A 57398-nucleotide genomic window follows, 5' to 3' on the forward strand; every position below is an offset into this window, starting at 1 on the left:
CTACGCTGGACAGCAGGAACTGGGCAAGGAGCATCAGGTCTGCCTCGCGCATGTCCTGCGCGATGTTCAGTATGCCATCGACTGCGGGGATACCGCCTTCGCTCCCAAAGTCCGCGACCACCTGCGCTGGGCGATCCGGATCGGCAAGCGACGAAGCAGCCTGAAGGACACGACGCTGGCCGCCTACGCCGCGAAGGCCGACAATCTGCTGACCCGCCTGGTACAGATGCCTGTCGCGCACCCGGCGGGACGCGTTCTGCTCAAACAAATCAAGGCCTGGCGGGGCAAGTTCTTCGTCTTCCTCACCAACCGCGACGTCCCTGCGACCAACAATATATCAGAGCGCGAGATCCGCCCCTCGGTCGTGTTCCGCAAGGTCACCAACGGCTTCCGCTCCGACTGGGGCGCCCAGATCCACGCTGGATATCGATCCGTCACCGGAACCGCTCGTCTCAGCGGAAAATCGGCCCTCGTAGCCATCCGCGAACTCGTCGACGGCAGATTCGTGGTCGCCTGATCAGCCCACCAATTGCCGACCCCGTGAGCAATTACGGGACGATTGCGTGATCGGATCGGGGTCTGTGGTAATGCGTGACATTCCTGCAAGATCGCTCGTCGGGGGCAATCCGGCACGCATCATACGCAGCGATATCAAAATTCTCGGCGCCTTCGGGCGCATCGCGATGGGCGCTCATGGCGACCATCGGAACTAGCCTCGCGTGGCACTGCGCCGGAATGCAACATGATAGCCGACAACTGATTGCCGGCAGTGTCGTACAAAGCGCGTTGCCGATAGCCAGCGCTATTTCGCCGCTGCGCGCCTGCATGGCGCGGCGACCTGCGCCATGATGCTGGGCAAGCGCCTTGCCTCCCCCTTTCATCGGAGAAGGCATTGACGATAGCCAAAAAAAGCGCTGCCAAATATACGCCTGCCTGGTTCATTGAAAAAATTAGTGGCAGAATCCAGCGCGCGGGCGAACTTTTCCTGGCGGAACGTGCCGTGCGGCACTTTCCCCGGACATGCGAAAAGCGTCCACATCTGCTGCCGTGGCCGCTAGTGGTGTCACTTACTTCCTTTCCCCCGCGTTACCCCACTTTGCACAAGACGCTACGGGCGTTGCTGGATCAGACCGTGCAGGCCGACCACATCATATTGTGGATTGCGAAGGACGACATGTCCACTTTACCCGCCAACGTCCTGTCCCTTCAGGACCATGGCCTAACGATCCGCCCGTGTGACGACCTGCGCTCATTCAAGAAGATCATTCCGGCTCTTCTGGAATTTCCGGCAGCGGCAATCGTTATTGCGGATGACGATATTTATTATGCCCCCGATTGGCTGAAAACGCTTGTCAACGCCGCCGATCCGACAGCCAAGACGGTCGTGGGATGTTATACGCTTCTGGCGCAGACGACCGAAAATGGAACGGCGTTGCCTTATTCACAATGGAAAGAGGAGATCCGGCCAGAAGCCCGTTCCGGTCCAGAAGGCTTGGTGTTTCCGGTTGGAATCGGTGGAGTGCTTTATCCTCCCGGCAGCTTGGACAAGGCCGTAACCGACCAGACGCGGTTCACATCGCTATGCCCCTACGCCGATGATGTCTGGTTGTTTTGGATGGCCCGGCGCGCTGGCGCGTCACATCGCCATGCAGGCGGGCGCTTCCCCTTGACCATATGGCCATCATCGCAAAAAATTGCGCTGAAGCATGAAAATGTCGCGAATAATCGCAACGACTCTCAAATCAAGGCGATGGAGCAAAGCTTTGGCGCTCTTGGCAGCGGCGTTGCAGACACCGCATGAAAACCCTCGCCCCAACCTTGGCGCCCGTGATTCCGTTGAAGGTGACGGTCGCGGCACTGACTTTTCGGCGACCGGACGGTCTGCGGACTTTACTCCATGCACTTGGACAGCAAGAGCTGAACCAGATGCGACCCTATATTTTGACGGTCTTGATCGTCGATAACGATGCCGCAGGGAGCGGCCGCCTTACCGCAGAAGCATTTTCTGCTAATGAGTCCTACCAACTAATATATGTGATCGAACCACGGCAAGGCATCCCCATGGGCCGTAACCGAGCCATGGATGATGCGCCTGCCGACACGGATCTGTTCCTTTTCATCGATGATGACGAATGGCCGGCGCCCGGCTGGCTTGACGCGATGCTCACGACACGAAACATGACGGGTACAGACATCGTTCATGGGCCGGTTGAACCGGTTTTTTCGCCGGACGGTAATCCATATTTCATACAGGCAAGGGTGTTCGCCGATCGAAGCCATTTAGATGGCGAACGGATCGACTACGCCGCTTCCAACAATGTCATGATGGATTTTCGGCGTGTCCGGGCCGCCGGCATTCGCTTTGACGAACGGATGCGTTTCACTGGCGGAGAAGATTTTCTTTTTTTCAATCAAGCATCTCGAATAGGCTTCACTATTTCATGGTCGGATGCAGCGATCGTCTTCGACGGCATACCGGCAACCCGGATGACCTGGAAGTGGGCATTGCAGCGCCAATTTCGGATTGGCAATACGTTCGCCGTCGCCGCTCGCATTCAGGATGATCGATGGGTGCGGTCAAGGTGGCTGGGCATTGGATTGCTACGAATGGGTCTCGGCTTGGCTCTACTGCCGATGCTGACATTTTCGCCACGATATGGATGGCAGGGGATAGCCCATTTGCTTCGCGGTGCTGGAATCGTCGTTGGCATGTTCGGGCTTGCATATGAGGAATATTCGCCAGCCAGACTGGCAACAGCGTAACAAATGAGGTCGCGTATGCTGGCACAGGCCTAATAGCGCCTCATTGGCCTGATCGAAGCAGGGTGCGAAACCGCAGCCTTATCATGGGACTTGTCATCCGGCGCGGGTTTGAGCATGGCCATATCGGTTGAATAGTGCATGAATTCCTCGCCACTCATTGGAAGCCGGATGGGGCAGGAATTTACAGCCTAAAACAACCGTGCCGATTGCACATCCAGCTCACGGCTCGGAGCATGGCTCCGTCTTGCCCGCCTTCAGAATCCGCCGTTTAAATATAGGTCCAACCTGCGACAAAAATTTAGCATCCGCCCGCCCAATAAGCTTAACACATGCCTCTTTAACAATTTTCAGTCCTGGAATCGCGATACATACTTTATTCTCAATTTTACCTAAACCGGCCAATATATTTTGACTTTATAGTAGAGTCTTTCAATCTTTCTCGTCAATTTTTATATAAGATAGTGTATTTTCCGCATGGCGGCTTTACGCTATTTTCGACCTGCGGGATCCGGCTCCAGCAATGCCACTGACCTTCGCGTCCGCTTATTGATAGTGCAGCGTTTTCTCGAACCCTTCATTCGCCTTGGCCATCTTGGCTACTTTCCTGAGTTGGCCGCGAACATGCCGCTCAAAACGCACGTCGTCATAAGCGCCCGTCGCCTGATATTCTTCCTGACCGATCAATTCCTTGACCCAAGTTGAACAGTGCCAGCGGAACACGCAGAGAACGTGAGCTAGTAAGTATCTGATATTGCTGGGCGTGGATTTGGTGGCAAAACCGGGTGTGCTAACAACATTTTGCCTGTGACTGGCGGCTTGGTTTATTTTTACGGGAGCAGGCAGTAACAACCTGCCTATGTATGTCGTCGAACGAGTCGCGCGCGGGCACCGCTATCTGTACCTGGTCGAGAGCGTGCGCGAGGGCAAAGCCGTCCGCCAGCGCACGATCAAGGCTCTGGGCCGTAAGGATGTGCTGGCCGCCAGTGGCGAACTCGACAGGCTGGCCGCCTCGATCGCACGTCACGCGGGACGCAGTGTCATTCTGTCTGACATTGATGCAGGCCGGATCGCAGCCCGCCGGATAGGCGGTCCGCTGCTGTTCGGGCGCCTGTGGCAGCGGCTTGGCATCGATGCTGTAATGGAAGAGGTGCTGGAAGGCCGCCAGTTCGGCTTTGCCGTGGAGCGCGCCGTGTTTGTCGCCACACTGCACCGCCTGTTTGTCTCCGGCTCGGACCGAGCCTGCCTGGACTGGATGGAGAGCTACGCCATCGACGGCAGCGAGGATCTTGCCCTTCATCACTTCTATCGCGCCATGGCCTGGCTCGGCGAGGAGATCGAGGAGAAGACAGAAGGCGCATTGGCACCTCGCTGTGTGAAGGACGTGATCGAGGAGAAGCTGTTCGATCGCCGGCGGGACCTGTTCACTGATCTCAGCCTGGTGTTCATGGATACGACGTCGCTCTCGTTCTACGGTGCAGGCGGCGACACGCTGGGTCGGCGTGGTCATTCCAAGGACCACCGGCCCGAGCTTGCCCAGATGATCCTGGCCGTGGTGATCGACGCCGAGGGGCGTCCGATCTGCACCGAGATGGTCCCGGGCAACACGGCCGACGTGAAGGTGCTCATGCCCATCGTCACGCGCCTGCGTACCCGCTTTGGGATAACCCGCTCGTGCGTCGTGGCCGACCGCGGCATGATCAGTGCCGGTACGATCGCCGCCCTTGAAGAGCTGGGGATGGAATACATCCTGGGTGCGCGAGAGCGCACCAGCAACGTCATCCGCGATGTCGTGCTTGCCGACACTGCTCCGATGGTGCCCCTGGTCCTCGAGCGACAGGCAGGAGACACCCAGCTGTGGGTCAAGGAAGTGCGCGTTGGCAAAGGCGCAGATGCCCAGCGCTACGTCGTCACGCTCAACGAAGCTGAGGCAAGGAAGGACAAGGCCGACCGGCAAGCGATCATCGATGGCCTCCAAACCCAGCTGAAGAAGGGCGACAAGGCCCTGGTCGGTAACTCAGCCTATCGCCGCTATCTCAAGGCCAGCGGCAAGACCTTCGAGATCGACATGGGAAAGCTTGCCGACGAGGCGCGCTACGACGGCATCAGCGTGCTGCGCACCAATGCCCGGATCACCCCGCTGCAGGCCGTCATCCGCTACCGTGACCTGCTTCAGGTCGAGGCCCTGTTCCGGGTTGCCAAGGCGAGCTTCGATACCCGTCCCATCTTCCATCAGTCCGATGCCGCTATCCGCGGCCATGTGTTTGTCTCGTTCCTGGCCCTGACGCTGGCCAAGGAACTGACCCGCTTGTGTCAGGAAAAGGGCTTGCAGCCCGAATGGCAGCCGCTCCTCAACGATCTCGATCGCCTTCAGGAAGCCACCATCGAAAAGGACGGCAAGGTCATTACCACCCGCACCCACGTTTCGGGCCAGGTGGGGAATGTCTTCAAGGCAACCGGCATCGCGCTGCCGGCCAATATCAGCGAACTGCCGCCGCGAACCTGAGCCTCTGCAAGCTCAACCAAACCCAAAAATGTAGTGGTAACACTCGCGCCGGTGCGTGCATGTCATTGAACAAAAATGCCTTTTCCAAAAGCACTGTTCAAGTTGGGCTTGAGGCGTTTGACAAATATGGCCTGCTCGTTGGTGCAATCAGGGAATTGAAGGGCACGGCATACCCATTCCTCAGCGGCTGCCTTGTCATACTCGTCCCGTGCCTCATAGCCGCGCCTGTCCGCCGCCGCCTGATCCAGCCTCGATACGTCGAACCGGCGCGCCAGCCATCTCCTGACCACGGCCCCATCCCACGCTTCTGACGGATCGCTCATCGTTCACTCCAAACCCAATTCGTCATCCGTATAACGACCGAATGGAAAGATGCTACATTGCAGGAAAAGCAGCGACTGTAGACTGATTCACATCCCAAACACGTCATCGCCACAAGATTACATCGCTCTAAATTGGGAAGTCCCCCAGCACCGGCTCAAGCGTAGGTCACGCTCCATTTCCCAACCCAAAGCGCCCCACGCACGACCCAGCCGCGCTCCCATGGGGAAGCCATTTCGTCCAGTGCTGTAGGATTGCCTTCTCAAAGGACTGGTGCCGCTTACAGGACTCGAACCTGTGACCCCCGCATTACGAATGCGATGCTCTACCAACTGAGCTAAAGCGGCGTTGCGGCGGGCAGATAACAGTGGTTGGGCCGCAGGACAAGCACCCAATTGCGCTCTTTGGCCGGATAATGACACCGCACCTGCCATTCGGGCCATCTTTACCGCAAATTTACCATCCCGTGCCACTGTCGAGTCCCAGAATATAACGTATAACCTCATTAGGGACCGACCGGATGGATACTCTGCGGGGACATGACGTCGCCAACGACCAGGACGATTTCGATTATGCCGACGACGCAGATATTGAAATGCCGCCTTCCGTCGTTTCCGATGAACGGCGTATGCAGGTGCGCGCCTATAATTATTGGGCCTCGCTGCTGGGCGAACGATCGCTCCCGTCGATAGAGGATCTGTCGCCCGATCAACTGGAAGATTTTGGCCCCTACAGCGTATTGCTCGATTTCAGCACCGGGCTGGACAATCCCGCGATCGTCTATCTCGGCACGGCGCTGCGCCGTGAGTGCGACATTCACGGGACCATCGATTATATCAACGATGTGCCAGCCCGGTCGCTGCTGTCGCGGTTGACCGACCATTATCTTCAGATCGTGGCCAACGCCGCGCCGATCGGGTTCGAGGCGGAATTCGTCAACCAGCGTGGCGCGGAAATTCTCTATCGCGGCATATTGATGCCCTATTCGTCCGATGACGAGACGATCGATTTCGTGTTCGGTGTCATCAACTGGAAGGAAGTGGCCGACCGCGACGTGACCAGAGCGCTGGAGCGGGAAATCGGCGAAGCAATGATGGGGGTTCAGGCATCTGGCCCGGTAACGCCGGTCTGGGCCGATGGTCCGGTTACCAGCCCGCAAGACCAGCCGCCCGCAATCCTTACTCCGACCGCCATCGTGGATGATGAACCGCTCGACCTGTCGGGCATGGAAAGCCCCGATGAGGATGCGCCACTGGCCGACTGGCTGGCACTGGCGCGCGACGGAGCGGAACTGGTCCGCACGAGCGAGGCGCGCAGCCATGCCGCGCTCTATCGCGCCATTGGCCTGGCCTATGACTTCGCGCTCGTGGCGCAGGTTCGGCCCGACGATTATGCGCAATTGCTGGCCGACACCGGAATCAAGGTGCAGGCGCGCAGCCCGATGACCGCAATCATCAAGCTGGTTTTCGGTGGCGGTTACGACAAGACGCGCATTACCGAATATGCAACGGCCCTTGATCATGGCTGGGCAGCGGGTCTGGGCGTAGGATCGCTGGCGGACTATCTGTCTGCCTATGCCGGTGGTCTCAAAGCCCTGGTCCGTGACGAACGCGCGCTGCGCCGCGCCGAAGCCCCGGCCCGGCCCGACCGTCGTCAGAGCGCCCGCACGGCCATGAAAGCGGCCGTGGCGATCGATCCGCTGGCCGTCGCCACCGATGAAGATGGTCTGGCGATCGTCATTGCGCGTCGCGAAGCCGATGGCAGCCTGGTTCTGGTCGGCGCGCTGCCGCAGGGATCGGACCTTGGCACGCGCGTCATTGCCGCCGTGGCGCGCTGACCCGACTTTTTCGGCTTCGTCCGGCATGTCTGGCCGCACATGGCAAAGCGATCGTCCGAAAATGCTTTGCGGACGGTTCGTCTGCACTCGACATGCCGGAAAGGCTGGCCGATAGTGGCACAGCCCCGCCCCGCGTCCGCCATGCGGGCGATGTTGCGGTGCATCATAATATTTCAATGAAGAGAAATTTTATTTCACGCCCCGTCTTGAGCCGCGCTTGCGCCAAAGGCATATAGACGCTCCCAAGCCGAGGAGTCGCATGGTGGCGATCCAGCGCCTCCTCCGTTCAGATCAAAGCGGAATCAGTCCGCTGTGAGAGGTAAGCGAATGACCGCGCTGGCTGAAGCGAAGATCAAGGAAGTCGATACATTCATCCGTGAAGCGCTGGAGGCTGCGCTGGAGCGTGGCGCCCTGCCGGGCGAGCGAGAGGGGCTGGACGAAGCGGCCCTGGCGCAGGCCGCCGCCTTCCTGGGCCGCACGGCCAATGGCCGCAAGCCGGGACAGGCCGCGATTGCCATCGAAACGCTGGGTGAAGGCGCAAATGGCCGCTATATGCGGATCGCGCTTGTCAATGACGACATGTCCTTTCTGGTCGATTCGATTGCCAACACGCTGGCAGCGTCGGACATCACCATTCACCGCCTGTTGCACCCGGTCCTGTCGGTGACGCGCGACGCCGACGGCGCGCTGACGGCGATATTGGACGAAGATTCGCCCGGCGCGCGCCGCGAATCGATGATCTATATCGAAGCCGACCGCGCGGATGCCAAGGCACGCCGCGCGCTGGAAAAAGCGTTGCGCGACACGCTGGCCGACGTGCGCACGGCTGTGGTCGATTGGGCCGCGATGCAGGCGGCCATGGCGGCGGACGCCGACGCCGTGTCGGATGAGGAAGGCGCGGCGCTGCTGCGCTGGTTCCTGGCGCGGCATTTCACCCAGACCGGCCATGAAGTCATTCACCGCGACGGCACCAGCAGCGCGCGGCTGGGCGTTTGCACCCGGCATGACAAGCCGCTGATCGCGCCTGCTTCGCTGGAAGCGGCCTTCACCTGGTTCGAGGAAGGCAAGCGCACCCCGCTGATCATCAAGTCCAGCCGGCTGTCGCGCATCCATCGGCTCGTGCTGCTCGACCTGATCATCATTCCGGTGCGGGAAGGCCGCGACGTCAAGGCGCTGTCGATCCATGCGGGCATGTGGACCAGTTCGGGCCTGTCGGCGACGCCGGAAAAGGTGCCATTGTTGCGATCGGCACTGTCGAACCTGATGGACAAGTTCGGTTTCGATCCGGCGGGCCATGCGGGCAAGACGCTCGCCCATGCGCTGACGGCTTTGCCCCATGACATCACGATCGGCTTCGACCGCGAAACGCTGGAGCGGCTGGCGCTGACGTTCATGTCGCTCAGCGACCGGCCCCGGCCCAAACTCGCTCTCGCCACCAGTGCGCTGGCCCGGCATCTCTATGCCTTCGTCTGGCTGCCGCGCGACGAATTGTCGACCGCGCGGCGGGTGTCCATTCAGGACATGCTGTCGCAGGCGGCTAATGGCCCGGTGCTGAGTTGGTCGATTGCGCTGGAAGAAGGCGGGCTGGCGCTGTTGCGCATCACGCTGGATTTGCGCGATGGCGGCGTGGTGCCGGACGATACGGCGCTCGACCGTCAGTTGAAGCTGATGGTGCGCGGATGGGTGCCTGCGGTCGAGGAAGCGCTGGCCGAAACCGAGGAACCGGGGCGGGCCGCTGCACTGGCGCAACGCTATGCCGGTGGCCTGCCGCTCGCCTATCGCAATGGCGCAGGTCCAGCCGAAGCGGCAATCGACATTCGCCTGATCCACAGCCTGTCCGGGCCGGGCGACAAGGCGATCCGCATCTATCGCAACCCGGAGGATAGTGCCGAACGGCTTCGCCTCAAACTCTACAGCCACAATACCATCGCCCTGTCCGAAGTCGTCCCGGCGTTCGAGAATTTCGGGTTCCGCGTGATCGAGGAAATGACGACCCCGATCGACAATGGCGCCTGTGGCCATATTCAGCGGTTCGTGCTGGAACTGCCCGCCGGCGGTGACGCGCAGGCCGTTGTCGCCCGCGCCGATGTGGTGACCGAAGCCGTCGCTCAGGTGCTGGAAGGCCGCGCCGAAAATGACCGTTTCAACGAACTGATCGTGACGGCCGGGCTGGCCCCGCGATCGGTCGTGCTGTTCCGAGCGCTGTTCCGCTATTTGCGCCAAACCGGCATGGCCTATGGCATGGCGACCTTTGCCGAGACGCTGCGCCGGGCGCAGGACGTCGGCACGCATCTGGTGGCACTGTTCGAAGCGCTACACGATCCCGCCGCGCGCAATGGCGCCGACGACAAGGTGGCGCAGGCGCAGGCAGCAATCGACGCAGGGCTGGAGAAAGTCACCGCGATCGACGAGGACCGGGTGTTGCGCCTGTTGCGGGCAGTCATCGCCGCGACGCTGCGTACCAATTTCTACAGCGATGCTGCGTCCGAAGCGCTGGCGTTCAAACTGGACAGCGCGCAGGTGCCGGGCCTGCCCGCGCCGCTGCCATGGCGCGAAATCTGGGTCTACTCTCCCCGCGTCGAGGGCATCCATCTGCGCGCCGGGCCAGTCGCGCGCGGCGGGCTGCGCTGGTCCGACCGGCGCGACGATTTCCGCACCGAAATATTGGGCCTGATGAAGGCGCAGCGCGTGAAGAATGCCGTCATCGTGCCAACCGGCGCAAAAGGCGGCTTCTACCCCAAGCAACTCCCCAACCCGCAGGCGGACCGGGACGCCTGGATCGCCGAGGGGACCGAAAGCTATCGCATCTTCATCCGCGCGCTGCTGTCGGTGACCGACAATATCGTCGATGACAAGGTGAAGCACCCGGCCAAGGTGGTGGTCCATGACGGCGACGATCCCTATTTCGTCGTCGCCGCAGACAAGGGGACGGCAACGTTCAGCGACGTGGCCAACGCCATTGCGCTCGACCGCAAATTCTGGCTGGGCGACGCTTTCGCCAGCGGCGGATCGAACGGTTACGACCATAAGGCGATGGGCATCACCGCGCGCGGCGCATGGCTGTCGGTGCAACGGCACTTTGCCGAAATGGGCGTGGACGTACAGAGCGAGCCTGTCAGCGTCGTGGGTTGTGGTGACATGTCGGGCGACGTGTTCGGCAACGGGATGTTGCTCAGCAAGGCGATCAAACTGGTGGCCGCCTTCGACCATCGCCACATCTTCTTCGACCCCACGCCCGATCCTGCCGCAAGCTGGGAGGAACGCAACCGCATGTTCGCGCTGCCCCGGTCCAGTTGGGAAGATTATGACAAGGCGCTGATTTCGCCGGGCGGCGGCGTATTTTCGCGCGCGCTCAAATCCATCAAGCTGACCCCTGAAATACAGCAGATATTGGGCGTGAGCGACGCGGAGATGGAGCCGGGCGCGCTGATTTCCGCGATCCTCAAGGCGCCTGCCGACCTGCTGTGGTTCGGCGGCATCGGCACCTATGTGAAGGCAGCGGCGCAAAGCCATGGCGATGTCGGTGATCCGGCCAACGACCGGCTGCGCGTCAATGCCGAACAGTTGCAGGTCAAGGTCATCGGCGAAGGCGCCAATCTTGGCACGACGCAGGCGGGCCGCATTGCCTTCGCGCTGAAGGGCGGGCGGATCAATACCGACTTCATCGACAATTCGGCAGGCGTCGATTGTTCGGATAATGAAGTGAACATCAAGATCGCGCTGAACAAGGAAATGGCCGAAGGGCGCTTGCCGTTCGACGCGCGCAACGCCCTGCTGGAAAGCATGACCGATGCGGTCGGCGATCTGGTGCTGGAAGATAACCGGCTGCAAGCGCTGGGCCTGTCGATTGCCGAAAGTGGCGGCGCAGCCGAACTTGCCAGCTATGTCCGCCTGATCGAGACATTCGAGGAAAGCGGGCGGCTGGACCGACAGGTCGAAGGGCTGGCGGCGAACGACCAGTTGCTGCGGCGCGGACAGGATGGTCAGGGCTTTACCCGGCCCGAACTCGCCGTGCTGCTGTCGACGGCCAAGCTGTCGTTGCAGGATGCGATCGAACATGGCGACCTGGCCACTGACGAAACGATGACCGGCGAATTGATGGCAGCCTTCCCCCCTGCGATGCAGGAAAAGGAAGCCGATGCGATTGCCGCCCATGCCCTGCGCAAGGAAATCATCGCTACCAAGGTCGCCAACCGGATCGTCAATCGGCTCGGCATCATCCACCCGTTCGAACTGGTGGAGGAAGAAGGCTGTTCGCTCGCCGACATGGCCAGCGCCTTCCTGATCGCCGAACGGCTCTACGACATTCGCATGCTGTGGGACGATATCGACGCAGCCGACATGTCGGAAGCGGCGCGGCTGGCGCTGTTCGGCACGATCGCCAGCGGGATGCGGGCGCAGATCGCCGACATATTGCGCAGCGCACCGGCAGGAACGCTGCCGGGGGCTGGCCATGCCCTGCTGGCCGATGGCGTTGGCAAGCTGGCCGCTCAGGTCGACGACCTGCTGACCAGCGAGGCACAGCGGCGCACCAATGCGGTGACCGACCAGCTTCTGGCGCTCGGCGCGCCAGAAACGCTGGCGCAGCGTGCGGCGGGGCTGTTCAAGCTGGACGGCGCGGTCGGCATTGCCGCGCTGGCCCGACGGATGGGCGTGGACGAAATCGCGCTGACCCGCGCCTTCACGCATCTGGGCGAAGCAGTCGGCATCGATTGGGTCCAATCGGCCGCCGCGCGGATGGAACCGACCGATCCATGGGAACGGCTGCTGATGTCGGGCGTGGCCCGCGACATGCAGCAGGTGCGGCTCGACTTCCTGGCGCAATCGGGTCCGAAAGACAGCGACATGGACATAGCTGCGCGTGTCGAGGACTGGCTGGTCCAGCGCGGCGCACGGATCCGCCAGTTCCGCAGCCTAGTGCAGCGGGCCAAGGCCGCAGCGGTCCCCAATGTCGCCATGCTGGCCGAAATCGCCGGGCAGGCGCGCGGGCTTCTGGGCCGGTAAACGCGGGACAGGCATAATAAAGGGCGGGGGCAGAGATGCCTCCGCCTTTTTTGTTCGCCGTGGGGCATCCGCCAAAATGCAGCGGTGATTCGCGGTTATAGTAAGGAAACTGGCTGGGGCGGCAGGATTCGAACCTGCGCATGGCGGCATCAAAAGCCGCTGCCTTACCGCTTGGCGACGCCCCAGCAGGGCCGAACATTGTCGGCGCGGATCGGCATATAGCGTGTGATTGGCGAAAGGAAAGCCTAGTCATCACAGTTTCGTGACGCCAATATGCACGCTTTGCATCGCGCTGGATTTTCATTGGTCATGTCCGCTTCCTCCTCATCCCCTACCGCCGCCCAAATGTCGCCCGCATCGCCGCTATTCCTGCGGGAGGATGAGATCAGGCGGGGGATCGAGATGCTCTATTTCGGCTATTCCGCGCTGACCCGGTCGATCGACGAAGGGCTGGGCGCGCTGGGGCTGGGCCGGGCGCACCATCGGGCGCTCTACTTCATTTCGCGCCAGCCCGATCTGACGGTGAAGGAATTGCTGCGCCTGCTGGCCATCACCAAACAGTCGCTGGGGCGCGTGCTGAACGATCTGATCGATCGCGGCTATATCGAAACCCGCCCCGGCGCGAACGACCGGCGGCAGAAACTCCTGCGGCTCAGCCCGGCGGGCGCGGCGCTGGAAGCAGAGCTGTTTCGTGCGCTGCGCGAAAAAATGGCAAGCGCCTACGCGCAGGCGGGCCAGGGATCAGTGACCGGATTCTGGCGCGTTCTGGAAGGGCTGATCCCCGATGCTGACCGATCCATGGTGTTCGGCCTGCGCGGCGGATAGCCCGCCCGACGAAACTTTATCGCGGCTCCTGCGCTTAACAGGCTCCACCGATTGGGGAAGAGGAAGTCTTATGCGTAAATCCGTTATGGCCGCTGTTGCAGCCTTGTCGATCGTCGGCCTGTCGGCCTGCACCGAAAAGACCGAGGACAAGGTCGAAGCGGCCGGATCGTCCATCGGCAATGACATCAGCACGTCGGTAGACCGGGCAGGCGACAAGATCGACAATGGCCTGGACAAGGCAGGCGCGGCGATCGACCGGGGCGCGGACAAGGTTGACGCTGCCGCTGATGAGGCCGCAGCCGACGCCAAGCGCGAAACCAAGGAAGCCAAGCAGGATGTCGGCACCACGCTTCAGAAGGCCGGCACCGACCTGAAGAACGACTGATCGCAGACAGCTGATCGCAGACAGGGGCCGCCCCGCAGGACGCGGGGCGGCCCATTGCCCTAAAACACCACGTTACGGACGAACCGCACCGGCGCGTCGCCGCGATTGGTGAAGATATAGGGCCGGTCGCTGGTAAAGATCAGGAAATCGCCCGCGCCGACGACGCGCTCGCCATCGTCCAGCTCGACCACCAGCACGCCTTCGATCACATAGAGCATCTCATGCCAGTCGGCGGCATCTGCCTCCGCCGGATAGCGTTCGCCCGAACCAAGCGACCAGGTCCACAACTCTGCCTCGCGCGTGGCAGGCACCGTCCCCAGCAATGTCGCGCGGCTGGCCGCATCGCTGCCGCGCCAGGCAAGGCTGTCGATACGACTATTGTCGCGCATGTCGGGCGGCCGCACGATCTGCGAGAAGCTGACGTCCAGCGCCTGCGCCAGCCGGTCGAGCGTCGACAGGCTGACATTGGCCTCCCCGCTTTCCACGCCCACGATCATCCGGCGACTGACCCCGGCATGGGCCGCCAGCGCATCCTGACTCAGCCCGCGTTCGGCACGCAAACGGCGGACATTGCCCGCGACATGGGCAAGGACATCGGGCCGATCCGTGTCGGCGGCAGGTTGACTGTGCAATATATTGCTCATAAGAGACTGCGCATTATGTTGCACAATGCGCCCCTCGACAAGCCCCGCAATCGCCGCCTGATGATTGGCCGCCCCGAACTCGCGCTGATTGGCGTGACGATCCTGTGGGGCGGCACGTTCCTGATCGTCCATGGTGCCATGCGAGAGACGGGACCGCTATTCTTCGTCGGGCTGCGCTTCGCGACGGCGGCATTGCTCACCTTGCCCCTGGCGCTGCCAGTGTTGCGCGGCCTGACCCTGCATGAACTGCGCGCAGGGATCGTGATCGGCATCGGCATTTTCGTCGGCTATTCGCTCCAGACATGGGGGCTACAAACGATCAGCAGCAGCACATCGGCCTTCATCACGGCGGCCTATGTGCCGCTGGTGCCGGTGCTGCAATGGATCATCCTGCGCAGGCGGCCCCGGCTGGCCAGCTGGATCGGCGTCGCGCTCGCTTTCCTTGGCCTGTTGCTGGTCGCCGCGCCCGAAAAGGGGCTAATGCTGGGGTGGGGCGAAACGCTGACTCTCATCAGCACAGTTGCGATCGCGCTGGAAATCATCTTCATCAGCCTGTGGGCCGGCACGGTCAATGTCGCGCGGGTGACGGTGGTGCAACTGGCCGTCACTGCCCTGCTCGCCTTTGCCTGCATGGCTCCGGCGGGCGAAGCCATCCCGCCCTTTTCATGGACCATCATCCTGTCCGCCTGTGGCCTTGGCGCAATGACGGCGCTGATCCAGTTGGTGATGAACTGGGCGCAGCGCACCGTGTCGCCAACCCGCGCGACCCTGATCTACGCGGGCGAGCCAGTCTGGGCCGGGATCATCGGGCGAGTCGCGGGCGAACGCTTGCCGCCGATGGCCCTGCTGGGCGGGATGCTGATCGTCGCGGCGGTCATCGTCAGCGAAATGCGCTTTGGCCGCCGCAAGGCGGATTGACCTACCCGCGCGTAAACACCGGCGCGCGTTTCTCGAAAAAGGCGGTAAACGCCTCCTGCGCCTCGGGCGACGCCAGCGTCTGGCGGAACAGCTCCGCCTCCTCCTCGATCCGCGCGGCCAGCACGGATGGGTCGCCCTTCATCAACCGCCGGGTCAGCGCCAATGCCTGTGGCGGCCTGGCCACCAGCGCCGCCGCCTTCGCACGGGCATGGGCCAGCAGCATGTCGGCAGGAGCGATCGCCGTTACCAGCCCGGCCTGATCGGCGGTCGCCGCGTCCATCGGCTCCCCCAGCAACAGCATCGCCGCCGCCTTGGCATGGCCCAGCGTCGCGGGCGCGAGCAGGCTGGACCCGGCTTCCGGCACGATGCCCAGATTGACGAACGGCATGATGAAGCGTGCGTCAGGCGCGGCATAGATCAGGTCGCAATGGAACAGCATCGTCGTGCCGACCCCGACCGCCAGCCCCTGCACTGCCGCCACGACCGGCTTGTCGAACGCAGCGATGGCGCGGATGAAGGCGAAAGCGGCAGCGCCTCCCTCCGGCCCGGCCATGAAATCCTTCAGGTCGTTGCCCGCGCAAAAGGCATCGCCCCGCCCCGCGAACAATATCGCGCCAATGTCAGCACGGGCGGACGCATCGGCCAGCGCCGCCGTCATCGCCCGATACATCGGCGCAGTCAGCGCATTTTTCTTGTCCGGGCGGTCGATATGGATTTCCATAACGCCCCGTTCGACGATGATGGCGATAGGCTCGCTCATGCGCGACTCTCCTTTGGCTTTTGCTGACCGTAAAAGAGTTGGCGCAAGGCGCGCGCCGCGTCTATCCCCTGCGCCACCGTGCCACCCAAGCCAAAGCCCGTGATGAACCGACTGCGCCTAGCCCTCGACCCCTTCCTGTTGCTGCTGATCGGCACGGTTGCTCTAGCGTCCTTCTTCCCCGCGCGGGGTGAAGCCGCGCGAATTGCGGACTGGGCGGCGGATGCGGGCATCGTCCTGCTTTTTTTCCTGCATGGTGCCAAATTATCGCGCGACGCGATCTGGACCGGGGCGAAGGCGTGGAAACTGCATATCGCGGTGCTGGCGTCCACTTATGCGCTGTTCCCGCTCATCGGCGTCGCCAGCCAGTGGATCGGCGCAATCCCCGACACAATGCGCGCCGGTTTGCTGTTCCTGACGCTGCTGCCATCGACCGTGCAATCCTCCATTGCCTTTACCGCCATCGCGCGGGGCAATGTCGCAGCGGCCGTGGTCAGCGCGTCGGCCTCCAACCTGCTGGGCATTGTCCTCACGCCCTTGCTGGTCGCGCTGCTGATGCCCATGCCGGGGAGCGGCGGCGGCCTGATTTCCTTCGATGCCATTGAAAAGATCATGCTACAATTGCTGCTGCCCTTCATCGTCGGGCATCTGGCCCGGCCCCTGATCGGTGCCTTCGTCGCGCGGCACAAGGCCATGATCGGGCGCGTCGACCGGGGTTCCATCCTGCTGGTGGTCTATGCCGCCTTCAGCGCGGCGGTGGTCGAAGGGCTGTGGCAAAGCGTGTCGGCAGGCGAAATGGCAGTGCTGGCGGTGGCGTGCAGCCTGCTGCTGGCCGTCGTGCTGATCGCCACCTGGGGTCTGGGCCGGATGATCGGGCTGTCGCGGGAGGACGCCATCGTGCTGCAATTTTGCGGGTCGAAGAAAAGCCTGGCGACCGGCGTGCCGATGGCGGGCCTGCTGTTCCCCGCCGCCATGGTCGGGCCGATCCTGCTGCCGGTCATGCTGTTCCATCAGATCCAGTTGATGGCCTGCGCGCTATTGGCCCGGCGCTATGGCGCGCAACTGGCCGACGAAACCCATGGCTGACCCGGTATCGCCCGACATGCCGGGCCGGGCGCCATAGCCATGGTCCCGCCTCGCCCCGCAAAGCATTTATGGACATTGTCGCCATATAGTTATACGCCCGTATAACTGGAGGACGGGGGCGTGATCGAGGAAGGGCGAAACGGGGCAGACCCCGATGCGGCATGGAGCCTGCCCGCCTGGACCTATAGCGACCCCGAATTTTACGCTGCCGAAGTGGCGCGCATCTTCCGCCCCGCCTGGCAAATCGCCTGTCATGACAGCGACTTGGCCCAGCCGGGCGACTATCACACTATTGTCCATGTCGGTGAATCCATCATCGTCATCCGGGGTGAGGACGGGGTGGTCCGCGCCTTCACCAATGTGTGCCGCCATCGCGGCGCGCGGATCGTCGATGACATGGCTGGCTGCGCGAAGAAGCTCGTCTGTCCCTATCATGGCTGGACCTATGAAAATGACGGGCGGCTGACCGGCGTGCCGATGAAGGCGGGCTATGGCGCAATGGATATGGCCAACCACGGCCTGACCCCGGTGGAGGTCGAATCCTTCCACGGCTTCCTGTTCATCCGGCTGGTCGATGATGGAGGGCCATCGGTGGCGCAGATGATGGCCCCGTATCTGGACACCATCGCATCCTACCGCTTTGCCGACCTGCGCGCGCTGGGCCGGGTGACGCTGCGCCCGCGCGCCGTCAACTGGAAGAATATCGGCGACAATTATTCCGACGGCCTGCACATCGCCGTCGCGCATCCCGGCCTTAAACGGTTGATGGGCGATGGCTATGGCGTGGAGGCCAGCGCCCATGCCGACCTTATGCGGGGACCGATAATCGACCGGCCATCGACCAACCTGTCCGAACGCGCCTATCAGCATTTCCTGCCCGCCGTGCCGCATTTGCCCCCCGACCGCCAAAGGCTGTGGACCTATATCAAGCTGTGGCCCAATTTCGCGTTCGACATCTATCCCGACCAGGTCGATTTCATGGCATGGATGCCCGTGTCGCCAACCCAGACCATGATCCGCGAAATCAGCTATGCCATCCCCGATGACCGGCGGGAAATGCAGGCCACACGCTACCTCAACTGGCGCATCAACCGGCAGGTCAATGTCGAGGATACGGCGCTGGTCGCACGAGTGCAGGCGGGCATGGCATCGGACAGCTTCACCGTGGGGCCGCTCAGCGAAGCCGAAGTCGCGCTGCGCCATTTTTGCGGGCGGATTCGGCGCGTCATCCCGCAGGCCCGGCTGCATCGCGCGCCGGTGCCGGGGTGGAGTAAAGACGCATGACCACATCCTATGATGCCGTCATCATCGGCGGCGGGCATAACGGGCTGGTCTGCGCCTTCTACCTCGCGCGGGCAGGCTACAAGGTGCGCATATTGGAGCGCCGCGCGGTTGTCGGCGGCGCGGCGGTGACGGAGGAATTTCACCCCGGCTTCCGCAATTCGACCGCCAGCTACACCGTCAGCCTGCTGAATCCCAAAGTCATCCGCGACATGAAGCTGGTCGACCATGGCTATCGCGTGATCGAACGGCCGATCAGCAATTTCCTGCCGCAACCCGATGGTGGCTATCTCAAGCTGGGCGGCAGCATCGCCCGGACACAGGCGGAATTTGCCCGGTTCAGCGCCAAGGACGCCGCTGCCCTGCCCGCTTATTATGAAGCGCTGGACGTGGTGGCCGACATGCTGCGCGACCTGGTGCTGAAAAGCCCGCCCAATGTCGGCGACGGGCTGTCGATGCTGGTCGATCTGATCAAACAGGGGCGCAGCATTACGAAGCTGACGCTGGAACAGCAGCGCGACATACTGGACCTTTTCACCAAATCGGCACGCGACTTTCTGGATGGCTGGTTTGAAAGCGACGCGGTGAAAGCCGCGTTCGGCTTCGATGCGGTGGTCGGCAACTATGCCTCGCCCGACACGCCGGGCAGCGCCTATGTGCTGCTGCACCATGTCTTTGGCGAAGTGAATGGCAAGAAGGGCGCATGGGGCCATGCCGTCGGCGGCATGGGCGCAATCACCCAGATCATGGCGCAGGTCGTGACTGCCATGGGCGTGGAAATCAGCCTGGAAGCCCCCGTCGAAACCGTACTGATCGACGCTGGGCGCGCCATGGGCGTGCGACTGGAAAGCGGCGAGGAAGTCATGGGCGGCGCGGTGATCGCCAATGTCGGGCCAAAGCTGCTCTACGAACAGATGATCGCCCCCGCCGACCTGCCCGCCGATTTTTCCCGACGTATCAAGGGCTTCAAGGCTGGATCCGGCACCTTCCGCATGAATGTCGCGCTGTCCGCCCTGCCCGACTTCACCTGCCTGCCCGGTGTTGGCGAACATCATCAATCGGGCATCATCCTTGCCCCCACGCTCGACTATATGGACCGCGCCTTCATGGACGCAAAGCGCGATGGCTGGTCGCGCGAACCGATCGTGGAAATGCTGATCCCGTCCACCATCGACCACTCGCTTGCGCCTGCCGGATGCCATGTCGCCAGCCTGTTCTGCCAGCAATTCGCGCCTGTCCTGCCAAACGGGCGCAACTGGGATGACGAACGGGAAGCAGCGGCCGACTGCATCATCGCCACGGTCGAACGCCACGCCCCCGGCTTCACCAAATCGGTGATCGCGCGGCAGATTCATTCGCCCCTCGACCTGGAACGCAAATTCGGGCTGATCGGTGGTGACATCATGCACGGCCACCTGTCGCTGGACCAGATTTGGGCCGCGCGCCCGGTGCTGGGCCATGGCGCCTATCGCGGGCCAGTGAAGGGGCTGTATATGTGCGGCGCTGGCACCCATCCGGGCGGCGGCGTGACCGGCGCACCGGGGCATAATGCCGCGCGCGAAATATTGCGCGACGGGGCATTGCCGGGGCGGTTGTGGCGGCGCAAGTGATCCGCTTGCCCAACGCCCCGCCCTCGCTTAAAGGGTCGGTTCATGCCCGACATGCTCATTCCCGACCACACGCCTGACCTGACGGGTCGGGCGTTGTTTCCGCACCGGCATCTGCTGTCCATCGCGGACCTCAAACCCTGGGAAATCCGCTTCCTGCTGGATGAGGCGGAACATTGGGCGCGCTCCAACCGCAGCGGCGCGCGCAAGCATGACGACCGGCTGGCCGGCATGACCCAGATCAACGCTTTCTTCGAAAACAGCACCCGCACGCTGCTGTCTTTCGAAATTGCCGGCAAGCGACTGGGCGCGGACGTGGTCAACATGCACGCTGGCCAATCGAGCGTGAAGAAGGGCGAAACGCTGATCGACACGGCCATGACGCTGAACGCCATGGCCGCCGACGTCATCGTCATCCGCCACGCCAGTTCCGGTGCCGTCGCGCTGATCGCGGACAAGGTGGACTGCCCGGTGCTGAACGCGGGCGATGGCTGGCACCAACATCCCACCCAAGCCTTGCTCGACGCGCTGACCATCCGGCGGCGCAAGGGCAGTTTCGAAGGGCTGATCGTGGCGATCTGCGGCGATGTGTTGCACAGCCGGGTCGCCCGCTCCAACATGCTGTGCCTCGCCGCGTTGGGCGCGCAGGTGCGCGCCGTCGCCCCGCCCACGCTGATGCCGCCAGAAGTCGAAATGCTGGGCGCGACTCCCTTCACCCGCATGAACGAAGGGCTGGATGGCGCGGACGTCGTCATGATGCTGCGGCTTCAAAATGAGCGGATGGACGGCGCATTCATCCCCTCGGCACGCGAATATCATATGCTCTATGGCCTGACGCCCGAACGGCTGGCGCTGGCCAAGCCCGACGCGCTGGTGATGCACCCCGGCCCCATGAACCGGGGCGTGGAAATCAGCAGTGTGGTGGCAGACGATCCCGCTCGCTCCGCCATCACCGAACAAGTGGAAATGGGCGTCGCCATCCGCATGGCCTGCCTCGACGTGCTGACGCGCGGCGCGCGCGGTGTGGAGGGATGGGCGTGATGGTGAACAATCTTTCGCTCGTTTCAATGTGGATGCACCGCCCATGACCACCATCGCTATCGTCAACGGCCGCCTTGCCGATCCGGCGGCAGACAGCGTGCAGCCCGGCACCATCCTGATCGAAGGCGACCGGATCGTCGCGGCGGGCGACATAGCCGTGCCGGGCGACGCGGAACGGATCGATGCGCAGGGACTGGTCGTCGCCCCCGGTCTCATCGACCTGGGCGTATTCGCCACCGACAAGCCCGCCTTTCATTTCGGCGGCATCACCCGCGCCGCGCTGATGCCCGATCAATCCTCCCTGCTGGATGACGCCGCGCTGATCCGCCAGGCGACCCGCGCAGGCAAGCCCGACTTCTGGGTCCACCCGATCGCGGCGGCGACACGCGGCCTGAAAGGCGCGGAACTGGCCGAAATCGGCATGATGCAGGCGGCAGGCGCAAAGGCTGTCGGCACCGGGCGGCAATGGATCGCGGATTCCGGCGTGATGCTGCGCGTGCTGTCCTATGCCGCCGGGCTGGGCCTGACGGTCATTGCCCATGCCGAAGATAGCGGACTGGCGGGCAAGGCCGTCGCCACCAGCGGCGAAACCGCGACCCGGCTGGGCCTGCCCCACGCCCCCGCCTGCGCCGAAGCGATGGCCATCGCCCGCGACATCATGCTCGCGCGCGAAACCGGCGCGGCGATCCATTTCCGGCTGGTGACGACGGCGGCAGGCTTCGCTCATATCCGCGCGGCCAAGGCGGAAGGATTGCGGGTCAGTTGCGGGATCAGCCCCGCCTATCTGTTCCTGGCCGACAATGCCGTCACCAATTTCCGCACCTTCGCCCGCCTGTCCCCTCCCCTGCGGTCGGAGGATGACCGCAAGGCCAGCATCGCGGCCGTCGCGGACGGCACGGTCGATGTCATCACATCCAGCCACGACCCGCGCGGGCCGGAGGATAAGCGCCTACCCTTCGCCGATGCTTCGCCGGGCATGGCGGGCGCGGAAACGCTGCTGGCGCTCTCGCTCAATCTGGTGCGCGATGGCCATGTCAGCCTCAATCGCCTGATGACCCTGCTCAGCGCCAATCCCGCGCGCATATTGGGCGTCAACGCAGGCAGCTTTGCGCCGGGCAGCGCCGCCGACCTCATCTTCGTCGATCCCGATGCGCCATGGATCGTGGATTCCGCCAAGATGGCCGCGTCCGCAGGCAACACCCCCTTCGACCGCGTGCCGGTACAAGGCCGCGCAAGGCGGATCATGAAGGGCGGCGCATTCCTTTAGGTTGCAGCAGATACTCCCATCCTCCCCTTGCAGGGGAGGTGTCAGCGCGTAGCGATGACGGAGGGGTGTTGCCCTATCGTGAGCATGGCACCCCTCCGTCTGGCCTGCGGCCAGCCACCTCTTCTACAAGGGGAGGAAGCGCAAGTTCTCACTCTCAGCCCTTTTAAGATCAGCGCGCCGCCTTCCGCGCTGTCATCCGCGCTCGAAAAGCCGCTGCCCAACCCAGCTTCTCCACCTGTTCCGGCCGCACCAGACACAGCGCATCAGCCGCCACCGGGCGCGTCACCACGCTACCCGCCGCTACGATCGCGCCCGCGCCGATGCTCGCCGGTGCCACCAGCGCGCTGTTGGAACCGACAAATGCCCCCGCGCCGATTTCCGTGCGATATTTGAAGTATCCGTCATAGTTGCAGGTGATCGTCCCCGCGCCGATATTGGCCGCCGCGCCGATGCTGGCGTCGCCGATATAGGACAGGTGGTTGACCTTCGCCCCTTCGCCCAGCGTCGCTTTCTTGATCTCAACGAAATTGCCGACCTTGGCCTTTGCACCGATCTGCGCGCCAGGGCGCAACCGCGCATAGGGACCGATCGCCGCCCCGCTTTCCACGCTTGCTCCTTCCAGATGGGAAAAAGCGTGGATCGTCACGTCCTGCGCCACGATGACGCCGGGACCGAACACGACATGGGGTTCGACCACCACGTCGCGGGCCAACTGCGTATCATGGCTGAAAAACACCGTGTCTGGCGCGATCAGCGTCACGCCGTCGCGCATCGCTTCCATTCGCCGCCGCGCCTGCCACATCGCCTCTACGCCTGCCAGTTCGATGCGGCTGTTGACGCCTGCCACTTCCCACGCCTCGGTTTCGATCACCGCGCTCACCCCGCCGGGCAGCATGATGATGTCGGGCAGATAATATTCGCTCGCTGCATTGTCGTTGCCGATCTGGTCCAGCAGCACGAACAGGTCGGTCGATCGCACTGCCATCAACCCGCTGTTGCACAGGGTAACAGCGCGCTCCGCCTCGCTGGCATCCTTATATTCGACCATGCGCTCGATCATCCCCTGCCCGTCGGCGATGATCCGGCCATAGGCAGCGGCATCATCGGGGCGAAAGCCCAGCACCACCGCGCGCGGATCATCCCCCCGATTGAGCCGGTCGAGCATCGCCCGCATCGTTTCGGCGCGCACCAACGGCACATCGCCATAAAGGATCAGCACGTCGCCCGCGAACCCCGCCAGCGCATCATGCGCCTGAGCCACCGCATGACCCGTGCCAAGTTGCCTGTCCTGCACCGCAATGACCGCGCCGGTGGCAGCGACGGCCCCTTCCACCTGATCGCGCCCCGCGCCGACCACCACCACCTGCCGCTCCGGCGCCAGTTCGCCGATGCTGGCGAGCAGGTGCAACAGCATCGGCCGCCCGGCGACCGGGTGCAGCACCTTGTGCAACCCCGATTTCATGCGCGTCCCCTGACCCGCAGCAAGGATGATGACGGCAAGAGGACGGCTGACGGTCACGATAGGGATTCCTTGTGGAATGGCCGGGTGGAATGGCCGGGATGATGGGGCTTTGCCATGTTTGACTTGCTTTTGCCACCGCCCACGCGGCATGGCGCGGCCATGGCCCATATTCCTTTTGATATCGTCGGTTTCGACCTCGACGGCACGCTGATCGACACGAGTGGCGATCTGGCCGCCGCCGTCAACCATGCCATTGGCACCGTCGGCCTGGCCCCCTTCCCCGTCGCCGCGATCAAGCCCTTCGTGGGCAAAGGCGCGCGGATCATGCTGCAACAGGCGCTCGATGCGTCGGACGTGCGCGACGACGCGCTGCTGGCCCAATTGCTGCCGGTGCTGCTCGACTATTACAGCCAAAATCTGGCGCTCCACTCGCTGCCCTATCCCGGCCTGATCGCCGCGATGGACGCGCTGGCGGCGGCGGGCGTCAAACTGGCCATCTGCACCAATAAGGCGGAGCGCTTCGCCATTCCGCTGATGCAGCAGATCGGCCTGTCGGATCGGTTCGCCGCTATCGTCGGCGGCGACACGGTGGGCATCGCCAAGCCCGACCCCGCGCCGATCCACGCCATGATCGCGCGCGCAGGCGGCGGCCGCACGATCTTCATCGGCGACACCATCAACGACATAGCGGGCGCGCGCAATGCGGGCATCCCCAGCATCGCGTGCAGCTTCGGCTTCCTTGACGGCCCGGTGGAGGATCTGGCGGCAGACGCGGTGATCGACCATTTCGACGAACTGCTGCCATTGCTGGCGGGCTGGCCGACATGACAGTGCGGCTGGAAAAGAACGGCGCGATCGCCCGGCTGCTGATCGACCGACCCGAACGGCGCAACGCGATGACGCAGGCGATGTGGGAAATGCTCCCCGCGCTGGTGGACGATGCGATGGCGGACGACAGCGTGCGCGTGCTGATCCTGGGTTCCGCCGCGCCCGCCATGTTCTGCGCCGGGGCGGACATTGGCGAATTTGCCCGATGTTCGGGCGACGCGGACTGGCGCGTCGCCAATCAGGCTGCGATCCGCGCCAGCCAATATGCGCTCGCCCATGCCGCCAAGCCGGCAATCGCCGCAATCGAGGGCGATTGCGTCGGCGGCGGATGCGGCCTCGCCATCGCCTGCGACCTGCGCATCGCCGCGCCCGGCGCGCGGCTGGGCATTACGCCGGCAAAACTCGGCATCGTCTATTCGCTGTTCGATACCAAACTGCTGGTCGATCTGGTCGGCCCGGCGCGGGCGAAGCGGATCCTGTTCACCGGCGCGCTCCACGGCGCGCAGGACGCGCTGGCGATCGGCCTGGTGGACGAAATTGCCGACGATCCGATGACGGCGGCAGAAACACTGGCGCAGACCATCGCCGCCAACGCGCAACACAGCATCCGATCGTCCAAAGCCATCATCCGCCGCATCCTCGACGGTCAGCCCGACGATGACACCGAAACGCTGGCCATGTTCCGCGACGCTTTCACGCTACCCGATTTCGCCGAAGGCGTGGCGGCGTTTAGGGACAAGCGACGCCCCGTGTTCTGATCGGGACCACGCCCGCCAACAGAAAAAGACCCCCGTTCGCACGGAGGCCTTTCCCTTATCTGATGCTGCGTCGCGCCGATCACATATGGATCGGCTTGCCCGTCACGGCCATCGCCGCTTCCTTGATCGCTTCGCTATGCGTGGGATGCGCGTGGCAGGTGTAGGCGATGTCCTCGCTCGACGCGCCGAATTCCATGGCCTGCGCCGCCTGCGCGATCATCGTGCCGGCTGGCACGGCGATGATCCACACGCCCAGCACCTTGTCGGTTTCGGCGTCGGCGATGATCTTTACGAAGCCGTCCGGCTCATGGTTGGTCTTGGCGCGGCTGTTGGCCATCATCGGGAATTTGCCGACCTTGATCGCGCCGCGTTCCTTCGCCGCTTCCTCGGTCAGGCCCACGCCTGCGATTTCGGGCTTGGTGTAAACGACGCCGGGGATCAGGTCATGATTCACGATGCCGGTCAGGCCCGCGATATTTTCCGCCACGGCAATGCCTTCATCCTCGGCCTTGTGCGCCAGCATCGGGCCGGGGATCACGTCGCCGATCGCCCAGACGCCCGGAACCTTCGTGCCGAACTCATGATCGGTTTCGATCTGGCCACGCACGTTCACGTCCAGCCCGATCTTGTCGAGGCCAAGGCCTTGAGTATTGGCGCGACGACCGATGGAGACAAGAACCACGTCCGCCTCGATCGTTTCCGACGCACCGCCAGCGGCCGGTTCGACCGTCAGCGTCACGCCCTTCTTGCCCGCCTTCGCGCCAGTGACCTTCGTGCTGAGCTTATATTCAAAGCCCTGCTTCTTGAAGATCTTGTTGGCTTCCTTGCGGACTTCGCCGTCCATGCCGGGCAGGATCTGGTCGAGATATTCCACGACCGTGACCTTGGCACCCAGGCGCTTCCACACGCTGCCCAGTTCCAGCCCGATCACGCCGCCACCGACGACGACCAGATGGTCAGGCACCTTGGTCAGTTCCAGCGCGCCAGTCGAATCGACGATCTGGCCGCCTGCATTGTCCACATCCACGCCGGGCAGCGGCATCACCGACGATCCGGTGGCGATGACGATATTCTTCGCCGTCACCTTTGCGCCATTCACTTCCACCGTGTTCGCGCCGGTAAAGCTGGCCAGACCCTTGAGCCAGGTCACCTTGTTCTTCTTGAACAGAAATTCGATGCCGCCGGTCAACCCCTTGACCGCGTCGATGCGCTGGCCCTGCATGGTGGGCAGGTCCAGGCTCATCTTGTCGATCTTGACGCCCAGCTTGGCCAGCGTGCCATTGGCCGCTTCGTCATACAGCTCGGACGCATGGAGCAGCGCCTTGGACGGGATGCAACCGACATTGAGGCAGGTGCCGCCCAGCGTCTCGCGGCTTTCGGCGCAAGCGGTCTTGAGGCCGAGCTGCGCCGCGCGGATCGCAGCGACATAGCCGCCGGGACCAGAACCGATCACCAGAACGTCATAATCGAAATCGGACATGGTTCTTCTTCCTCATTGTGTTCCTGCGAACGCAGGAACCCAGGGCGTCGTCAGAACAGCGTATCGAACAAATCCCGCCAGTGCGGATTTTCCCGTTCGATCAACTCGATCTTCCAGGCGCGTTTCCATTTCTTCATCCGCAATTCGCGTTGTCTCGCCTCTTGCAGATCATCATAGGCTTCAAACCACACCAACATGGTGCAGCCATGCTGCTTCGTAAACCCATCTATCAGCACATTGCGATGCTGATATGTCCTGGCCAGCAAGTCGCTCGTCACACCCAGATAAAGGGTGCCGTTGCGCCTGCTGGCCATCAGATAGACATATCCCGCTTTCGTTGCACTTCTCCGCTCTGGGTTCCTGCGTCCGCAGGAACACGAAGCATGATGATATTACAGGTCGATCAGCAGACGGGTCGGATCTTCGATCGCGTTCTTGACCGCGACGAGGAAGGTGACCGCTTCGCGACCATCGACCATGCGATGGTCGTAGCTGAGCGCCAGATACATCATTGGACGGATCACGATCTGACCGTCACGGACGACCGGGCGGTCCTCGATGCGGTGCAGGCCCAGAACCCCCGACTGGGGCGGGTTGATGATCGGGCTGGACAGCAGCGAACCGAACACGCCGCCGTTGGAGATGGTGAAGGTGCCGCCCTTCATATCTTCCATGGTCAGCTTGCCTTCCTTGGCCTTCTTGCCAAAGCCGCCGATGGTCTTTTCGATTTCGGCAACGCTCAGCGTTTCGGCATTGCGGATGACCGGAACGACCAGACCAGTGGGTGCCGACACGGCAACCGAGATGTCGCAGAAATTATTATAGACGATTTCGTCGCCTTCAATCTGCGCATTGACGCCCGGAATGTCGCGCAGCGCCATGCAGACTGCCTTGGTGAAGAAGCCCATGAAGCCCAGACGGACGCCATGTTTCTTCTCGAACAGATCCTTATATTTCGCGCGCGCCTCGATGATGTTGGTCATGTCGACGTCGTTATAGGTGGTCAGCAGCGCAGCGGTATTCTGCGCTTCCTTCAACCGCTTGGCCACCGTCTGGCGCAGGCGCGTCATCTTGACCCGTTCCTGCGCACGGCCCGGACCAGCGGCAGGTGCAGCGGCGGCAGGCGCAGCCGTAGCCGGCGTGGCGGCGGCGGCCTTGGCCGTGCCAGCGGCAACGGCGGCAGTGACGTCATCCTTGGTCAGGCGACCATCCTTGCCGGTCCCCTTGATCTTGCTGGGGTCCAGACCATGTTCCAGCACCAGGCGGCGCACGGCAGGCGACAGGGTCAGGTTGCCGCCGTCATCATCGTCCGACGCAACAGGCGCAGGGGCGGACGTTGCGGGCGCAGGCGCAGCGGCCTCTGCCTTGGCAGCGGGCGCAGCGGCAGGCGCGGCTGCCGCAGCAGCCCCTTCGTTGATCAGGCCCAGCAACGCGCCGACATTGACCGTATCGCCTTCCTTGGCGATGATATCGCCAAGGGTGCCTGCGACCGGCGAAGGCACATCGACCGCAACCTTGTCGGTTTCCAGGCTGACGATGGGTTCGTCGAGCGCGACGGCCTCACCCGGCTTCTTGAGCCACTGGCCCACGGTTGCTTCGGTAACGGATTCGCCCAGGGTAGGGACTTTGACTTCGGTAGCCATGAGCTTGTTCAGCCTTTCTTCTGGCGACGGATTTCTTCACGGACGCTGTGACCCAGCGCATCGGCGACGAGGGCGCCCTGTTCGGCGACATGGCGTTTGGCGAGGCCCGTTGCGGGCGACGCCGACGCCTTGCGACCGGCATAGCGGGCGCGCATCGGCGCCTTGCCAGCGTTAGCCAGCGCTTCCTCGACATAAGGCTCCACATGGAACCACGCACCATTGTTGCGCGGTTCTTCCTGGCACCAGATGACTTCTTCCAGATTCTTCATCCGGCCCAGACGCACGGCCAAAGCCTCGGTCGGGAACGGATAAAGCTGCTCGATACGCACGATCTGGGTGTTCTTGTCACCCGCCGCGTCGCGTGCCTCGATCAGGTCATAGGCGACCTTGCCCGAACATAGCACCAGACGCTTCGTGTCCGCATCCGCCGCCGGATTGGTGTCCGACAGGATGCGCTGGAAATGCGTATTGCCCTGGAAATCCTCGGCCTTGCTCACCGCCAGCTTGTGCCGCAACAGCGACTTGGGCGTCATGATGATCAATGGCTTGCGGAAAGGACGCAGCATCTGGCGGCGCAGGACGTGGAAATAATTGGCCGGCGTCGTGATGTTGGCGACCTGGATATTGCCTTCGGCGCACAGTTGCAGGAAGCGTTCCAGACGCGCCGAACTATGTTCCGGGCCTTGGCCCTCATAGCCATGCGGCAACAGGCAGACGAGGCCGTTGGAGCGCAACCATTTGGTTTCGGACGAAGCGATATACTGGTCGAAAACGATCTGCGCGCCATTGGCGAAATCGCCAAACTGCGCTTCCCACAGCACCAGGCTTTTGGGATCCGCCAGCGCATAGCCATATTCGAAGCCCAGCACGCCATATTCGGACAACGGACTATCCAGCACTTCGAACCGGCCATGCGGCACGGTGGCGAGCGGGATATATTTATTCTCCGTATTCTGGTCGACCCAGACCGAATGACGCTGGCTGAACGTGCCGCGCCCGGAATCCTGCCCCGACAGGCGCACGCCATAGCCTTCCGACAGAAGCGAGCCGAAGGCCAGAGCCTCCCCCGTCGCCCAGTCGAAATTGGCGCCCGACTTGAACATTTCCGCCTTGGCATCCAGCACGCGCTGCAACGTCTTGTGGACGACATGCCCCTGCGGAACGGTGGTCAGCGTCTTGCCCAGGCTGTCGAACAGCTTGGGCGCGATCGCGGACTCCACGCTCTGGCGGCCGGTTTCGGCGTCGGCGGGCTTGTGCAGCCCCGACCAGCGACCCGCAAACCAGTCAGCCTTGTTGGCCTTGTAGCTTTTGGACGCCTCGAACTCTTCTTCCAGATGGTTGACGAAATCGCCGGTCGCCTTGGCGACATAATCGTCGTCCACGACACCTTGCGCCTTCAGCCGCGTCGCATAGACGTCGCTGACCGGCGGGTGCTGGCGGATCTTGGCATACATCAGCGGCTGGGTGAACGAAGGTTCGTCGCCTTCATTATGCCCGAAGCGGCGATAGCACCACATGTCGATCACGATGTCGCGGTGGAAGGTCTGGCGATATTCGACCGCCAGCTTGCACGCGAAGGTCACTGCTTCGGGATCGTCGCCATTGACGTGCAGGATCGGCGCCTGAACGCCCTTCGCCACGTCCGAGGGATAGGGCGATCCACGCGAAAATTGCGGGCTGGTGGTGAAACCGACCTGATTGTTGACGATGAAATGGATGCAACCGCCGGTGTTATAACCCGACACGCCGGAAAAGCCGAGGCATTCCCAGACGATGCCCTGCCCCGCAAAGGCCGCGTCACCATGGATCAGCACGGGCAGAACCTGCTCATGCTTGGCCAAGTCGTCGCGGAACGTCTGCTGCGCGCGGACCTTCCCCAGAACGATCGGATCGACCGTTTCCAGATGCGACGGGTTGGGGACCAGCGACATATGCACCTTGATGCCGTCAAATTCGCGGTCGGTGGAGGTGCCGAGATGATATTTCACGTCACCCGAACCGCCGACATCTTCGGGATTGGCAGTGCCGCCCGAAAATTCGTGGAAAATGACGCGGAAACCCTTGGCCAGCACATTGGCCAGCACGTTCAGGCGGCCACGATGGGCCATGCCGTAGACGATTTCGCGGATGCCCGACTGGCCACCATATTTGATCACCGCTTCGAGCGCGGGGATCATCGATTCGCCACCGTCCAGGCCAAAGCGCTTGGTGCCGACATATTTGCGGCCCAGGAACTTCTCATATTGTTCGCCCTGGATGACCTTGGCCAGAATCGCCTTCTTGCCTTCGGGCGTGAAGATGATTTCCTTGTCCTTGCCCTCCAGCCGGTCCTGAAGGAAACGGCGTTCCTCCACATCGGCGATGTGCATATATTCCAGGCCGACATTGCCGCAATAATTGGCGCGCAGGATGGCGACGATTTCGGTCACGGTCGCGAACTGAAGGCCCAGCGTGCCGCCAAGGAATATCTTTTTGGTCGGGTTGGTCAGACCATGATATTCCGGCGTCAGGTCGGCCGGCAGATCGCGCTGGGTCAGGCCCAGCGGATCGAGATTGGCGGCAAGGTGACCGCGCACGCGATAGGTGCGGATCAACATCTGTGCGCGGATGGCGTCTTCGGCGGCCTCGGCTATGTCAGCGTCGGATGTCGGCTTGCCCTGCGCCTTGGCGGCGGCCTTGACGGCCACCTGCATCTGCGTCGGATCGAGCGCGCCGGTAAGGTCGTCCGTTTCCGTGAGCGGCCAGTTGGGCCTGGCCCAGCTTGGGCCTTGCTCGATCTCGAATTCCTGGTTTTCGTAACCCATGTCTCTTGTCCCATCCCAGCCGCGTGCAGTCGCGGAACGGGGGTAACAAGCGGCCGGGGTGCAGCCCGGCCGCCATGTTGGATTGTGGCTCGTTTAGCCGTTCAGCACGGCCAGCAGGGTCGTGCCGAGTTCGGACGGGCTGGCAGCAACCTTGATGCCGGCCGCTTCCATCGCCGCGATCTTGCTTTCCGCGTCGCCCTTGCCACCCGATACGATCGCACCGGCATGGCCCATGCGACGACCCGGAGGCGCCGTGCGACCGGCGATGAAACCGGCCATCGGCTTCTTGCGGCCACGCTTGGCTTCGTCGATCAGGAACTGCGCCGCCTGTTCTTCCGCGTCGCCACCGATTTCACCGATCATGATGATCGATTCGGTCGCGTCGTCGGCCAGGAACAATTCCAGCACGTCGATGAAGTTGGTGCCGTTGACCGGATCGCCGCCGATGCCGACGGCCGTGGTCTGGCCCAGGCCCGCATTGGTGGTCTGGAACACCGCTTCATAGGTAAGCGTGCCGGAGCGCGAAACCACGCCGACCGAACCCTTGGAAAAGATGTTGCCGGGCATGATGCCGATCTTGCATTCGCCGGGCGTCAGCAGGCCGGGGCAGTTCGGGCCGATCAGGCGCGACTTGCTACCGGAAAGCGAACGCTTCACGCGTACCATGTCCAGCACCGGGATGCCTTCGGTGATGCACACGATCAGCGGGATTTCCGCGTCGATCGCTTCCAGGATCGAATCCGCTGCAAATGGTGGCGGAACATAGATGACCGATGCATCGGCACCGGTCTTGCTCTTGGCTTCGGCAACCGTATCGAACATCGGCAGGCCGATATGGGTCGAACCGCCCTTGCCCGGCGTAACGCCGCCAACCATCTGCGTGCCGTATGCCAGCGCGGTTTCGGTGTGGAAGGTGCCGGTGGCGCCCGTCATCCCTTGCGTGATGACCTTGGTGTTCTTGTTCACCAGAATGGACATGCGTGTCCCTTTTCTTCTGTGGAAGTGGCACTTGGGGTCTAAAGCGCCCCGTCCCAGGCTGCGCACTTACCTGGGACGACACGGTGCAGCTTGTTGGCTCAGGCGAGCGAGGGATCGATACCCTTGCACGCTTCCAGCAATTCCTTGACGGCATCCACCGACACCTGAAGGTTCGCCTTGGCTTCCTCGTTCAGTTCGATTTCGATGACCTGTTCCACGCCATCCTTGCCGATGATGACCGGCACGCCGACATAGAGATTGTCGACGCCATATTGGCCGGTCAGGTTGGCGGCGCAGGGCAGCAGGCGCTTCTTGTCGCCCAGATAGGATTCAGCCATCGCGATCGCGCTGGTGGCGGGGGCATAGAAGGCCGATCCGGTCTTGAGCAGCGCGACGATTTCGCCGCCGCCCGAACGGGTGCGCGCGACGATGGCGTCAATGCGCTCCTTGGTCGAACGGCCCTGCTTGATCAGGTCGGGGATGGGGATGCCCGCAATGGTCGAATATTCGATCACCGGGACCATCGTGTCACCATGGCCACCCAACACGAAGCTGGTGACGTCCTTGGCCGACACGTCGAATTCTTCCGCCAGGAAATGGTTGAAGCGCGAGCTGTCGAGAACGCCCGCCATGCCCACGACCTTGTTATGCGGCAGGCCGGAAAATTCGCGCAACGCCCACACCATCGCGTCGAGCGGGTTGGTGATGCAGATGACGAAAGCGTCCGGCGCGTTGGCGGCAATGCCTTCGCCCACGGCCTTCATGACTTTCAGGTTGATGCCCAGCAAATCGTCGCGGCTCATGCCGGGCTTGCGGGCGACACCGGCGGTAACGATGATAACGTCCGCGCCTGCGATGTCGGCATAGTCGTTGGAGCCGCTGATCTTGGCGTCGAACCCTTCGACCGAAGCGCATTGCGACAGGTCGAGCGCCTTACCCTGAGGCACGCCTTCGGCCACGTCGAACATGACGATATCGCCCAGACCCTTCAGGGCCGCGAGATGCGCGAGCGTGCCGCCAATGTTGCCAGCGCCGATCAGCGCAATCTTGTTACGGGCCATATGATTGTCATCCTCCAAGTCGTCACTACCGGAATTGCCAGTTCGCCTACGCCCTTCGGACGGGGGTTTCAACCTGTCAAAGGTGGGAAGTTCAAATTATCTTTGCAATTCATTCGCAATTTCATTAAAGCCGATTCACACTCTGTCGCCCCGGACTCCTACCCTGGTCCATGGGCCTTCCCTGCAGAGCCATCCTGCCGGGCGCCTTTCTCCTCGAAGGCGCCCGGCCTCTTTCTCATGTAAAGATTGCGTCCCGATGAACGGCAGGCGCATCGTCCGACCGGCGGATTCCATGCGGCGACGAACGGCGGAAAGCCAATTGTGATAAGATGCAGCGTGTTCCCGCGCAGGCGGAACATGCGGCGCTGCTATTTCGGGCCGTGGCCCAGCGCCAGATAATCGTCCGACTGCATTTCCATCAGCCGCGACACGGTGCGTTCAAATTCGAACGCGCCGTCGCCTTCCGGGTAAAGCGCCGCCGGTTCAGCATCGGCCGACGCCAGCAGCTTGACCTTATATTCGTACAGCGAGTCGATCAGCGTGACGAAACGCGCCGCCTCATTGCGGTTTTCCGGTCCCAGCACGGGGATGCCGACAATGATGATCGTGTGGAATTTCCGCGCGATCGCCAGATAGTCCGGCGCGCCGCGCGCCTCTGCGCACAGCCGCTTGAACGAGAATACAGCAACCCCCTTCAGGCTCTTTGGCACATGCAGCGTGCGGCCGCCCTGCACGGATATGTCTTCCGACGGCACATGCGCGCGGTCGGACGGGGGATAGTCGGTCAGGCGAAAGAAAGCGGTGCTGAGCGCGTCGGTCGCTTCCTGCCCGTTGGGGCTGTGCCACAAGGCCGCATCGCCCAGCCGGTCGCGCCGATAATCTGTCGGTCCGTTGAGCGTCATCACGTCCAGGCTGACCTTGATCAGGTCGATGAACGGCAGGAAAAGCTGGCGGTTGAGGCCGTTCTTGTAGAGTTCGTCCGGTTCGCGGTTCGACGTGGTGACGATCGTTACCCGTTTTTCCAGCAAGCCGGTGAACAGCCGCGACATGATCGCCGCGTCGGCCATATTATTGACGACCATTTCATCAAAGCACAGCAGCCGCGCCTCGTCCGCCAGCGAATCGACCACCGGCGGAATCGGATCGCCCTTTTCCGACTTGCGCGCCTGCGCCAGCCGGGCATGAACATCCAGCATGAATTCATGGAAATGGGCGCGCTTCTTGCGCTGGATCTGCACCGTGTCGAAAAACAGGTCCATCAGCATCGACTTGCCGCGCCCGACCCCGCCCCACATATACAGGCCACGCGGCGGTTCGGGTGCCTTGCGCAGCAGCTTCCACAGGGTGGAGCCGCGCGGCGGGGCCGCTTCCAGTTCGCGTTGCAGCACGTCCAGCCGCTCTGCCCCGGCCTGCTGGTCGGGATCGGCGCGCAATTCGCCTGCCGCCACCAGCGCGCGGTAACGGTCCATCACATGGCTCGTCATGCTTCGGGTGCCTTGCGCAGCGTCGCGGTGGACGCAGCGATCGCCCTGCCATCCTGCACCAATGTCATGCGCAGGAACAACAGCCGCCCGGTTTCGCCCAGCAAGTCCACCTCTGCGCGCAGAATATGATCGGACCGGCCAGCCGCCATATATTGCATCGACAGGTCGACGGTCACGGCGCTGGCCTGCGCCGGACGGCCGATCGCGACCATTGTGGAAAAATAGGCATGATCGGCAAAGGCGGCCAGGAAACCGCCATGCAGCGACCCCAGCCGATTACGATGATTGGCGCGCGGTTCCAGTTCGACGATCGCGCGCCTGGCCCCATCGGGCTGCGAATAGATCGAACCGAGCAGGGTGAGGAACGTGTCCGGCACCGGCTCCATCCATTGCAGCCAGCCAGCGCGCGGCCCGTCGGTGACGCGCCGCGCTATTGCCTTTTCACCCGCGCTCACAGCGATCAGAGCTGCCGTTCGACCATCATCTTCTTGGTTTCGGCAATTGCCTTGGCCGGCGACAGCCCCTTCGGGCAGACATTGGCGCAGTTCATGATGGTGTGGCAGCGATAGAGGCGGAAGGGATCTTCCAGCTCGTCCAGGCGATCGCCGGTAAATTCGTCGCGGCTGTCGGCCAGCCAACGATAGGCCTGCAACAGGATCGCCGGACCCAGGAACTTGTCGCTGTTCCACCAGTAGGACGGGCAGCTGGTCGAGCAGCAGGCGCACAGGATGCACTCATACAGGCCATCCAGCTTTTCGCGCTCCGCAGGCGACTGAAGCCGCTCCTTGCCCGACGGCGGCGGCGACACGGTTTTCAGCCAGGGCTGGATCGAATTATACTGGGCATAGAAATGGGTGAAATCAGGGACCAGATCCTTGATCACGTCCATATGCGGCAACGGCGTGATCCGCACATCCTTGCCCGAACATTCGTCGATCGCGGTGGTGCAGGCCAGGCCGTTCTTGCCGTTCATGTTCATCGAACAGCTGCCGCAAATGCCCTCGCGGCACGAACGGCGGAAGGTCAGTGTAGGATCATATTCATTCTTGATCTTGAGCAGCGCGTCCAGAACCATCGGGCCGCAGCTGTCCAGGTCGACCTCGAACGTGTCGTAACGCGGGTTCTGACCGGAGTCGGGATCGTAGCGATAGACCTTGAAGCTGCGGACGTTGGTCGCCCCCGCAGGTGCCGGATGGGTCACGCCCTTGCCGCTGATCTTGCTGTTCTTGGGCAACGCAAATTCGGCCATCGCTCGTCTAGCCCCTTTATGGATGTCTGTCGGTTGGCGTTGCGCATAACAAAAATTGCGCAAAGGTCCAGCGTCCAGACCATCTTTCTGCTTTGCCTGCCCATTTGGACAGACGCGGGTGCCCGCACCATCTTGCGTCCGCCGCCCTGATCGCTAGGGCAGGTTGCACCGTCCGGGGACTTGCCTGCATTGCCGATCGACATCGCCTTCCTTGCCATTGCCGAAGCGCAGCAGCTCTATCACTGGCTGCCCGCCGCGCTGGAACTGGCCCGGCGGCCCGGCGTGCGGGTCAGCGTGCTGTCGCCATCGGACAGCATATTGGCGCTGATCGCCAGTTACGACCCGGACGCCACGCTCAACCCCGTGCGCCTGCGCCGTTTTTCGCGCAAACCCGACTCGCTGTTCCGCCAGCCATCGCGCATCGCCACGCTGATCGGCAATTATCGCACCATTGCCCATTACCCCGTGCTGGTGACGACGGAAATTTCCAGCGCCTGGCTGCGGCGGGTGCCGGGCTTTGCCAGCCGTCTCATCCTCATCAAACATGGCGCGGGCGACCGGGAGGGCGGCTATAAGAAGCGCCATGCCGATTTCGACCTGACGCTGGTGGCGGGCGAGAAAGATCGCCACCGCCTGATCGAACGGGGGCTATGCACGCCAGATGCCGTCGCGGTCGGCGGCTATCCCAAGTTCGAGCTGAAAGCACAGCGGCAGCGCTTTTTCGACAATGACTTGCCCGTCCTGCTCTATAATCCGCATTTCGACCCGGCCCTGTCCTCCTGGGTCCAGCATGGCCCGGCGATGCTGGCCGCGCTGGAATCACTTGTCGGCTGGAACGTCATCATCGCCCCGCATACCAAGCTGGCACGCGCCGTCCCGCCGATCGTCAGCGCCGCGCCGCATATTCGCGTGGACATGGGCAGCCGCCACGCGATCGACATGAGTTACACGATGAGCGCTGACATCTATCTTGGCGACGTATCCAGCCAGGTCTATGAATTCCTCATCCAGCCGCGCCCCTGCATCTTCCTCAACCTCGACCGGCGCGACGCCAGCGGCGACGCCTTCGCCCATTGGCGGCTGGGGCAGGTGATCGAGAGCGCGGACGCCTTGCCCCAAGCCCTCGCCAGCGCGAACGCCTTGCAACCCGGCTTCGTTGCTGCGCAGGAAGCCGCGATGCGCCAGTCCATCGACCTGTCCCCGGTCCCCGCGTCGCAGCGGCAGGCCGACCTTATCCAGACCTTCGCGAAAGCGCCCCTATGACCGAAACGATCACCACCACCCTTGGCCCCGTCCACCTGATCGGCGACAACGCCACGCCGATCTGGGGCATGAGCAATGCCGAACGCAGCCGCCGCATGGCGGAAAGTGCGGCGAAGAATGGCAGCAAACTAGCGGACGGCGATGCGCTGGTTTTCAACCTTGCCTATGCGTTCGATCCGCTGCTGCTGCGGCTGGTGCTGGAAACGCCCGGCACGGTCTTTGCCTGGGGCAGCGTCCCGGTCGTTGGCCAAGTGCCGACAGGATCGGACCCGATGCAGGCCGCCAGCGTCATCGACCTGTCGGACGGGCGCAAACTCTACAACCGGCAATTGCGCAAGCTGGAACAGCCGATGGTGCGCGAACTCACCCCCGCGTCCCGCCGGTCGATCGAGCGGCAAAGCTATTTCGGCGCCTATAAGGGCGTCACTGACATATTGACCAAATATCTGTGGCCCGAACTGGCGCTGGTCCTGACCCGCATCGCCGCGCAATTGCGAATGACGCCCAATATGGTGTCGGTGATCGGCGTCACCCTCTGCCTGATCGCCACTTTCCTGTTCGACGCGGGCCTGTACTGGACCGGATTCCTGTGCGGCTTCATCTTCATGGTGCTGGATACGGTGGACGGCAAGCTGGCCCGCTGCACCATCACCTCGTCCAAATGGGGCAATGTCATCGACCATGGCGTCGACCTGGTCCACCCGCCCTTCTGGTGGTATTTCTGGGGGACCGGCCTTGCCGCATGGGGGCTGTCGCTCTCGGCACAGGCGTTTCTGCTCGTCATGGTCGCGGTCATCGCGGGCTATGTGCTGCAACGGCTGATCGAGGGGATGTTCCTCAAGGATTTCAAGATGGACATCCATGTCTGGCGGCCTTTCGACAGCCAGTTCCGGCTGGTGACCGCGCGGCGCAACCCGAACATGGTGATCCTGTTCGTCGCGCTGCTGTTCGGGCGGCCCGACATCGGCCTGATTGCGCTGGCATGGTGGACGGTGATTTCGCTGCTCGTCCATGCCGTGCGGCTGGTACAGGCCTATGGCGTCAGGCGGTCTGGGCGTCCCATCATAAGCTGGATGGATGAGGCGGAAGCGGCACTGTGAACGCCACGATCGCAAAATTCGGCTGGCCCGCCACGCTGGTCACGGAGTTCACCCATTGGGTCGTCCTGCTGCGCCCGGCCCAGCCGACGCTCGGATCGCTGGTCCTTGCGGCCAAGAGCGACGCGACTGCGTTCGGCGACCTGCCGGGGGAGGCCCATGCCGAACTCAAACATGTCACCGCGACGATCGAAGCGGCACTGACCAGGGCGGTCGGCTATACGAAGATCAATTATCTCATGCTGATGATGGTCGACCCCCACGTCCATTTCCACGTCATCCCCCGCTATGAAGGCGCACGCAGCGGCGGCGGTATGACGGTGCCGGACGCAGGCTGGCCGGGCCAGCCGGACCTTGGCACCGCGGTCAAGATAGACAGCGACATGGACGATGGGTTGCGCAATTGGGTGAGGGGTCATTTCGATAGTGAAATGAATTGAGGCACCTCGGCCCGATCCTCCTGCGTCATGCTGGCGCAGGCTGGGATGACTTATAAATTCCTCCCCTTGTAGGGGAGGTGGCTGGCCGCAGGTCAGACGGAGGGGTGTCACCCTCTCGATAGGGCGACACCCCTCCACCACTTCGTGGTCCCCCTCCCCTTAAAGGGGAGGATTTTCATATCCGCCTCAGTTCGCTTTCCGACAGCCCGACCACACCCAAAACCCTTCCAATGTAGGATTTTGTCTGGTTTACCCTTGTGGATGAACCCGGTCCCCCTGCCCCATCAACACCACCCGGTCGCGCATTCGCCGCGCGCCCGGCGCACGGCTGTAGCGTCTCCGTCGCGCCCCTGTATCTTCGCTGTTACTTTAGCGTTGCGTTTGGCCCAAAATGCCCCATGACGGTGTGAACTTCGGCCCCTCGCGTCACCTGTCGCGGTAACGCACCTCCGCCACCCACCTGGCCGTCAGCGCGCGCGCCGCCTCGACATCCTGATGGAAGTCGACTTCCTGCCATTCCAGCCCCTCGATCGACGCGGTGCCGACGCGGTTGCCCTTGGCGATGATGTCGATGGCGCGCAGATACCAGCGTTCCACGCCTTCGGGCGTCCGCATCATCTGTTCGATCTGGTTGCGGAAAATCGCCGGACCTTCGCCGGTGAAGGCCAGCATACCGATGGATTCGGCATTGGTGTCGGGCGGCAACAACCGCTTGCCGATATGGTTCAGCCGACCGCTTTCGTCACGGTTCACCTTCATATCGTCATCATCATAATCGCCATCCGCCTTTATATCGACGGTCACGGTGATGGCGTCGGTCGCCCCCGCGATCAGCCGGGCGACGATCTCGTCCGATACGATGGTGTCGCCGTTCAGGATGATGAAGTCCCGGTCCATCTCCTCCCGCACGATCCAGCAGGTGCCGAGGTTATCGGCGACCTGAAAGAAGGGGTTGAACACGCACCGAATCCGCGCGCCGGTTTCGCGATAGAGTTGCAGCGCATGGTCCTCCACCCGTTCGGTGCGGAATCCGGTGACCACGACGATGTCGGTCACGCCATTGGCGACCAGCGCCGCGACCTGCCAGCTGATAAGAGTGCGGCCGTTGAATTCGATCATGCATTTTGGCACGTCGCGGGTCAGCGGCAACAGGCGGGAACCTTGTCCGGCGGACAGGATGATGGCTTTGGTGATGGTCATGGCCCGCCCATTAACGGGGAAATTGGCCGAAAAAAAGGCGGCTTCAAACTCACCTTCGCAACGCCTAGACAGGCCGCGCATCAGGGCAAGGGCATAGAGGCAGAATGACGGTCAAACGCAAACCCCACGCCGGGCAGGACGGCTTTTCCCGCATCCTGGCCAATACCGGCTGGCTGCTGGGGGGCAAGGGCGTGGGCGCGGTGTTGAGCCTGGCCTATCTGGCCATCGTGACCCGCACTTTGGGGGTCGCCGATTTTGGCCGTTTCGCGCTGGTGCTGAGCGCCGCGACCGTCATCAAGACAGTCGTCAGCTTCGACAGCTGGCAGATCATCGTGCGCTACGGACAGGCGCATCTGGAACAGGGACGCGGCGATGCGCTCAACCGGGTGCTGCGCTTCTGCATCCTCATCGACCTTGCCTCGGCGGTCGCGGGCGGGGCAATTGCGGCGGGCATCATCCTGCTCTTTGGCGATCTGCTGGAACTGCCGGCGGGCATGGGGTGGCAGGCCTGGGCCTTCTGCATGGTGATGATGATCACGATCCGGTCGTCCCCCACCGGCATATTGCGCCTGTTCGACCGCTTCGATTCCGCCGCCTTTGCCGAAACGATGATCCCGGTCGGGCGGATGATCGGCGCTGTGGTGGCATGGGTCGCGATGCCCACGATCAGTGGTTATCTGATTGCATGGGGACTTGCCGAACTGCTCTGTGCGGTCGCTTACTGGTGGCTGGCGCTGCGGGTCGGGCGCGGGCAACTGGGCAACTGGGCGGCAGGCAGCGGATGGGACGCGCGGCAGGAAAATCCCGGCATCGTCGGCTTCCTGACCGCGACCAACCTGCAAACCACGCTGGCGTCGGTGGGGCAGCAGGTTGCGGTGCTGATCGTCGGCCTGTTCGTCGGACCGACCGGCGCGGGCCTCTATCGCCTCGCCAATCAACTCGCCAATTCGCTGACCAAGATTTCGGGGCTATTGTCGCGCAGCATCTTCGTCGAACTGTCACGCACGCAGACCACGCAGGGGACGGCGACGCAGGGGACGGATGCGCTGCACGCACTTTTCCGCCGCACCAACCGGCTGGCGCTGGTGGCGGGCGCAGTCATCATCGCGCTGATCGCGACGATCGGCCATCCCCTACTGGGGCTGGTGGCGGGCAAGGCGTTTCTGCCCGCCTATCCGCTGCTGCTGCTGCTGGGCGTTGCGGCGTGCATCGAACTGGTGGGGGTCAGCTATCGCCCGCTTTTGATGGCGACCGACCGGGCGGGCCTTTCGCTGCGCATCACCTTTGCCTCGACCCTGCTGTTGCTCGGCCTGCAAGCCGCGCTGTTACCGCTTTACGGCACGATGGGGGCGGCAGCCGCGAACATCGTCGCGTCGATCGCGGGCTTTGTGATGATGGGACTGGCCAGCCGCCGGGCAATGCGGGGAATTGGATGAACAGTGACGCCACCCTGTTCCCGGCACAAAAAAGGGGCCGGTTGCCCGGCCCCTCTTCGTATCGGCAATGCCGTGAAGGTTTAGCGCTTTGCTAGTTCGAGTCTCAAATATTATCTTGCAATATCATATAGATAACAACATTTTCTATATGTGCGTGTAAAATACGTGTAAGAATATTGAAAATTACCCCGCCTTTGCAATTCATTAGAGTTAAGAGGCATAAATACGGTATGAGATTTTACGAGTTCGCCACAGCCAAACCCACGAAGCCGCGTCAGCCTAAAAAGCCCATGACGCCTGAGCAATCACTGATTGCGGCCAGAAAGCGCGATGTAGACATAGCGAAACAAGCCATGCAGTCGGTGAAAGATCGCCAGAAGCAGAAGAAGGAAGCGGAAAAGGCTCGCCGCGTCTCCTACATTGGAAAATTGCAGCCGCGACCAAACTGATCATCTATTCGCCTTTAATCTGGAAGGCAGACTCCCATTCTACCCACATATGTCCATCATGCGCGGTGTCGATGCTGTTCAGGCAGACCGTCTTTGAATGGAGTGCGCGATCATCGCTTCGCTGCAAATTTACTATGTAGATAATTCCTGACGGGCGCACTGGTCACTAATAGTGAGCAGACAAACGAAAACGCCCCCGCGGCAAGCCGTGAGAGCGTTTCAAAGGCCGTCACTGGAACGCATACGCGTCTCCATGGGCTAAATGTGTGGATCGGCGTGCAAAAAGGACCCGGTTAGCGGGGTGATCGGCGTCCAAAAGGGAACCACCATTCCGATGGTTTAGACAGCAGCCTGGTTTTTCAGGTGGCGAGATCGGGATGTTGGTGGTGGAGACAGTTGTACGGATCAGGCGCGAGCACGCAGGTGGCAAGGCGATCAGGGAGATCGCGCGGGATCTGCGGCTGTCACGCAAGGTGGTGCGCAAGGCGATCAATGCTCTGGAAGGTGCGTTTGACTATCATCGCACGGTTCAGCCGCTGCCTCGGATCGGACCCTTTCAGGAGCAGCTCGATACGCTGCTGAGCGAGAACGAAGCGCGGCATCGGCGTGACCGGCTGCGGATGACGCGGATCTACGATCTGCTGCTGCGAGAAGGGTTCGAGGGTTCGTATGATGCAGTGCGGCGCTACGCCCGGCGCTGGGCGGATGGCCGACGCAAGGATCCCGGCGGCGACGTGCCCGCGTTCATTCCGCTGCTGTTCAAGCCGGGCGAGGCATACCAGTTCGACTGGAGCCACGAGGATGTAGAGATCGCAGGCAAGCCGATGCGCGTGAAGGTAGCGCACATGCGGCTATGCGCGTCGCGGGCCGTGTATGTGCGAGCCTATCCGCGTGAGACGCAAGAGATGGTGTTCGACGCCCATGCCCGCGGCTTTGCGTTCTTCGGCGGGGTGCCGTTGCGCGGCATCTACGACAACATGAAGACCGCGGTGACGACGGTCTTTGTTGGCAAGGAGCGCGTGTTCAACCGCCGGTTTTTGGTCATGGCCGATCATTATATGGTCGAGCCGACCGCCTGTTCGCCAGCGGCAGGCTGGGAGAAGGGGCAGGTCGAGAACCAGGTCCAGACGATCCGCGGCCGCTTTTTCCAGCCTCGGCTGAAGTTCGCCAGCATCGAGGAACTGAACGGGTGGCTTGAGGCAGAATGTCTGCGCTGGGCCGCGATGCACGCGCATCCCGAGCAAAAGGACATGACTGTCGCGCAGGCGCTGGAGGCCGAACGGCCCGTACTGCAACCGATGCTGTCGCCGTTCGACGGCTTTCACGAGACGAGCCACGCGGTCACCGGCACATGCCTGATCAGCTTTGACCGCAACCGCTATTCTGTGGCGGCGCGGACGGTGCGCCGTGCGGTTCAGGTGCGCGCCTATGCCGACCGGATCATAGTCCGCTTGGGGGACGAGATCGTCGCCGAACACCCGCGCTGCTTTGGGCGCGACCGCACGATTTACGATCCATGGCACTATCTGCCGGTGCTGGTGCACAAACCCGGCGCCCTGCGCAACGGCGCACCATTCCTTGACTGGGCGCTGCCACCAGCGCTGGCCCGGTTGCGGCGCAAGCTGGGCAGTGGGGACGAAGCCGATCGCCGTTTTGTCCGCGTGCTTGCTGCCATATCCACCGATGGGCTGGAGGCTGTCGAGGCCGCCATCGGCGAAGCGTTCGATACCGGCGCTGCCAGCGACGAGGTGATCCTCAATATTCTGGCGCGCCGCCGCGAACCGCCAGCAGATCAGCCAATGAGCGTGGTGGTCGACCTCAAGCTCAAGCATCCGCCCCGCGCCGATTGCGCGATCTATGATACGGTGCGAGGCCACAATGCAGCGGCATGAGATGATCGACACCATGCGCGCGCTGGGCCTCAAGGGAATGGCCAGCGCGTTCGATGAGGCGGTAACCACTGGCGTGCAACGCCAGCGCACCACGCCCGAGATCCTGACCGATCTGCTGCGCGCCGAAGCCGCCCACCGTCACGCCGCCTCGATCCGCTACCGCATGAGTGCGGCCAAACTGCCGGTGATCAAGGATCTTGATGCGTTCGTGTTCGACGGTACGCCTATCAACGAGGAACTGGTCCGCGCGCTGCACGCCGGATCATTCCTGCCCGGCAGGCGCAATATCGTACTGGTTGGCGGCACCGGAACCGGCAAGACTCACTTGGCAATCGCCATTGCCGCCAGCGTCGTGCGCGCAGGCGCCCGTGGCCGCTACTTTAACACCGTTGATCTGGTCACCCGGCTCGAGGATGAGGCGCGCATCGGCAAGGCCGGCGCACTCGCTGCCCAACTCAGCCGCATCGAACTCGTCGTGCTTGATGAACTGGGTTATCTGCCGTTTGCTCGCTCCGGCGGCCAGTTGCTGTTCCACCTGATGAGCAAACTCTACGAAAAGACCTCAGTGATCATCACCACCAACCTGGCATTCGGCGAATGGCCCACGGTGTTCGGCGATCCCAAAATGACCACCGCGTTGCTCGATCGCACCACCCACCATTGCGATATCATCGAGACCGGCAACGACAGCTGGCGCTTCAAACACCGCAACTGACCCAGCCTCAAAAGCCCCCATAAAAATTGCTTCGCGCTGGCGCTGCCTCCGGTCGGGCTACGCCCTCCCTACGCCAGCGCCAGCGCGAAATCCGCGCCCGGCATCAACCCCAGCGCAACGCCGCAAGGTGGTTCCCTTTTGCACGCCGATAGTGGGTCCCGTTTGGACGCCGATTGACAGGCATGAATGCCGTGGCGGTCGAAAATCTCGCTGATGTGCCGGTCATCATCGCCTCGATCATCCAAGCCATCCACGCTGGCGAGCTGGACGTACAGGCAAAAGCGGCCATTGCCGACCGCAAGGTTCAGCGTAAAGCCAAGCAGGCCGCTGCTTAATGCAATTGATTGAATAGGGCGGGCCGCGTGTCCGCCCTAATTGCCGCTCACTATTAGTGAGGCGAGCAGATCGCCGACACCAATACGGCGGCCAGTGCGATCATAGGTGGCATTTATCGCGGGATCGAACCAGCCCGCAGGCGACCCATCAGCAGCATAGCCCCTGATCTGCCGCCCTACCTGTTGCCGCCACCCCAGCAATTTCCCTGAACCATCCCGCAAATTTTGCCGCATTCCAGCCTCCAATTTTGAGGCTGTCAATCAAGCGCTGGCTTCGGCGCATGTCGATCCGCTATGGCTACTTCCGCCCACGATTGGTGAGAATGCCCTGTCGGCGTCTGAGTGCTGGAACCGCAGTTCACGCTGTCGCACTGCTTGGGCTGGGCAAATCGCCATCGTCGGGCTGGAGCGCGCGCCTGAGTGCAGGATGCTTGTCGCCCCACGGATCGTTTTCCAGTTCAGCAAGCCCAGCCGCTTCCACAAGGGCATCAAAATCGAAATCTTCCCCGCCATTCTGTTTCGCAAAGCGGAGCGCAGCAAGGATCGTTGCAGGATCCCATTCACCCTCTGGGTATCCAGTCAGTTCTTTGACGCGGTGTTCTGGCAGCACATGGTCGTAGTGCCTGTGGATTTGCGTCACAGAGGTTCCGCAGTTGCGAGCAATGTCAGCGTGCTGCTTCCCGTTCGTCAGTCGATCCGTAATGTAGGTATGCCGCAGGCTATAGATGGTACGGTTGTGGCCATCTGGCCCTTTCAGCAAATCCGCCTCGGCCAGCAAGTTGCGGAAGGTGTGGTGAGGATCCCAGCCCGGCTTGAATAGGAAAACCTTTTCCTCTTCCGTGCTGCCGTCATCCTTTCGGAGATTCTCCAGTTCCTGCAAATATGGCTTGAGACCAAGCTGGCTGAACACAATTCGCGTGCCCGTCTTCGTTTCGTTCATCACGGTGATCTTGGCGAGGCCGTCACGGGTCCATTTGACATCAGACCACTTGCAGAGAGCGGCTTCGCGCGGCCTCATGCCCGTGAGATAGTAGAACCAGACGAGGCATCGGACGATCTGGCGCTGATGGTTGTGCAGCTTATGTTGCCCGCTATGCTGCCAATCGTCCATGTGCTGGGCCAGCTTGAACCATTCGTCGGCATCAAATCCGAAGCGCTTTGCGCGGTTCGGATCGGTATTGAGCAACTTGGCTTTGGCGCGCGGAATGACGGGACAAAGAGACCAGCGCACAGCTTGATCGAGAGCTTGGCCGATTAGCCCAAGTTCCATTGTTAGCGTTTTGCGCGCCGGGCGCTTCGTCCCTTTTTCCCTGCGCCAACCAACGTAATTTTCGACTTTTTGGACCGTGATCTTGTCTACGGCGCAGTTATCGAAATACGGCTTGATGTAACGATTGCCACTCCCGCTATGCAGCCTCTGACGATGAATGCTGAGGTTCTTCTCTACCCACGGAATCCAGCGCTTGTCCCAAAATTCGTCGAACTTGATAGAATTGAGTGGCATATCAGCGTCTGCACGCGGCTTTAGCTTGCTGTACAGTTCCAAGGCAGCACGTTCCGCCCCCGCCTGATCCAATATCTTTAGGCTTCGTCGTGTCCGTTTTCCACCGCCAAGCTCCAAACGAGCCTGCCACGTCCCGTCACTATTGTCGCCGCGCTTGTAGAGGACGATCGCACCGCCCATCAATTTTACAGTGTCTTGCTGATGCCCCATGCTTGCCACCCTATGCGTGTAAAGGTGACTAAGTCGTAAGCTCGCGGAGCTGTCGTCGCGATCAAAACATGAACAAGCGTGTAATCGCGCGTGTTGCCTGCGTGTATCAGGCTAACTCGTGGCAGCGCATTTCTGCGGCGAGCGTGTAAGCTACGTGTAACGAAAAAGGGGGCCATTTCTGACCCCCTTTTCCTTGATTTCCAACTGGTTAAGCCCAGCTTCCAGATTAGCGCTTCGAGAACTGGAAGCTCTTGCGCGCCTTCGCCTTGCCGTACTTCTTGCGTTCGACAACGCGGCTGTCGCGGGTCAGGAAGCCTTCGGCCTTGACCGCGCTGCGCAGCGCAGGCTCATACTTCGTCAGCGCCTGGGCGATGCCATGCTTGACCGCACCGGCCTGACCCGACAGACCGCCACCCTTTACGGTGCAGATCACGTCATACTGGCCATTGCGATCTGTAACGCCGAACGGCTGGTTGATCACCAGACGCAGGGTAGGACGCGCAAAGTAGATTTCCTGATCGCGGCCATTGACCGTGATCTTGCCGGTGCCGGGCTTTACCCAAACACGGGCCACGGCGTCCTTACGACGGCCCGTGGCATAAGCGCGGCCAAGGCCGTCGATTTCCTGCGCACGCAGCGGCATGGTGGAAACCGGGGGAGCAATCGGCGCGGCAGGCGCTTCGGCTTCGGCAGCAGCGTCGGCAACAGGTGCCTCGGCAGCGACCGGCGCGGCGACAGGCGCAGCAGCGGCTTCGGCAGCGATCTGCGCGAGGTCGGACAGGGACTGGCGGTTATCGGACATTATGCACCCACCTTGTTCTTGCGGTTGCGCGATGCGAAATCGAGCACTTCGGGGTTCTGGGCTTCATGCACATGATCGGCACCGGCGAACACGCGCAGGTTGCGCATCTGCTGGCGACCCAGCGGGCCACGGGGGATCATGCGTTCGATGGCCTTTTCAAGCACGCGCTCAGGAAAACGACCTTCCAAAATCTTGGCAGGCGTGGTTTCCTTGATGCCGCCGGCATAACCGGTGTGCTTGTAATAGACCTTGTCGGTCAGCTTCTTGCCGGTGAACTTCACCTTGCCCGCGTTGATGATGATGACATTGTCACCGCAATCGACATGGGGGGTAAAGCTGGTCTTGTGCTTGCCGCGCAGGATATTTGCGACGGTCGAAGCGAGACGACCCACGACGAGGCCTTCGGCGTCGATCAGGATCCATTTCTTGTCGACCGTTGCCGGCGAAGCCGACTTGGTGGTCTTCATCAGCGCCTTCATGGTGCCAATACTCCAGAATAAAAGGAAACCGGACGCCGTTACCGACGCCCGGAAGTGAGGCGCTAATGACGGGCGCGCCCCTGAAAGTCAAGAGATTCGGCCCGTTTGCTGACGGGTAAAATAATACCCGTGCCTTTTACCCGCCGGTCAACCGCCGTGTTTCGGTCAATGTGCGTGCGCCCACGGTCAGCGTGCGGTGCTGGCTTTCGACCAGTCCGGTGGTGCGTGACAGGTGATAATGGAGCGTAACGCCAATCCCCTCCCCCGCCAGATTTTCCGTCATGTCGAGCGCGGCGGGCGTTTGTGCGGTGACGCGCAATTCCCCTGCCACCGGCACCGGACGGCCCAGTGGCGACCCCGCCATGGTGCGCACGCCCCGCCCTGCGCCATCCTCCACGCCGCTGGCGACAAACAGCAACAGCGGCTGAAACTCACCCGCCAGCAAGGACAGCCGCCCTTCGGACGACAGCCCGGCAAACAGCGCCTGCACCGACCGGGCGGCCCGGTGGCGCGGCGTGTCCGGCGCGAAGCCGGCCAGCATATTGTCCAGCCCGGACTGCACCGTCGTCCAGACCGCATCCATATCGTCCAGCGCGACGATCCGACCCGCAGGATCAAGCCGGAAATGCAGCCCCACACCGACCAGCGGGGTCAGCGCGGCGGCAAAGGGTTCCGCACCGGACGCAGGCGCATCGCTGTCCACGGCGCGCAGCGTGGCGTGGAGAATATAGCCTTCCCCCGCCCGCTCGAAACGCAGGTCACGGGTGGCGGTGAAACGGCTGTCGCGCCCTTCGATCGGGCGATGCTGTTCGATCACATAGGTCAGCGCCCGGTCGGTCGGCGGCGCGAAGGGGATGGCGATGCTATCCGCCCGTGCAACGCCGGGCGACAGGATGGCCAGCGCCAGCACGACGACGCCCCACCGCTTCATGCGCGGCGCATTCCCACCGCGTGCGCGCCCCATGCCGCCGACGCCACCACCAGCGCGCCGACCGCCTGATGCAGCACGGCCAGCGGCAAAGCGATGCCGCTGATAACCGTGGCGATGCCCAGCACGACCTGCGTCCCGACGGTCGCGTTGATGGCGATGGATGCACCGCGCTGGCCCGCCCTTTTGGCTTTGCGGGCGAGCAGGATCAACGCAGCCGCTGCGACCCACGCCCACCAGCGATGAATGAAATGGACCAGATAGGGGTCGCTGGACAGAGTCGCCCAGAGCGAACCGAGCCAGGCAATGCCCTGCGGCACCAGATGGTCGTTCATCAACGGCCATGTGCTGGAGACATAGCCCGCATCCAGCCCGGCCGTGAACGCGCCGAACATCAGTTGCACGAACAGCCCCACCAGCGCGACAAGCGCCAGCGGGCGCAGCGTCGCTCGATGGGCGCGCGGATTACGGGCCAGCGCCAGCAGGTCCAGCGCCGTCCACACCAGCCCGCCGATGATGAACAATGCGGTCAGCAGATGGACCGCCAGCCGATAATGACTGACATCCGTGCGCACCGACAGGCCGGATTTGACCATCCACCAACCGATCGCCCCCTGCAACCCGCCCAGCGCCAGCAATGCGACCAGACGCAGGCCATAACCCGCCGGAATCGCGCGCTTCCATGCGAACCACAACAGCGGCAGGGCAAAGGCGACACCGATCAGCCGCCCCAGCAAGCGATGCGCCCATTCCCAGAAGAAAATGAACTGAAAGTCGGGCAGGCTCATGCCCCGGTTGATCTGCTGATATTCCGGGGTCTGCTGATACAGGCGGAACGCCTCCATCCACTGGTCATGGGTCAGCGGCGGGATGGCACCCGTAATCGGTTTCCATTGCGTGATCGACAGGCCCGATTCGGTCAGCCGGGTGATCCCGCCCACCACCACCATCAGGAAAACGAGGATAGCGACAGCCAGCAGCCAGCGCGCGATGGCGCGCGGAGCAAGATGGGATGGGGCGGAAAAAGCGGGCGCGGTCATGCCCGGTCCATGCGCCGATGCACCGCCCGTTTCAAGAGCAGCCGCAAGATGATGCCATGGACAAAACGTCCCGGCATCGGTGCCATCAGGCCAATGTGGCTTTCCACGCCGCCACCAGATCACGCCCCCGCTGCCCCACTGTCGCAGCATCGTCGCCCGGCCGGTAGAGCGCGCCGCCCACGCCAATGCCCTCGCACCCGCCCGCCAACCATTGCCCGATCGTATCCGCGCCCGTGCCGCCGACCGCCCACACGCCGACATGTTTGGGCAGCACGTCCTTGACCGCCTTCACATAGGCCGGGCCAAGCCGGGCGGCGGGGAACAGCTTGATCCGGCGCGCGCCTGCCTTGATCGCGGCAAAGGCTTCGCTGGGCGTCATGAAGCCAGGCAGCAATTCCAGACCCAATTCAGCGCCGCGCGCGATCACCGCCGGGTCCGTGTTGGGCGTCACCATGATGCGCCCGCCCACGCCATGCAGCGCATCGACCGATTCGACGCTCAGCACCGTGCCGCCGCCAATCATCGCCACATCGCCGAACGCGCGTTGCATCGCGCCGATGCTGTCGAGCGGATCGGGCGAATTGAACGGCACTTCCAATATGCGGATGCCCGCCTCCACCAGCGCGGCGGCGACGTCCAGCGCCTCTTCCGGGCGGATGCCGCGCAGGATCGCGGCGATCGGCGGCGCACCATCGGCCAGCAGGTCGTCCATCGTCATATCTTGATATCCCCGGTAAACCCAAGCCCCGCCAGCGCGCAGGCATCACCATCCAGCCGTTGCGACGCGACACCCTGCGCGGCCAGCGCGCGGGCATAGCGATCGCCCAGCCCCGCGTCGCCAATCAGCGTCACTCCCTCGCCCGCGCCCAACAACGCGCGCGTTTCCAATATCTCGCCACCGATCAGCAACCCCGACAAATAGCCCAAGGCCCAGTCCGCCGAACGCCCGGCGCGCAACCGCATCGCCCGCGCGGCGAACAACCCGGCCAGCACGCGACCGTCCTGCGCCCGCGCCAGCCCTTCGGCAAAGCCTGCCGTTTCCTGCGCTACGTCACCCACGGCATCCTTTGGTCCCAGCGTCGAGCCATCGCGCAGCAACGCAAACATCTCGCCGGTCGGCACGGTGCGGAACGCGATGACGCGGCCATCTTCCACCAGCGCCCATTTGCTGTGCGTGCCGGGCAGGACGATCAACTGCCGCCCCTGACCCAACGCGGGGTCGAGCGCGATGGCGCCGAAAATCTGCGCCTCCTCGCCGCGCATCACGTCCGGCACGCCATCGTCCGCTACGCAGGCAAGGCCCGCCATGATCGCCAGCGGCGCGCCATTCCAGTCGAAGCGAATCGCCGCCGCGCGCCAATCCGCCACATCGGCGGGACAATCGGCATAGGGTGCCTCCACCCAGCCATCGCGCGCACCGACCATACCGCAGAGCGTGATCGCAGTTGGCGTACCGTCCTGCAACCAGGGCGCGATCGCCTGTGCAAAGGCGGCCTCCGCCTCTTTCCCCACAATGCCGATACCTTGCCCGTCGCGGCGCGCGACGATGCGCCCGTCCTGCACCCGGAACAGGCGCAGGCGGCTGGTCCCCCAATCGCCGATGACGCTATAGTCGCTCACCCCCGGCCTCCGGCGCGGCATTTTTTGGTAGCGCTCACATATCCTCTTTTCGGGTGCTTGAATTTCTATTTGTCTGAGTATATCAGGAGGGCGAGCGCGTCAACGCGCGTTGCCCTAATTTCTGCGTCAGGATGCCCCAATGAGCGATTCGTCCCAGCCCGCCCCTAACACGCCCGCCCCCAAGCTGCGCAGCCGCGCCTGGTTCGACAACCCCGACAATATCGACATGACCGCGCTCTATCTCGAACGCTATCTCAATTTCGGGCTTTCTCTGGACGAACTGCGCAGCGGCAAGCCGATCATCGGCATCGCCCAGACCGGCAGCGACCTGTCGCCCTGCAACCGCCATCACATGGTGCTGGCCGAACGGATGCGCGACGGCATCCGCGAAATGGGCGGCATCGCGCTGGAATTTCCGGTCCACCCGATTCAGGAAACCGGCAAGCGTCCCACCGCGGGGCTGGACCGGAACCTGGCCTATCTGGGACTGGTCGAGGCGATCTATGGCTATCCGCTGGACGGCGTGATCCTGACCACCGGCTGCGACAAGACGACGCCAGCGCTGCTGATGGCCGCCGCGACCGTGAACATCCCGGCGATCGCCTTGTCGGTCGGGCCGATGCTGAACGGCTGGCACAAGGGCGAGCGCACGGGTTCTGGCACCATCGTGTGGAAAGCGCGCCAGTTGCTGGCGGCCGGCAAGATCGACGATGAAGGCTTCATCAAGCTGGTCGCCTCGTCCGCTCCCTCGACCGGCTATTGCAACACCATGGGCACGGCATCGACCATGAACTCGCTCGCCGAAGCGCTGGGCATGATGCTGCCCGGTTCCGCCGCGATTCCCGCCCCTTATCGTGATCGGCAGGAAGTCGCCTACCTCACCGGCAAGCGCATCGTCGAAATGGTGCATGAGGACCTCAAGCCCTCCGACATTCTGACCAAGGATGCGTTCCACAACGCCATCATGGTCAATTCGGCCATTGGCGGTTCGACCAACGCACCCATTCATCTTGCCGCGATTGCCCGCCATATCGGCGTCGACCTGCCGCTCAAGGATTGGGAGACGGTCGGTCACAAGATCCCGCTGCTGGTCAATCTCCAGCCTGCGGGGGAATATCTGGGCGAGGATTATTATCGCGCCGGTGGCGTCCCCGCCGTGGTGGCGCAGTTGATCGCGCAGGGGCTGATCCATGAGGACGCCCTGACCGTCAATGGCAAGACCATGGGCGACAATTGCCGGGGCGTGGAGATTGAGGATGAAAAGGTCATTCGCCCCTATGGCCAGCCGCTGGTCGAGGATGCCGGCTTCCTGGTGCTGTCGGGCAATCTGTTCGACGCCGCCGTGATGAAGACCAGCGTGATCAGCGCCGAATTCCGGGACCGTTACCTGTCCAACCCTGACGATCCCAACGCCTTTGAAGGCCCGGCGGTCGTGTTCGACGGGCCGGAGGATTATCATCACCGGATCGACGATCCGTCGGTCGGCATCACCGACCAGACCCTGCTGTTCATGCGCGGCGCGGGGCCGATCGGCTATCCCGGTGCCGCCGAAGTCGTCAACATGCGCCCGCCCGCCTACCTCATCACCGAAGGCGTATCTGCCCTGCCCTGCATCGGCGATGGTCGCCAGTCCGGCACGTCTGGCAGCCCATCCATCCTGAACGCTTCGCCCGAAGCGGCGGCAATGGGTGGCCTGGCGCTGCTGGAAACCGGCGATCGGGTGCGTATGGACCTGAACACCGGCACGGTGAACGTGCTGATTTCCGACGCGGAACTGGCCGAACGGCGGGCGACGCTGGAGGCCGCTGGCGGTTTCAAATATCCCGCATCGCAAACCCCCTGGCAGGAAATCCAGCGTTCGGTCGTGGGTCAGATGGACACCGGCGCGATATTGGAAGGCGCGGAAAAATATCAGCGTATCGCCCAGACCATGGGCCTGCCGCGCGACAATCACTGAGCGGGCATTGATATGCCCGTATTGAATGACGGGGGAGCAGCAACCATCTTTCTGCCTCCCCGCCATTGCCAATTTCGCATCGCCTGAGCCGGAAAACGATCATCCGTTTTCGGCCCGATCGTCTAGCCAGACATAGTTTATCATTTCAGGAGAATGTCATGTTCAACGGAGCCATCCTTATCGGCGCGAGCGAGCGCCAGGGCGGAGAACCTTTCTACGCCATCAACCCGGCGACCGGCGCAAAGGGCGACATCGCCTTTTCCTGCGCCATGCCCGCAGATGTCGATGAAGCCTCAGCCCTCGCCGACGCCGCGTTCGACAGTTTTTCGACGCTGACGCCCGACGCGCGCGCCACCTTCATGGAAACCGTCGCCGACAACATCATCGCCATCGGCGACCTGCTGATCGAAACCGCAATGGCCGAATCCGGCCTGCCGCGCGCCCGGCTGGAGGGCGAGCGTGGCCGCACCGTGGGCCAGTTGCGCCTGTTCGCCAGCTATGTGCGCCTGGGCGACTGGCTGGACGCCACCATCGACCCCGCCATGCCCGACCGTGCGCCGCTGCCGCGCGCTGACCTGCGCCGCGTCAACCATTCGGTCGGCCCGGTCGCCGTGTTCGGCGCGTCCAACTTCCCGCTCGCCTTCTCGGTCGCGGGCGGTGACACCGCATCGGCCTTCGCCGCCGGTTCGCCTGTCATCGTCAAGGGCCACAGCGCCCACCCCGGCACCGGCGAGTTGGTCGCCCGCGCCATTCAGGCAGCGGTCAAGGCGTGCGGCCTGCACGAAGGCACCTTCTCCTATCTGCCCGGCAGCAACCGGGCGCTGGGTGGAGCATTGGTCGCCGATCATCGCGTCAAGGCGGTGGGCTTCACCGGATCGCGTGGCGGTGGCGTCGCGCTGATGAAGATCGCGGCCGACCGTGCCGAACCGATCCCGGTCTATGCCGAAATGTCGTCGATCAACCCGGTCGTCCTGCTGCCCGGCGCATTGGCCGACCGGGCCGCTGCGATGGGTACCGCGTTCGTCGGTTCGCTGACCATGGGTTCGGGCCAGTTCTGCACCAATCCCGGGCTGGTCATCGCCCTCGACGGCCCGGATCTCGACACGTTCGTTGCAGCCGCAGCGCAAGCCATGTCGGGCGCAGTGCCGCAGGTCATGCTGACGCCGGGCATCCATGACGCCTATGAAAAGGGCGTCGCCGCTCTGGAGGGCGCAGATGGCGTCACCACCATCGCGCGCGGCACGGAAGCGGAAGGCGTCAACCGGGGTCAGGCAGCCTTCTTCGCGACCGATTCGGCCACGTTCGGCGCAAACCCGCTGCTGGCCGAGGAAGTGTTCGGCTCCTCGTCCGTCCTCATCCGGTGCAGCAGCATCGATGAAGTCATCGCCACCATCGCAGGGCTGGAAGGCCAGCTGACCGCCACGCTACAACTGACCGACGCAGACAGCGATGACGCTGCCAGGCTGCTGCCCGTGCTGTCGCGCAAGGTTGGCCGCATCCTGACCAATGGCTGGCCCACCGGCGTCGAAGTGACTCATGCTATGGTTCATGGCGGTCCCTTCCCATCGACGGCGGATGGCCGTTCGACCTCGGTCGGCACGCTGGCGATGATGCGCTTCCTGCGCCCCGTCTGCTATCAGGACGTGCCGGACGCGCTGCTGCCCGCCGCGTTGCAGGCGTCCAATCCGCTGGGTCTTACCCGCCGGATCGACGGCAAGCTGGTAGTCGCCGCATGAGCATCCGGGCAGGGCTGGTAGGGCTGGGTAAAATCGCGCGCGACCAGCACCTGCCCGCGATGGCCAAAGTCGACGGCATCGATCTGGTCGCCATCGCCAGCCGCAATGCGCAGGGGGAAGGGGTGAATAACTACCCCGACCTCGGCGCGATGCTGGCGGGCGAGCCGGATCTGGACGCCGTCATCCTGTGTCAGCCGCCACAGGCCCGCTATCACGCAGCGCGGCAAGCGTTGCTGGCGGGCAAGCATGTGTTCCTCGAAAAACCACCGGGCGCGACCGTATCCGAAGTGGAGGCGCTGATCGCACTGGCAAGGGCGCAGAATGTCACCCTCTATGCCAGCTGGCACAGCCGCTATGCCGCCGCCGTGGCGCAGGCGAAGGCGTGGATCGCCCAGCGCAGGATCGAGCGTATCTCCATCCAGTGGCGCGAAGATGTCCGCCACTGGCATCCCGGCCAGCCATGGATATGGGAAGCAGGCGGTTTCGGCGTGTTCGATCCGGGCATCAACGCCCTGTCGATCCTGACCGAAATCGTGGCCGAACCCGTCACCGTCCTGTCCGCCAATCTGGAAGTGCCATCGAACAAGGACGCTCCCATCGGCGCGACACTGGCAATGGCGACTGCGTCAGGCGCACCGATCGACACGGTTTTCGACTGGCGGCAGACCGGGCCGCAGACATGGGACATTGCCGTCGATACCGACAATGGCGCGCTGCTATTGTCCGAAGGCGGCAATACATTGCGGCTGGATGGCGAAGTGCAGATGAAGGCACCGGACGAGGAATATCCGGCCATGTACCGCCGCTTCGTCGATCTGGTCGCGGCCCGTGCGATCGACGCGGACATAGCGCCGCTGCGTCTGGTGGCGGACGCCTTCCTTTGCGGGCGGCATTGCCCTACGGCTGTGTTCGCGGACTGACACACAGGAGACGGAATTTGGGTAGCGGGCGCAAGTTCATATCGGACGACAGCACGCTGCGCATCCATCAAACGATCGCGCGCGACCTGGGCACCGCGATCCTGACCGGCCGCCATCAGCCCGGCGAGTTGTTCGAGGGCGAGATAGAGGCGTCCGATCGCCTGGGCGTGTCGCGCACCGCCTATCGGGAAGCGGTGCGGATCTTGGTGGCCAAGGGGATGCTGGAAAGCCGTCCCAAGGCCGGCACCCGCGTATTGCCGCGCAACCGCTGGAACGTCCTGGACCCCGAAATGCTGGCATGGATGTTTGCGGGCGAACCGGATGCGAATTTCATCCGCGACCTGTTCGAATTGCGCGGCGTGATCGAACCGGCAGCAGCGGAATTTGCCGCGCGCCGCCGTACCGACGAACAGCTGACAATCATGGAAGCGGCGCTGGCCGAAATGGGCCGCTATGGGCTTTCGACACCCGAAGGGCGCGCGGCGGACCAGCGTTTCCACAATATAATACTGGCTGCGACCCGCAACGACGCGCTGGAGGCTCTGGCCAGTTCGGTCGGCGCGGCAGTAAGTTGGACCACCACCTTCAAGCATCGCAAGAAACTGATGCCGCGCGATCCCCTGCCCGACCATCGCGCCGTGTTTCAGGCCATCGCCGCGCGCGACACAGCAGCGGCGCGGACCAGCATGGCCGAATTGCTGCGACTGGCGCTGGCCGACATGGACATCGCCCTGGCCGAACCGGAGGGGTGATCACTCCCCCCGCCGGGAAGGATTATATCTGCACCAGATGCGCGACATCCTTCGCGCTTTCCTCCGCGATCGCGCCCTGCCGGATGATCCGTCCATTCTGCATCGCGCTATAACGATCGGCAAAGCGCCACACGAAATCCAGATATTGCTCGACCACCAGCACGGTCATGCCCAGCTGGTCGCGGACATGCACCAGCGCCGCCTCGATCTGCTGCACGACATTGGGCTGGATGCCCTCGGTCGGTTCGTCCAGCAGCAGCAGGCTGGGTTCCCCCGCCAGCGCGCGACCGATCGCCAGTTGCTGCTGCTCACCCCCGGACAGAAATCCCGCCGCGCGGGCGCGAATGTCATAAAGTTTGGGGAACAGGTCGAAAATATGCGGTGGCACTTTGGCGCTACCTTTCCCCCGCCCGGCCAGCGCAGACAGCCCGGTTTCCAGATTTTCCATGACGGTCAGCTGCGGAAACACATGCCGCCCCTGCGGCACGAAGCCGATCCCCGCGCGCGACCTTTTATGCGCGGTCAATGCCGTAATGTCCTGCCCGTCGAACCGGATCGTCCCGCCCGTCACTAGCCGCGTCCCCATGATCGTATGCAGCAACGTCGTCTTGCCCACGCCATTGCGGCCGATCAGCGC

The 57398-nt window shown here is 62.9% G+C and carries 51 protein-coding genes, 2 tRNA genes and 1 pseudogene (2 of these 54 running past the window's edge); 28 read left to right on the forward strand and 26 right to left on the reverse strand.

Annotated features, from left to right (window positions below; all coding sequences use genetic code 11):
- From tnpC to SPBM01_RS08460, 3 genes and pseudogenes are all read left to right on the forward strand, one after another.
- Window positions 1–517, forward strand: a pseudogene (gene tnpC, locus SPBM01_RS08450) (IS66 family transposase); its annotated part reaches 623 nt to the left of the window's first position; the annotation flags it as partial.
- 375 nt (window positions 518–892) lie between these two features.
- A complete protein-coding gene (locus SPBM01_RS08455) occupies window positions 893–1801 on the forward strand; it encodes a glycosyltransferase family 2 protein (protein WP_188065037.1) in 909 nt (302 codons plus the stop codon).
- The gene (locus SPBM01_RS08460) at window positions 1798–2763 is read left to right on the forward strand and encodes a glycosyltransferase family 2 protein (RefSeq protein ID WP_188065039.1); all 966 of its coding nucleotides are present in this window, start codon (window positions 1798–1800) and stop codon (window positions 2761–2763) included. Before SPBM01_RS08455 ends, SPBM01_RS08460 begins: the two co-directional genes overlap by 4 nt.
- A 543-nt stretch (window positions 2764–3306) precedes the next feature.
- Here the strand turns inward: SPBM01_RS08460 and SPBM01_RS08465 are convergent.
- A complete protein-coding gene (locus tag SPBM01_RS08465) occupies window positions 3307–3612 on the reverse strand; it encodes a hypothetical protein (RefSeq protein ID WP_188065041.1) in 306 nt (101 codons plus the stop codon).
- Between the two features lie 7 nt (window positions 3613–3619).
- Here SPBM01_RS08465 and SPBM01_RS08470 point away from each other — a divergent pair, with 7 nt between their 5' ends.
- Window positions 3620–5266: an IS1634 family transposase gene (locus tag SPBM01_RS08470; RefSeq protein ID WP_188063842.1), complete on the forward strand. Its 1647-nt coding sequence runs from the start codon at window positions 3620–3622 to the stop codon at window positions 5264–5266.
- A 62-nt stretch (window positions 5267–5328) separates the two neighbouring features.
- Here SPBM01_RS08470 and SPBM01_RS08475 read toward each other — a convergent pair whose 3' ends face one another.
- The gene (locus tag SPBM01_RS08475; protein ID WP_188065043.1) at window positions 5329–5589 is read right to left on the reverse strand and encodes a hypothetical protein; all 261 of its coding nucleotides are present in this window, start codon (window positions 5587–5589) and stop codon (window positions 5329–5331) included.
- A gap of 269 nt (window positions 5590–5858) precedes the next feature.
- Window positions 5859–5934 (reverse strand) — tRNA-Thr (locus SPBM01_RS08480).
- A 173-nt stretch (window positions 5935–6107) separates the two neighbouring features.
- Here SPBM01_RS08480 and SPBM01_RS08485 point away from each other — a divergent pair.
- Window positions 6108–7424 (forward strand): hypothetical protein, encoded by a 1317-nt coding sequence (locus SPBM01_RS08485; protein WP_188065044.1) that lies wholly within the window; start codon window positions 6108–6110, stop codon window positions 7422–7424.
- A 327-nt stretch (window positions 7425–7751) separates the two neighbouring features.
- On the forward strand, window positions 7752–12428 hold the full coding sequence (locus tag SPBM01_RS08490; RefSeq protein WP_188065046.1) for an NAD-glutamate dehydrogenase: 4677 nt from the start codon (window positions 7752–7754) through the stop codon (window positions 12426–12428).
- 110 nt (window positions 12429–12538) lie between these two features.
- Here the strand turns inward: SPBM01_RS08490 and SPBM01_RS08495 are convergent.
- A tRNA-Gln gene (locus SPBM01_RS08495) sits at window positions 12539–12613 on the reverse strand.
- Between the two features lie 124 nt (window positions 12614–12737).
- On the opposite strand from SPBM01_RS08495, the gene SPBM01_RS08500 reads away from it, so the two are divergent.
- Together SPBM01_RS08500 and SPBM01_RS08505 are read left to right on the forward strand one after the other, a co-directional pair.
- Window positions 12738–13253, forward strand: a complete 516-nt coding sequence (locus SPBM01_RS08500; protein WP_188065048.1) for a MarR family winged helix-turn-helix transcriptional regulator — start codon at window positions 12738–12740, stop codon at window positions 13251–13253.
- 70 nt (window positions 13254–13323) lie between these two features.
- Window positions 13324–13638, forward strand: coding sequence for a hypothetical protein (locus SPBM01_RS08505; protein WP_188065050.1), 315 nt, complete (start codon window positions 13324–13326; stop codon window positions 13636–13638).
- 59 nt (window positions 13639–13697) lie between these two features.
- Here the strand turns inward: SPBM01_RS08505 and SPBM01_RS08510 are convergent, their stop codons facing one another.
- Window positions 13698–14282, reverse strand: coding sequence for a helix-turn-helix domain-containing protein (locus SPBM01_RS08510; RefSeq protein WP_188065052.1), 585 nt, complete (start codon window positions 14280–14282; stop codon window positions 13698–13700).
- 15 nt (window positions 14283–14297) lie between these two features.
- Here SPBM01_RS08510 and SPBM01_RS08515 point away from each other — a divergent pair, with 15 nt between their 5' ends.
- Window positions 14298–15200 carry a DMT family transporter gene (locus tag SPBM01_RS08515; protein WP_188065054.1) on the forward strand — a complete coding sequence of 301 codons (903 nt, stop codon included), beginning with the start codon at window positions 14298–14300 and terminating at the stop codon, window positions 15198–15200.
- A 1-nt stretch (window position 15201) separates the two neighbouring features.
- On the opposite strand, the gene SPBM01_RS08520 is transcribed toward SPBM01_RS08515, so the two are convergent.
- Window positions 15202–15960, reverse strand: coding sequence for an enoyl-CoA hydratase-related protein (locus SPBM01_RS08520; protein ID WP_188065055.1), 759 nt, complete (start codon window positions 15958–15960; stop codon window positions 15202–15204).
- 102 nt (window positions 15961–16062) lie between these two features.
- Between SPBM01_RS08520 and SPBM01_RS08525 the strand changes: the two genes are divergently transcribed.
- The 5 genes from SPBM01_RS08525 (at window position 16063) to SPBM01_RS08545 (ending at window position 22239) form a co-directional block, all read left to right on the forward strand.
- The gene (locus SPBM01_RS08525) at window positions 16063–17043 is read left to right on the forward strand and encodes a bile acid:sodium symporter family protein (protein WP_188065057.1); all 981 of its coding nucleotides are present in this window, start codon (window positions 16063–16065) and stop codon (window positions 17041–17043) included.
- A 123-nt stretch (window positions 17044–17166) separates the two neighbouring features.
- Window positions 17167–18327, forward strand: a complete 1161-nt coding sequence (locus SPBM01_RS08530) for an aromatic ring-hydroxylating oxygenase subunit alpha (protein ID WP_410483049.1) — start codon at window positions 17167–17169, stop codon at window positions 18325–18327.
- On the forward strand, window positions 18324–19934 hold the full coding sequence (locus SPBM01_RS08535; RefSeq protein WP_188065061.1) for a phytoene desaturase family protein: 1611 nt from the start codon (window positions 18324–18326) through the stop codon (window positions 19932–19934). The genes SPBM01_RS08530 and SPBM01_RS08535 overlap by 4 nt, the downstream gene beginning before the upstream one ends.
- A gap of 51 nt (window positions 19935–19985) precedes the next feature.
- Entirely contained in the window at window positions 19986–20972 is a 987-nt protein-coding gene (locus SPBM01_RS08540) for an aspartate carbamoyltransferase catalytic subunit (RefSeq protein ID WP_410483050.1), read from the forward strand.
- 43 nt (window positions 20973–21015) lie between these two features.
- On the forward strand, window positions 21016–22239 hold the full coding sequence (locus tag SPBM01_RS08545) for a dihydroorotase (RefSeq protein WP_188065065.1): 1224 nt from the start codon (window positions 21016–21018) through the stop codon (window positions 22237–22239).
- Window positions 22240–22408: 169 nt separating this feature from the next.
- Here the strand turns inward: SPBM01_RS08545 and glmU are convergent, their stop codons facing one another.
- Window positions 22409–23701 carry a bifunctional UDP-N-acetylglucosamine diphosphorylase/glucosamine-1-phosphate N-acetyltransferase GlmU gene (gene glmU, locus SPBM01_RS08550; RefSeq protein WP_410483051.1) on the reverse strand — a complete coding sequence of 431 codons (1293 nt, stop codon included), beginning with the start codon at window positions 23699–23701 and terminating at the stop codon, window positions 22409–22411.
- 159 nt (window positions 23702–23860) lie between these two features.
- Between glmU and SPBM01_RS08555 the strand changes: the two genes are divergently transcribed.
- Window positions 23861–24529, forward strand: coding sequence for an HAD-IA family hydrolase (locus tag SPBM01_RS08555; protein WP_188065067.1), 669 nt, complete (start codon window positions 23861–23863; stop codon window positions 24527–24529).
- On the forward strand, window positions 24526–25287 hold the full coding sequence (locus SPBM01_RS08560; protein WP_188065069.1) for an enoyl-CoA hydratase/isomerase family protein: 762 nt from the start codon (window positions 24526–24528) through the stop codon (window positions 25285–25287). Before SPBM01_RS08555 ends, SPBM01_RS08560 begins: the two co-directional genes overlap by 4 nt.
- Before the next feature lie 79 nt (window positions 25288–25366).
- On the opposite strand, the gene lpdA is transcribed toward SPBM01_RS08560, so the two are convergent.
- The 9 genes from lpdA to SPBM01_RS08605 all read right to left on the reverse strand — a co-directional run bounded on the left by lpdA (window position 25367) and on the right by SPBM01_RS08605 (window position 35986).
- Window positions 25367–26767 carry a dihydrolipoyl dehydrogenase gene (gene lpdA / locus SPBM01_RS08565; protein ID WP_188065071.1) on the reverse strand — a complete coding sequence of 467 codons (1401 nt, stop codon included), beginning with the start codon at window positions 26765–26767 and terminating at the stop codon, window positions 25367–25369.
- Between the two features lie 50 nt (window positions 26768–26817).
- On the reverse strand, window positions 26818–27081 hold the full coding sequence (locus SPBM01_RS08570) for a GIY-YIG nuclease family protein (protein ID WP_188065073.1): 264 nt from the start codon (window positions 27079–27081) through the stop codon (window positions 26818–26820).
- 78 nt (window positions 27082–27159) lie between these two features.
- Window positions 27160–28410, reverse strand: coding sequence for a 2-oxoglutarate dehydrogenase complex dihydrolipoyllysine-residue succinyltransferase (odhB, locus tag SPBM01_RS08575; RefSeq protein ID WP_188065075.1), 1251 nt, complete (start codon window positions 28408–28410; stop codon window positions 27160–27162).
- Window positions 28411–28418: 8 nt separating this feature from the next.
- Window positions 28419–31214 carry a 2-oxoglutarate dehydrogenase E1 component gene (locus tag SPBM01_RS08580; protein ID WP_188065078.1) on the reverse strand — a complete coding sequence of 932 codons (2796 nt, stop codon included), beginning with the start codon at window positions 31212–31214 and terminating at the stop codon, window positions 28419–28421.
- A 93-nt stretch (window positions 31215–31307) separates the two neighbouring features.
- Window positions 31308–32192, reverse strand: coding sequence for a succinate--CoA ligase subunit alpha (gene sucD, locus SPBM01_RS08585; RefSeq protein ID WP_188065080.1), 885 nt, complete (start codon window positions 32190–32192; stop codon window positions 31308–31310).
- A 98-nt stretch (window positions 32193–32290) separates the two neighbouring features.
- Window positions 32291–33253, reverse strand: a complete 963-nt coding sequence (gene mdh / locus SPBM01_RS08590; RefSeq protein WP_188065082.1) for a malate dehydrogenase — start codon at window positions 33251–33253, stop codon at window positions 32291–32293.
- A gap of 368 nt (window positions 33254–33621) precedes the next feature.
- Window positions 33622–34737 carry a cell division protein ZapE gene (gene zapE, locus SPBM01_RS08595; protein ID WP_188065084.1) on the reverse strand — a complete coding sequence of 372 codons (1116 nt, stop codon included), beginning with the start codon at window positions 34735–34737 and terminating at the stop codon, window positions 33622–33624.
- Window positions 34734–35192, reverse strand: coding sequence for a PaaI family thioesterase (locus SPBM01_RS08600; protein WP_262504371.1), 459 nt, complete (start codon window positions 35190–35192; stop codon window positions 34734–34736). Before SPBM01_RS08600 ends, zapE begins: the two co-directional genes overlap by 4 nt.
- Window positions 35193–35197: 5 nt before the next feature.
- The gene (locus SPBM01_RS08605) at window positions 35198–35986 is read right to left on the reverse strand and encodes a succinate dehydrogenase iron-sulfur subunit (protein WP_188065086.1); all 789 of its coding nucleotides are present in this window, start codon (window positions 35984–35986) and stop codon (window positions 35198–35200) included.
- 189 nt (window positions 35987–36175) lie between these two features.
- Between SPBM01_RS08605 and SPBM01_RS08610 the strand changes: the two genes are divergently transcribed.
- Genes SPBM01_RS08610 through SPBM01_RS08620 form a run of 3 tightly spaced genes read left to right on the forward strand, consistent with a single transcriptional unit; the run spans window position 36176 to window position 38786 of the window.
- Window positions 36176–37249 (forward strand): glycosyl transferase, encoded by a 1074-nt coding sequence (locus SPBM01_RS08610; RefSeq protein WP_188065626.1) that lies wholly within the window; start codon window positions 36176–36178, stop codon window positions 37247–37249.
- Window positions 37246–38349: a CDP-alcohol phosphatidyltransferase family protein gene (locus SPBM01_RS08615; RefSeq protein ID WP_188065088.1), complete on the forward strand. Its 1104-nt coding sequence runs from the start codon at window positions 37246–37248 to the stop codon at window positions 38347–38349. The genes SPBM01_RS08610 and SPBM01_RS08615 overlap by 4 nt, the downstream gene beginning before the upstream one ends.
- Entirely contained in the window at window positions 38346–38786 is a 441-nt protein-coding gene (locus SPBM01_RS08620; protein ID WP_188065090.1) for an HIT family protein, read from the forward strand. Before SPBM01_RS08615 ends, SPBM01_RS08620 begins: the two co-directional genes overlap by 4 nt.
- 426 nt (window positions 38787–39212) lie before the next feature.
- Here the strand turns inward: SPBM01_RS08620 and SPBM01_RS08625 are convergent, their stop codons facing one another.
- Window positions 39213–39986 (reverse strand): sugar phosphate nucleotidyltransferase, encoded by a 774-nt coding sequence (locus tag SPBM01_RS08625; RefSeq protein WP_188065091.1) that lies wholly within the window; start codon window positions 39984–39986, stop codon window positions 39213–39215.
- Window positions 39987–40090: 104 nt separating this feature from the next.
- Between SPBM01_RS08625 and SPBM01_RS08630 the strand changes: the two genes are divergently transcribed.
- The 5 genes from SPBM01_RS08630 to SPBM01_RS08650 all read left to right on the forward strand — a co-directional run bounded on the left by SPBM01_RS08630 (window position 40091) and on the right by SPBM01_RS08650 (window position 44813).
- Window positions 40091–41422 carry a lipopolysaccharide biosynthesis protein gene (locus SPBM01_RS08630; RefSeq protein ID WP_188065093.1) on the forward strand — a complete coding sequence of 444 codons (1332 nt, stop codon included), beginning with the start codon at window positions 40091–40093 and terminating at the stop codon, window positions 41420–41422.
- A gap of 230 nt (window positions 41423–41652) precedes the next feature.
- Entirely contained in the window at window positions 41653–41871 is a 219-nt protein-coding gene (locus tag SPBM01_RS08635) for a hypothetical protein (RefSeq protein ID WP_188065095.1), read from the forward strand.
- Between the two features lie 377 nt (window positions 41872–42248).
- Window positions 42249–43763, forward strand: coding sequence for an IS21 family transposase (istA, locus tag SPBM01_RS08640; RefSeq protein ID WP_188061984.1), 1515 nt, complete (start codon window positions 42249–42251; stop codon window positions 43761–43763).
- Window positions 43750–44478: an IS21-like element helper ATPase IstB gene (gene istB / locus SPBM01_RS08645; protein ID WP_188063480.1), complete on the forward strand. Its 729-nt coding sequence runs from the start codon at window positions 43750–43752 to the stop codon at window positions 44476–44478. Before istA ends, istB begins: the two co-directional genes overlap by 14 nt.
- A gap of 191 nt (window positions 44479–44669) precedes the next feature.
- The gene (locus SPBM01_RS08650; protein ID WP_223177805.1) at window positions 44670–44813 is read left to right on the forward strand and encodes a hypothetical protein; all 144 of its coding nucleotides are present in this window, start codon (window positions 44670–44672) and stop codon (window positions 44811–44813) included.
- Between the two features lie 36 nt (window positions 44814–44849).
- Here the strand turns inward: SPBM01_RS08650 and SPBM01_RS08655 are convergent, their stop codons facing one another.
- The 8 genes from SPBM01_RS08655 to SPBM01_RS08690 form a co-directional block, all read right to left on the reverse strand.
- On the reverse strand, window positions 44850–45047 hold the full coding sequence (locus SPBM01_RS08655) for a hypothetical protein (RefSeq protein WP_188065099.1): 198 nt from the start codon (window positions 45045–45047) through the stop codon (window positions 44850–44852).
- 124 nt (window positions 45048–45171) lie between these two features.
- Entirely contained in the window at window positions 45172–46527 is a 1356-nt protein-coding gene (locus SPBM01_RS08660) for a tyrosine-type recombinase/integrase (protein WP_188065101.1), read from the reverse strand.
- 226 nt (window positions 46528–46753) lie between these two features.
- The gene (gene rpsI / locus SPBM01_RS08665; protein WP_188065104.1) at window positions 46754–47329 is read right to left on the reverse strand and encodes a 30S ribosomal protein S9; all 576 of its coding nucleotides are present in this window, start codon (window positions 47327–47329) and stop codon (window positions 46754–46756) included.
- Window positions 47329–47808 carry a 50S ribosomal protein L13 gene (rplM, locus tag SPBM01_RS08670; protein ID WP_188065106.1) on the reverse strand — a complete coding sequence of 160 codons (480 nt, stop codon included), beginning with the start codon at window positions 47806–47808 and terminating at the stop codon, window positions 47329–47331. The genes rpsI and rplM overlap by 1 nt, the downstream gene beginning before the upstream one ends.
- A gap of 136 nt (window positions 47809–47944) precedes the next feature.
- Window positions 47945–48739, reverse strand: coding sequence for a hypothetical protein (locus SPBM01_RS08675; protein WP_188065108.1), 795 nt, complete (start codon window positions 48737–48739; stop codon window positions 47945–47947).
- Complete coding sequence (locus SPBM01_RS08680; protein WP_188065110.1) at window positions 48736–49776, reverse strand: COX15/CtaA family protein; 1041 nt, start codon at window positions 49774–49776, stop codon at window positions 48736–48738. The genes SPBM01_RS08675 and SPBM01_RS08680 overlap by 4 nt, the downstream gene beginning before the upstream one ends.
- An 85-nt stretch (window positions 49777–49861) precedes the next feature.
- A complete protein-coding gene (locus SPBM01_RS08685; RefSeq protein WP_188065111.1) occupies window positions 49862–50494 on the reverse strand; it encodes a 2-dehydro-3-deoxy-6-phosphogalactonate aldolase in 633 nt (210 codons plus the stop codon).
- The gene (locus SPBM01_RS08690; RefSeq protein WP_188065113.1) at window positions 50491–51396 is read right to left on the reverse strand and encodes a 2-dehydro-3-deoxygalactonokinase; all 906 of its coding nucleotides are present in this window, start codon (window positions 51394–51396) and stop codon (window positions 50491–50493) included. Before SPBM01_RS08690 ends, SPBM01_RS08685 begins: the two co-directional genes overlap by 4 nt.
- A 139-nt stretch (window positions 51397–51535) precedes the next feature.
- Here SPBM01_RS08690 and SPBM01_RS08695 point away from each other — a divergent pair, with 139 nt between their 5' ends.
- From SPBM01_RS08695 to SPBM01_RS08710, 4 genes are all read left to right on the forward strand, one after another.
- Window positions 51536–53353, forward strand: coding sequence for an IlvD/Edd family dehydratase (locus SPBM01_RS08695; protein ID WP_188065115.1), 1818 nt, complete (start codon window positions 51536–51538; stop codon window positions 53351–53353).
- A 158-nt stretch (window positions 53354–53511) separates the two neighbouring features.
- Window positions 53512–55089 carry an aldehyde dehydrogenase (NADP(+)) gene (locus SPBM01_RS08700; protein ID WP_188065117.1) on the forward strand — a complete coding sequence of 526 codons (1578 nt, stop codon included), beginning with the start codon at window positions 53512–53514 and terminating at the stop codon, window positions 55087–55089.
- Window positions 55086–56009: a Gfo/Idh/MocA family protein gene (locus SPBM01_RS08705; RefSeq protein ID WP_188065119.1), complete on the forward strand. Its 924-nt coding sequence runs from the start codon at window positions 55086–55088 to the stop codon at window positions 56007–56009. Before SPBM01_RS08700 ends, SPBM01_RS08705 begins: the two co-directional genes overlap by 4 nt.
- Before the next feature lie 17 nt (window positions 56010–56026).
- Window positions 56027–56761 carry a FadR/GntR family transcriptional regulator gene (locus tag SPBM01_RS08710; RefSeq protein ID WP_188065120.1) on the forward strand — a complete coding sequence of 245 codons (735 nt, stop codon included), beginning with the start codon at window positions 56027–56029 and terminating at the stop codon, window positions 56759–56761.
- 22 nt (window positions 56762–56783) lie between these two features.
- Here SPBM01_RS08710 and urtE read toward each other — a convergent pair whose 3' ends face one another.
- Window positions 56784–57398 carry the 3' portion of an urea ABC transporter ATP-binding subunit UrtE gene (urtE, locus tag SPBM01_RS08715; RefSeq protein WP_188065121.1) on the reverse strand. The gene runs 99 nt beyond the window's last position, so 615 of the gene's 714 nt are visible here — the last part of the coding sequence; the start codon falls outside the window, past its right edge; its stop codon occupies window positions 56784–56786.

The organism is Sphingobium sp. KCTC 72723 (assembly GCF_014280435.1).
Taxonomy (GTDB): Bacteria; Pseudomonadota; Alphaproteobacteria; order Sphingomonadales; family Sphingomonadaceae; genus Sphingobium.

Coding starts and splice junctions, on each gene's coding strand:
- SPBM01_RS08625 (WP_188065091.1), bottom strand. CDS start 39,986: ATGACCATCACCAAAGCCATCATCCTGTCCGCCGGACAAGGTTCCCGC.
- SPBM01_RS08705 (WP_188065119.1), top strand. CDS start 55,086: ATGAGCATCCGGGCAGGGCTGGTAGGGCTGGGTAAAATCGCGCGCGAC.
- SPBM01_RS08485 (WP_188065044.1), top strand. CDS start 6,108: ATGGATACTCTGCGGGGACATGACGTCGCCAACGACCAGGACGATTTC.
- SPBM01_RS08695 (WP_188065115.1), top strand. CDS start 51,536: ATGAGCGATTCGTCCCAGCCCGCCCCTAACACGCCCGCCCCCAAGCTG.
- SPBM01_RS08535 (WP_188065061.1), top strand. CDS start 18,324: ATGACCACATCCTATGATGCCGTCATCATCGGCGGCGGGCATAACGGG.
- rplM (WP_188065106.1), bottom strand. CDS start 47,808: ATGAAGGCGCTGATGAAGACCACCAAGTCGGCTTCGCCGGCAACGGTC.
- SPBM01_RS08500 (WP_188065048.1), top strand. CDS start 12,738: ATGTCCGCTTCCTCCTCATCCCCTACCGCCGCCCAAATGTCGCCCGCA.
- glmU (WP_410483051.1), bottom strand. CDS start 23,701: ATGAAATCGGGGTTGCACAAGGTGCTGCACCCGGTCGCCGGGCGGCCG.
- sucD (WP_188065080.1), bottom strand. CDS start 32,192: ATGTCCATTCTGGTGAACAAGAACACCAAGGTCATCACGCAAGGGATG.
- SPBM01_RS08635 (WP_188065095.1), top strand. CDS start 41,653: ATGAGATTTTACGAGTTCGCCACAGCCAAACCCACGAAGCCGCGTCAG.
- SPBM01_RS08605 (WP_188065086.1), bottom strand. CDS start 35,986: ATGGCCGAATTTGCGTTGCCCAAGAACAGCAAGATCAGCGGCAAGGGC.
- SPBM01_RS08470 (WP_188063842.1), top strand. CDS start 3,620: ATGTATGTCGTCGAACGAGTCGCGCGCGGGCACCGCTATCTGTACCTG.
- SPBM01_RS08655 (WP_188065099.1), bottom strand. CDS start 45,047: ATGCGGCAAAATTTGCGGGATGGTTCAGGGAAATTGCTGGGGTGGCGG.
- lpdA (WP_188065071.1), bottom strand. CDS start 26,767: ATGTCCGATTTCGATTATGACGTTCTGGTGATCGGTTCTGGTCCCGGC.
- SPBM01_RS08560 (WP_188065069.1), top strand. CDS start 24,526: ATGACAGTGCGGCTGGAAAAGAACGGCGCGATCGCCCGGCTGCTGATC.
- zapE (WP_188065084.1), bottom strand. CDS start 34,737: ATGACGAGCCATGTGATGGACCGTTACCGCGCGCTGGTGGCGGCAGGC.
- SPBM01_RS08525 (WP_188065057.1), top strand. CDS start 16,063: ATGAACCGACTGCGCCTAGCCCTCGACCCCTTCCTGTTGCTGCTGATC.
- SPBM01_RS08675 (WP_188065108.1), bottom strand. CDS start 48,739: ATGAAGCGGTGGGGCGTCGTCGTGCTGGCGCTGGCCATCCTGTCGCCC.
- SPBM01_RS08460 (WP_188065039.1), top strand. CDS start 1,798: ATGAAAACCCTCGCCCCAACCTTGGCGCCCGTGATTCCGTTGAAGGTG.
- SPBM01_RS08580 (WP_188065078.1), bottom strand. CDS start 31,214: ATGGGTTACGAAAACCAGGAATTCGAGATCGAGCAAGGCCCAAGCTGG.
- SPBM01_RS08540 (WP_410483050.1), top strand. CDS start 19,986: ATGCTCATTCCCGACCACACGCCTGACCTGACGGGTCGGGCGTTGTTT.
- SPBM01_RS08520 (WP_188065055.1), bottom strand. CDS start 15,960: ATGAGCGAGCCTATCGCCATCATCGTCGAACGGGGCGTTATGGAAATC.
- SPBM01_RS08680 (WP_188065110.1), bottom strand. CDS start 49,776: ATGACCGCGCCCGCTTTTTCCGCCCCATCCCATCTTGCTCCGCGCGCC.
- rpsI (WP_188065104.1), bottom strand. CDS start 47,329: ATGTCCGATAACCGCCAGTCCCTGTCCGACCTCGCGCAGATCGCTGCC.
- SPBM01_RS08630 (WP_188065093.1), top strand. CDS start 40,091: ATGACGGTCAAACGCAAACCCCACGCCGGGCAGGACGGCTTTTCCCGC.
- SPBM01_RS08510 (WP_188065052.1), bottom strand. CDS start 14,282: ATGAGCAATATATTGCACAGTCAACCTGCCGCCGACACGGATCGGCCC.
- mdh (WP_188065082.1), bottom strand. CDS start 33,253: ATGGCCCGTAACAAGATTGCGCTGATCGGCGCTGGCAACATTGGCGGC.
- SPBM01_RS08475 (WP_188065043.1), bottom strand. CDS start 5,589: ATGAGCGATCCGTCAGAAGCGTGGGATGGGGCCGTGGTCAGGAGATGG.
- SPBM01_RS08660 (WP_188065101.1), bottom strand. CDS start 46,527: ATGGGGCATCAGCAAGACACTGTAAAATTGATGGGCGGTGCGATCGTC.
- istB (WP_188063480.1), top strand. CDS start 43,750: ATGCAGCGGCATGAGATGATCGACACCATGCGCGCGCTGGGCCTCAAG.
- istA (WP_188061984.1), top strand. CDS start 42,249: ATGTTGGTGGTGGAGACAGTTGTACGGATCAGGCGCGAGCACGCAGGT.
- SPBM01_RS08490 (WP_188065046.1), top strand. CDS start 7,752: ATGACCGCGCTGGCTGAAGCGAAGATCAAGGAAGTCGATACATTCATC.
- SPBM01_RS08685 (WP_188065111.1), bottom strand. CDS start 50,494: ATGACGATGGACGACCTGCTGGCCGATGGTGCGCCGCCGATCGCCGCG.
- SPBM01_RS08570 (WP_188065073.1), bottom strand. CDS start 27,081: ATGGCCAGCAGGCGCAACGGCACCCTTTATCTGGGTGTGACGAGCGAC.
- SPBM01_RS08615 (WP_188065088.1), top strand. CDS start 37,246: ATGACCGAAACGATCACCACCACCCTTGGCCCCGTCCACCTGATCGGC.
- SPBM01_RS08515 (WP_188065054.1), top strand. CDS start 14,298: ATGTTGCACAATGCGCCCCTCGACAAGCCCCGCAATCGCCGCCTGATG.
- SPBM01_RS08555 (WP_188065067.1), top strand. CDS start 23,861: ATGGCCCATATTCCTTTTGATATCGTCGGTTTCGACCTCGACGGCACG.
- SPBM01_RS08545 (WP_188065065.1), top strand. CDS start 21,016: ATGACCACCATCGCTATCGTCAACGGCCGCCTTGCCGATCCGGCGGCA.
- odhB (WP_188065075.1), bottom strand. CDS start 28,410: ATGGCTACCGAAGTCAAAGTCCCTACCCTGGGCGAATCCGTTACCGAA.
- SPBM01_RS08700 (WP_188065117.1), top strand. CDS start 53,512: ATGTTCAACGGAGCCATCCTTATCGGCGCGAGCGAGCGCCAGGGCGGA.
- SPBM01_RS08505 (WP_188065050.1), top strand. CDS start 13,324: ATGCGTAAATCCGTTATGGCCGCTGTTGCAGCCTTGTCGATCGTCGGC.